A 57671-nucleotide genomic window follows, 5' to 3' on the forward strand; every position below is an offset into this window, starting at 1 on the left:
AATAATACCAATATTCATCAGATAAGTGTTTCATCAAGCTGTCAAAAATTTATCAAAAATAATTCAAATTTAACTAAATAATTATTTTAAAATAATATGTTACAATTACAAAACCCAAGCCTGAAGACAACTTTATTCAGACAAATTTTTTCTCCAATCCTATTTTACTTGTTAAAATAATTTAACAATTAATAGATGTTAAAGTTTTATAAAATACTTGATATTTAAGAATAATAGAACACTTAATAAACAGTACTATAAGAGGTATAAAGTGAAATCTTTTACACCTGATTTTTTAACCGCTTTTAGTATGACTGCAATGTTTGCATTTACAGTAGCCTGGGTAATGTGGGCTTTAGGTAAAAAATACTGGCAGCAAGGCTTATCTTGGGCAATAGCAAGCATACTTCTATATGGCCTTTCCTATACGGCCTATACATTGCAAATTCTTTTAGAACTGGCTCAATTTCACGTTATATCAACTCTTCTCATTAATGCGGCTATAGCAACATTTACAATAGGCTTGTACCGTTTCAACCAAAATACAGAATGGAAAAGAGATCTAACTATTCTAATTTTACCGCTGGGAATTTCTATATTTTTAGTTATTGTTTATCTTCCCGCATCTCTCATGCAATTTAACATCTTACAAAGTGGAATTACTATTCTACAGAATCTCTATATCCTTATTCTTTTATTGCATATGCGTTCTAAAATACAAGGTAGCGGATGGGTATTAATAATTTGTGCGGTGATTATTCAACTAATAACTACGTCTTCATTAATCTTTACTCAAACCACCAATAACCTAGAACTACCCCTACAAGCCTCAACTTGGGATATTCTTGCAATATGGACTGTTTGCTTAATGCTTTTTTTCAAAATGATGGCCTTGTCTTCTGGATTTTTGGTCATGCTTAGGGATCGGGACGTTGCATTGGAACAAGGAAAAGCACGTCTTGATCATTTAACTCAGCTACCCAACCGAGCTACGTTGGTTCGAGAGTTAGAAAAAATTGTGCAAAAATCTGCACAACAAGGTTCTATATTAAGTGTAATGGTAATTGATATTGATCATTTTAAAAAAATTAATGATGCATATGGTCATTTACAAGGTGATCAAGTTATTCAACATATAGCTAAAATATTAAAATTAAATTGTCGCTCCACTGATATAGCTGCGCGCTATGGGGGAGAAGAGTTTGTATTTATTTTACCTAATACCCCGTTGGCAAGTGCTGAAATTGTCGCAAACCGTATACGAAAAGCAGTAAATGAAACATCATTGATTTTATCTAACAATAGTGAATTAAAAGTAACGATTAGCGTAGGGGTACATTCCAGTATTCCTAAAATAGATTCAAAGTGGGAGCCATTAGTTGATGCAGCAGATACTGCCATGTATGTATATAGCTAAAAAAAATGGTCGTAATCGTGTGGCTTTATCTATCAACTCTACTGTTTGAAATACTAAATCCTACTACTTAATATCTCCTAGAGATAAAAAGGATTTATTTTTCGCTGCAAATAATTGGAAATATTATAAAATTTTTAGAATAAGTTAGTATTGGATGTGGTAGTAAAAATGCTGATATATATTTAAAATTAGATTTATAAAAAAGGAAATATATTCTCGTGATTTAAAAAAACCCCTATACTGAAGATAGTATTAGGTTTCATATGCTTAAGTTCTCTCTCCTTCATACCCTCTCCGCCAACATCCCCTAATGATAACCACTATATCAAATACAAAGAAGCTATAATCTTCTCCTGGATTTGTAGCAATAATTGTACGAGTAATAGTTCCAGATTTGACTCCCCATTTGACATCAGTAGTGACTTCGTTAAAAACAACCACACCAAATACCGAATCCAAAATGCATTTCTGCGGTAATTGCTACATCTCTTGGTCCTTTAAATTAAATATCAGATAAATTACGAAGGTCAAAATTAATCATTTTCACTTACTTTAACTGCACCAATGGTCGATTCTGTAATTTTCAGTGTTTTACTACTTAGCACTATTGTAAGATTTTCTTTAGTTACTTGCTCCAATATGCCGTTGATTACTCGACCAATCTTCATATACATTACCGCATCTTTAGTATCCGACTCAGTTTACTTATAGGGATTTGTAATTAAAACGCTGAGATGTTACTAATCAGTGCAAAAACTTGATTATTAAAAATTTTTTCTAAAGTAGCTACCTTGAAGTGAAATTAAATCGTGTTTATTAAACATCCTGCTTGTACCTCTTTTTCTACTTTTAATTTTTACTGTAGTTTTCTGTGATGGCTTTACTTCATCAATCGTGCCGCGCTGCAATAAGTCTTCAATTTGAAAATCTCTTAAATCTCTCTTTATTTAGATCTATCAATTCTCATGCTCCATAAAAAACTACCTTTCGGGGGTAAGAGATAGCTATAAAAAACCCACAACGGTGAGTAAATAGATTAATTAATCTTGATAGGTATCAGTTTAAGCTTCCAATCATCCTCAAATCTTTTATTTAGAAAGCTTGCAATTTGATTTTCTCGGTTCTTAAACTCAGAACATGTCAAAACTATTGCATTCCTGCCACTCGATAATCCATATCTTGTAAAACCCTCCAGGGCTCTTCTCATTGAAGTATTATTTGATAACAGAAGTTTGGCTTTTCCTTCTTTTATTAATCTTTTTCGGCCTCTTACTTTAGGGCACTTATTAGCAGGTATCTCTACCTCAATTGCAAAGCAATCCATTTTAATCATAACTATCTCATTAAATCGAATGAACTTTATAGCTTGCTTCTTTACCTATTCCAATGATTTAATATTCCCTTAGTTGTATAGAATATGTAGCGTAAACAGGATCTTGAACAATACTGATCACTTTAAAAAAATATTTAGATGAAAATCAAAGTACCAACATTTAGTGGATTAAAATTTCTTTTCATATTTGATTGTAAATATACTCAAGTACCTGTTCAAAATCTTGTTCAACTTCTAAGATTTTTTTTTGCTTGAGCTAATGGCTTGATCCTTGATTTGTTTTTGACAAGCTTCTGACCAGCCAAGGCTTTATAATGGTGAATATTCCTAAATTAAACCTATTAAAAAAACCACCCGAAGGTGGTTTTAACAATAATTTTAATCAAATTGAATATATTTTTTTATTCTTGGGGTGAATAAAACAATTATCTAAAGATAGTCTTATAACTTGCCCATCAACAATAATTTGATTAGAGGGTCGATATATATCTCCACTAATAGTTGAATTGAAATTCCTTCCAGATTTGGGCTCATAAATCCTTGTTACAACCACTTCATCACCTTCATTATTTAAGGCGGCAATTTCTTCAAGTCTATGTTTGTAATACATACACACCTCTATTCTTCAATGATAAAAATAGTAAATCATAGCCAGATGTACATCTTGTTAAATAAATCACAATAAGAATTTAAATTCATTTTTTAGCTTGTACTGTGTTTCTCACAGAACTCCTAATAAGGAAAAGAAAGCCCCTGCCAAATTAGTGATCTGAATGGGGAGTTATGGGCTATGGTATATTTGGCGATTATTTAATTAATCTAAAAATGTAAGTTTTTGCTTAATTAAAATTAAATAAACTTGATATATTGTTAACACTATTAATACTTAATTGTGACAAAAACTATGAGATATAAGATTTATTATGTGATTTTTATTTTTTTCTTAGCTATAAGTACTTTAAACATTGCGGTAGCAATATATTTAAAAGACATGTTTTTTTTCACAGTTGCAGTATTATTTATCATGGCAGCGTTCTTATTTTTATTAGAAATGAAAAAAATTAACAAAAATCCTTTTCTTGATTAATCCTAAATATTTTTTGTTTTGTATAAATATAATTTTATAAGACTTATTTAAATTCTTTCAAAAAGCTCGACACACTTTGATTTCTTTACCATCAATCGTGTAATCAATTTCAGTTTCACCATGAAGGCAGATCACTACAAGAAAAGAAAAACCCCGACAAATTAATGACGGGGTTTACGTGTCGTAATACGTTCGACAAGGAGGATAATATAAATATATTTTAATAAAAAAACCTATCTAACTCTCCCAAATTAAATAGGCTTAATTTACGCTGAAACTTTAGATTTTTTGTAGTTACGTCTTTATTTTCATTAAATATAGAATTAAATTGTTTCAACATTATGAAAATAAAAAATATTATGAGTATTCAAATTAATCTTATATTTTCTTAAATGTTTATTACTTAACTTTTTTCGACTAATCTTGGTACACTTTAATCTCTTTATCATCAACCGTGTAATCAATTTCTGTTGCACCATCAAAACCAAATAAACACATTAGTAATTGAAGCATATGTTTCTCCTTAATTTTAAGCAAAAAAAGGCCTGAGTCTTGGGGAAGGCACAGGCTGAAACTAGGAATTGCTATTACTAGAGAATGCATACTATTTTACTAGGCTTATTTTGAAAGTCATTTGCAATAGGTTCCAACAATAGCCTGATTATTTGACCAGGCTTTTGTTACTATCTAAACTTGTTAAACTGAACACTTTACTTCAAGCTGACAGTCATCTTGAGTAACTTTAATTTTAATATTGTTATATGTACGCTTATTTGGATCCATTGCCGAGCCTACTACCTTTTCAAAGAATCTGCGATCCTTCATCAATTCAGCATAAACCTTATATCCTATTAATATTTTTTCAGGTTTTTTATTGTTTGCTGTTATTTCACTAAAAATAGTATTTAACTTATTAATATCATTTATGGGCATAAAAAAGAGTTCATATAAATAAATGATCTATTATCCTTTATTTATATGAACAATCAATGTCAAAAAAGTCCAGCTTTTACCCTCAATATGGTTTTTCAATTAATGGTAGAGGATATCGATTTGAGTTACCACCTAAGTGAAGTTGCACAGCGCTCTCAGCAAATTAGAATGTTTGACCAAAGAAGGTAGAATCAATAAAAATAAGATACTCCCCACCCTATTGGATATTCAAAATGTATTGGTGATTGCGCCCGAAAACAATTAGGTTTAGATGACTTTAAAAAAAATGCAAATACTTTAGATAAAGCCAGTATCTGTTATTTCATGTATCACACAGCCACGTTTTAGGGAAATACAGTGCAGTGAGTATTGCTGAAGATTTAGCAAATGAAGGCAATGGGCTAAAGAATTTAATCTACCACCTGATCTCATTGATTATTCATGGTGGAAGTGCGACGAATGACTATGATCTAGCTACCCTACTATACAAACATTCAGTTCCGATCTTGGTGAGTTTTGGCACCAAAAAAACTAACCCATTTTAATTTGGCAGCTCAAGTAAGTTGATTAGTGGGATTCATAATTTGATCGTTGAAGGCATTTAGTAGGAAGTACAAAATTGCTTATAGAGGTTATAGCTCTTATCTCAACCAGATCGCGCTGTAGCAAAACCAGAATGAATAATACATGCGAGTGATTAAAATTTGCTCATAGCAAAATCCATGAAGAAAACAAATTAATATTAAACCAAATTGAATTAAAGTGCTTTACCTTTTTCTTTTAGTTTGGAGAGATCTGTGCCTAAGCCGGCTAATGTAAAAAACATGAATCTGAAAATAGATTTAATTCATACCTAAAAGTCGCATTAATATTAGAATATATATAAAACAAAGGTTATTAAGACTAAAACTAAACCGCGATTACAGAGGTTTAGGTAGATTATAGTTTTAAAGAAGTTAATTTTACTGATTAAATGACGCCCGATATATAAGAAAATAACTGCAATTACCAATATATTAAAGGAGTTATTTAAATTCATAGATTTCTACCCATCTTCGCTTCATTTTTATCCAGCTTTAAAGGAATATGGATAAAAGTTTAGCTAGAAAAATGTAAGAAACACATGATGAATTTTATGTATGGGTATAACATTAACATCACTTAGTTTACAGGGCTCAAATCATTTTTTAAGATCTGAGCATTCGTTTAAAATTATTTACTCAATGAAAGATTAGTTGGTTTGGATGTCATACACCCAGTTTCTGGCTCGTTGATCTGTCGTGGTTTCACACACATAATAGTCATGACCCCAAGAATCTGGATGGAAAATTTCACGTTTGTGATAAGTCACATTTTTAGACTTTTCGACACAGACAAAGCTGTCGCCTTGGTCTTTGACTTGGGTTCCGTTGAGGAATCCGCCAATACAGAGGAATCGGGATTGTTTAGCCATTTTTTCCACATCAACTTTTTAAATCATTTAACAATGCGTGGATTAAACGATGAATTACTGAAACTGTAAAGCATGGAAAATGATGATCTTTAAACTTATTAAAGCACATAATAAATATTTGTCATAACCGTGTGACCTTTACTTTATGCACTTTAAAGTATATGAATAAAAATTTTTAGAGGGTTAAACCATCATGAATATTAAGCTTGATTTATAGATCTTTTGCCAAATAATGGCTTCAAAACCTAAATTAATAATTCTGCCAGTTGTTTAGCAATACGTTTTTTAATAGTATCGCTTCCATACAGACATAGTTTTTTTTGCTTTTTAGCATTCTAGATGCCCCATTCACGCGGAATATATTAGTATTTAGGGGCAAAGTTCTGATGATTCTTATTTAAGGATTCCCTAATATTCAACAAGTGTATATGAGCTATCAATCAGACAAGTGATTTTTAGCCTGATTAATTAGAATTTTGAGTATTCGGATTATTTGCTTGTGAAGTACAAAAAAATATCAATTTTTATTTATATGCATGGAAGCAATTCAATTAATTTTTTTCTTGCAGAAATAGCAAGATTTTTTCCTCTGATAGTAGAAGGATGTTGAATTTTGTAACATACATATTTCTCATCATAAATAAATCTATATAGTTGATTTTTATTTATATTTTCACTAATCCAATTTTGTCCTTGTGAATAAAGCTTTGGATCAAACATTTCTCTACGATAAATTGTATTTTGACTACCGTTTGCAAAAACAATGATTTCTGGTTCAAAATAATTAAGTTGAGCATTTAATAATTTGAATGAAATAGCTTTAATTTGATCAAAGTATTTTGTTTTTATTGGGCTTTTTTCATTCCAAGCAAAACAAAATAAATTACTGTAGATCAAGCCATTGCAACCACACTTATCAGCAACTGCTCTTGTAAAATCATGGAAAGTAATTTTCCGAGTTCTGGGTTCATGCATCATTTTCTGAAAAAAATATTTATTTTTTTCAATTGAGCTTAGCAGATAATGCTCTAAACTATATTGTTGAGTTAACTTTATATTCCATCCTCTTGTTTCTGCACCAATAATCATAATTTTATTTTTTGCTATCCAATAATTATCAGGTTCACTTGCCAAAAACAAGCCAGACAAACCCTCATCTTTCTTATTATTTTTATGAGCTGTGTTAAAAAAAGATTCATCTAGTTCAGATAAAATATTTAAATACTCCTGCTTTAAAATATCAAAATTTTTCATTCTAATTCTCAAAAAAATAAGGGCTGATTAATCAACCCCTATCTTATAATAATTATTACTTAATTAACAATGAATTAAGTCAATTGAGCAGCAGCAATTTTCTTGGTATCTACATTCGCAGCAGCGTCTGTGTACTCGCCCATCTTGTCGAAGCTTAAGTATTGATAGATGTCAGCTGACATGCTGTCAATTTGAGCTGCATACTGTTGGTATTCTTCTGGAGTTGGTAATTTACCAAGTACAGCAGCAACAGAAGCAAGTTCAGCAGAAGCTAAGTAAACGTTCGCGCCTTGACCTAGACGGTTCGGGAAGTTACGAGTAGAAGTCGATACACAAGTCGTGTTCGGAGCTACACGCGCCTGGTTACCCATACATAATGAACAACCTGGCATTTCAGTACGCGCGCCAGCTTTACCATAAATGTTATAGAAACCTTCTTCCATCAACTGATGTTCGTCCATACGCGTAGGTGGAGCAATCCACAAACGAGTTGAAAGTACGCCACCAGGAACTTTCTCAAGTAACTTACCAGTTGCGCGGAAGTGCCCGATGTTCGTCATACATGAACCAACGAATACTTCGTCAATTTTCACGCCTTGAACGTCAGAAAGAAGTTTCGCATCATCTGGATCGTTCGGACAGCAAAGAACAGGTTCTTTAATGTCAGCAAGATCGATTTCATATACTTTAGTGTATTCAGCATCAGCATCAGCTTTAAGAAGTGATGGATTCGCCAACCATTTTTCCATATTCTCAACACGACGAGCCATAGTACGCGCATCGCCATAACCTTCAGAAATCATCCACTTCAACATAGTGATGTTTGAACGAAGGTATTCAGCAACTTTCTCTTCAGAAAGCGTGATAGAACAACCAGCAGCTGAACGTTCAGCAGAAGCATCAGAAAGTTCGAACGCTTGCTCAACAGTTAAGTCAGTTTCCATTTCTGTTAAGTCGATCTCTAGAATACGACCAGAGAAGATATTTTTCTTACCTTTCTTCTCTACAGTTAAGTCACCCGCTTGGATTGCGTAGTAAGGAATTGCATGTACTAGGTCACGTAGCGTGATACCAGGCTGCATTTTACCTTTGAACTTCACAAGAACAGATTCAGGCATGTCTAATGGCATAACACCAGTCGCAGCAGCAAACGCTACCAGACCAGAACCCGCCGGGAATGAGATACCAATTGGGAAACGAGTATGCGAGTCACCACCAGTACCAACAGTATCTGGAAGAAGCATACGGTTTAGCCAAGAGTGAATAATACCATCACCTGGGCGTAAAGACACACCACCACGGTTCATGATGAAATCAGGAAGCGAGTGTTGCATTTGAACGTCAACTGGTTTTGGATACGCAGCTGTATGACAGAAAGATTGCATAACAAGGTCAGCAGAGAAACCTAGGCAAGCCAAGTCTTTCAATTCGTCACGAGTCATTGGACCAGTTGTATCTTGCGAACCAACAGTGGTCATCTTAGGTTCACAGTAAGTACCTGGAAGTACACCTTGACCTTCAGGAAGACCACAAGCGCGACCAACCATTTTCTGTGCTTGAGTGAAACCTTTGCCAGTTGCAGCAGGTTGAACCGGAACACGGAACAAGGTAGATACTGGGAGACCTAAAGCTTCACGAGCCTTAGTCGTCAAACCACGACCAACGATCAGGTTAATACGACCACCAGCACGAGCTTCGTCTAGAAGTACAGGTGTTTTAAGTTCAGCTTCAGCAATTACCGCACCGTCTTTAGACGCAGTAACTTTCGCAGCAGCATGATCAATTTTAAGAACGATTTCATCGCCCATGTTCATGTTGGCAACGTCGATCTCGATCGGCAACGCACCAGCGTCTTCCATCGTGTTGAAGAAAATTGGAGCGATTTTAGAACCTAGGCAGTAACCACCGTCTTTTTTGTTCGGGATGTGCGGGATATCATCACCAAAGAACCAAAGTACAGAGTTAGTTGCAGATTTACGAGATGACCCCGTACCAACAACGTCACCTACGTAAGCAACTTGGTTGCCTTTCGCGATAAGTTCTTTGATTTGGTTAAGTGGACCCACTTCACCAGGAATTTCTGGGTTGATCCCGTCACGTTCGTTTTTCAACATCGCATTTGCATGTAATGGGATGTCTGGACGGCTCCAAGCATCTTGAGCTGGAGACAAGTCATCTGTATTTGTTTCGCCAGTTACTTTGAAAACTGTCAATTTAATTTCAGATGGAACGTCTGGACGAGTCGTAAACCATTCAGCATCAGCCCAAGACTGCATAACAGCTTGAGCGTTTGCGTTACCCGCTTTTGCTTTATCAGCAACGTCATGGAACGCATCAAATACAAGAAGCGTTTTTTTCAATGCTTCAGCAGCTAATTCAGCAAGCTCAGCATCGTCAAGTAATGCAACTAAAGGTGCAACGTTATAACCACCAAGCATAGTACCTAGTAAGTAAACCGCACGTTCTTTAGAAATAAGTGGAGAAGTCGCTTCACCTTTTGCTAAAGCAGCCAAGAAAGCAGCTTTAACATAAGCAGCTTGGTCAACACCTGCAGGAACACGGTTTTCTAGCAAATCAACTAAAAATGCTTCTTCACCAGCTGGTGGATTTTTTAACAGTTCTACCAAGTCAGCTGTTTGAGCATCATCAAGTGGCTTCGGTGGGACTCCGAGTGCGGCACGTTCTTCAACGTGTTGGCGGTAAGCTTCTAGCACGGTGTTATTCCTCTTTTTTAAAAAATTACCTGTGAATTCCAGCTTCTATAAAGCTTCACAAATAATATGGACTGCCAAATTTTACTAAAATTCCAGTTAAAAGTTAATGCAACTAGAGTGTTTCTTTATGATGTCCATTATTTAGTATCTAAATGATGCCCATATTGATCACTCAATGATCAAGCCCACCCCAATGTACAGCTTTAATCAGGATGATAATTAACTTTTGACTGAAACTCATACATAAAAAAGGCAACCTAATGTTGCCCTCTTCTTAAAAAGAAAAATATTCAACCTTAGTGGACTGTCGTTGCATTCATGTATTTACGTAAATCTTCGCGACAACCTTCAAATTTAACCTGAATTTCATCTTCATGCAGCATAGCATGCTCTGCGCTGGCAAATGAAATATGAACCTGATAAAGCTTCGTTTCTTGATCAATTATGTGTCGAAGATAGACTTTATCGCCCAAACTGAGTACGTAGTGACTGCCACCCATCACGATAACACCCTGTTCATCTTCTAAGAGCAAGTCTGCATTATGTAAATAACCCACGACATCCATATAGCGCTCCTTAGTTTTTTTGTAGTTATTTTTATTATTCACTATTTGTATAAGCTTTTCTATATTTATGATTTACTCAAATGTCACAATTTATACCGGCTATACTTAGGCTATTTTAAAGCCTTAAGATAACGATAAATATAAAAAAACCGTTCTTTAGAACGGTTTGTAGTCTGGCATTTTATCGTGCGGAGTCGCGATACATTTTTCTGTAATTTTTTGCTTGAACTGATTACGACTTGCTTCGGGATCTGCAGTAATCTCAGCTAATGGAAATGCATAGACTTGTTCAACAATATCCAAGATGAACGTTTTTGTCGTTTCATCTTCAATTTTATTGGCATGTTCTAACGCCGCTGCTTTATCAATAGCATTCTGACGGTCATACATAATCGTGTTTGCAGCATTTCCCACACTTTTACAATAACCCATCCACTGCTCTTCGGCGGTTAGCGGTTTTTTTTCAGCACAACCTACTAAAGCAACCAATACTACTAAAGTGAATAACTTATTCATGAACCTTCTCCTATTCCCACCATCATAATCAAAGTTAAGGAAAATATGAAATAACTCATCCTTTATACAAGGAAAAACCAAGCTTTAAACTTAAACGAAAAGCATAAAAAAAGCCTAATCTGTGTAGATTAGGCTATAAACTGTGTATTCTTTCGTTGGTAGCGGGAGCTGGATTTGAACCAACGACCTTCGGGTTATGAGCCCGACGAGCTACCAGACTGCTCCATCCCGCATCAACGAGTTAGCTTTATACGCCCTAAATCATAACAAAGCAAACTTTATTCAATTTCAATTAAAAAATAACGTTTTTGAGCATTCATAATCCTAACTAAATTCTGAATACAAAATCACTGGGTGAATAATAAAAATATAATCAAAGCTGGTTAAAGTCAGTCACTCAGTATTTTTGAATGCATCAAATAACCAATCAAAAATAAGTCACGTCATATTTTTAAATAAAAAGCAGTTTAAAACTATGGAATAGAATCTAAGCATTCTTTCAACTCAAAAAAAACCAAGCAGAATCAAAAGATAAATTATTGATTTACTAAATATAATTATTTGCTTACACATACCAGCCATAAAAACCATCAATAGATAAAGATTTACTTGCATATTCTTAAATACACCTGTATTCTTTATCTTAACTAGAAAAATAGTTTTGTTCTGGTAAATCTTTTTGTATTTCGCAGTTTTAGTCATAATCCTTCGTTTTTCAGATTTAAAGTTCCATTCTTATTTTCAAGTTAACACCGGGTTTTTAAATAAACCAAAAATATTAAAGTTTTATAGGATTGTATTATGTCTAATACTGTTAAAGGTACTGTTAAGTGGTTCAACGAAACTAAAGGTTTCGGTTTTATTCAACAAGAAAACGGTCCTGACGTTTTTGCTCATTTCAGCGAAATCGCTAACTCTGGTTTCAAAACTTTGGCTGAAGGCCAACAAGTTGAATTCAGCATCACTCAAGGTCAAAAAGGCCCGAATGCTGTAAACATCGTAGCACTATAATTCTAAAATTATTCTTACTTTAGTAAGATAGTTTAAGAGTAAAAAGCGAGAGTCCACTCTCGCTTTTTCACATCTGAGCTTTATAAAAATATTTTTTCTATAATAAATAAGAACTTTATTATCAAATGTCTCCTTTTGAATTTTTAACTCCCCTTATTCCAATTTTTATATTTAAATCCTACGCTAGTATTTAATTTACAAAAACAGTATATTTAATCATCAACTAGGGTATATGTTTAATTTACCTTTTATACCCCTCGTCAACTACCTCAATGTTATTAAATATGGATTAGTAGCGAACGTATATGCTGTTTAATTTTACTCATATGTTTTTATTAACTGGGTTGGTCAGTGTCGCAGCAGAGATCTATTTAGGTGACAATTTTTATACGCAGAATTTTAATGATTCTAGCTACTACTCTTATTTTTCTAGAATCTAAAAAATTAGATAATGAAATATTTTTATAATTCTTAATACTTAATACTTAATACTTAATACTTAATACTTAATACTTAGATAAATGAAAAGCTGCTCAGCCGTATAGATAAACAACTTTTCAAATCTATTAACAACAAATAAAAGTAATTAAAAAACTATATTTTTTAAAAACTTAGAATCTCCAATTATAGAATACGTCTATTGCTCGTTCTAAGGATTGGCTCGCTTCTAAATACAATCGCTTGTTCATTTGATAACGTAAGGTCAACTTATTCACGGGTGTAAATACACCTACACCATAACGAATAAACAAATCTGGCGTAATATAACCCGTCACACTGACTTGAGTATCATCACCCGTTCCTTGGGCATCAAGTGCTAAACCACTCAAGCCAAAAGTACGACCAATTTGATTGGTTAAGGCACGTGTACCCCCCAAGCCCATACTAATTCCTGCGGCAGCAATAGTATTGTTTACATCTGACTTAAAGCCTTCTGACTGACTAATACCGCTGGTACCCTCATTAATACGACCAGTAATAATGGCATTTAAAGCTTCTTGTTCAGATAAACCCGCATCGTTATAGACCTGAATATTTGGGCTAGTAGCTGTTCCCGTAACCCGCACCCCTACAATACTTCCTTGTACACTTTTATTGGCATCAACGTCTAAGGTTGGGTTATATAAAGGTCCATTAAAACGGGCAATCGCACGATTCAAATCCAGACTTTGCCCATAGGCTTCAATTTTTACCTTTTGACTAACACCAATTGCACCATTGGCACGCATTGCTGTTTCAAGTCCGCGTTGTGATAAGTATAAACGTCCGAGTAGTGGAATACGGCTATCAAAACCTTGGAAAATCACTTGATTGCCTAGATTCACCATCACATCCGCACGAATATCCCATGGTCGAGCTGCTCTCAATATCGCAAGCTGATCTTGTCCTTCATGAACAATACGTACATCTGATGAAACATTGACTACTGGAGCCGAAGCTTCAGGCATTGAAATTAAGGCACGTGGTACTTCAACCTTGCCATTTAAGCTTAACTTTTTCTTGAATGGCAAAACATCTAAAGTTAAATCTGGAGTGACTACTGCCGTAATTAACGGTGCTTGGCGAATCAGCAGATTTTCACCTTTTAAATGCAATTGAATACGCGGATCATTTTTCCAGTCTATATTACCCGTTAATGCCCCTACACCTTGACCACTATTAAATGCGCCGTTAATGCTGGCATGATCTTGTCGAATAGATGAATACACCTGAATATTGTTTAAATTCACCGGCAATGAAATCATACTGATAGCACCATCTTTCAGGCGCATTTCACCATTAAATAAAGGTTGAGTCAGTGTTCCTGCGATTTTCCCTGCAAAAGACAAGGTTCCAGCGAGTGACCTAATATCTTGAATAAAGGGTTTAAAGACTTTGAGTTGTACCTGATCGAAAGCCACTTCACCGCGCATTGGTTTATCAGCTTTATAAGGATCAATAATCACATTGGCATAACCGGTACCAATTTCCGGAGTTTTAACATCTAAACGAACCTGTAGACCTTCAGATACGCTTTTCGCAATTAAGCCAATTTCGTTGTAACTTAATGTTGAACCAATATCTTGTGGGTCTTCAGCTGCCAATCCAATCACACCATTGCGTGTTACCAGTCTTGCATCTATTTTTGGTTTGGCACCTTGTGCCCATGCTGCTTTTGCATAGCCATTCACTTTACCGGTAATTGCCAAACCTTCTGGCATAAATGCAGCAAAATCATTTAAATCGACATTTTGGGTAACAAAGGACATATTACCCTTGGTTTTACTGACACGAATCGGCTGATCGAAACATAACTGGCTCTGCTGACTTGACCAACAATGCGCACCGACAAACAACTCTGATTTAGCTGAACTGTAAATGACCGAGGCATTTTGACGTTGTACTAATCGAGCACGCAAAGAGTCAAAATCACCTTTCTGAATCTGCCCCAGCCAATCATTCTGTGCATTAAAACCACCCGCCAATTGCACATAAAATTTGGAAATTCGGTTTTCTGCCTGAACTTTCAAGATGTGGGCTTTACGAGTGCCTGCCAGTGAAATTTCACCTTTTTGAATCTCAAGCGAACCATTACGTAAACTTTCCATTTTTGCCGTCATGAGCGTTGGAGTAAGTTCGGAGGTTGGCAATTCACCCTGTACACGTAATTTTTTAACACTGAATAAATTATTAAAACCAAAATCATCTACTGCCAGATTTGCAGTGGCTCGTAAACGTGGTTGAGATTGCACATTTAAATAGCCATAAGCACGGCCACGAAGCCCACTATAAATTTCATATAAAGCAGGTGCATTAATTTTTAATCTTAAGTTTTGTGCATTACCAGTCGCTTGTATCTGGTTTTTTGCATAGGACAGATACAAATTATTGGCTTCAAACTGTTTGGGCAAGAAGCCTTTTTGATTCGAATCAATCACCATTGCCAAATTCCCTGTTCCACGAACAGGTTTATTATTAATGATACCGGCCAAATTTAATTTTTCGATATTAATGCGTTTTAGGGTATCCGACCAAACTCCTTCAGTTTTCACATTACCAGATAGCTCACCACGTACAGAGGAAACAAAATAATGCGGTTTAAATCGAACCAGAGACGCATTTACATTCCAGCCAATGCCATTTTTAAGATTGACTAAACCGCTGGCAAAAATTTTACCTGCAATCCCTGAATGCTGTAATTCAGCAATTTTAATCAATTCAGGTGTACCTGAAACTTTAAACTTGAGTAAGCCTTCACTTGCCTGAATATGACTTGCATTCAGCGCACCATCATAATTCACAGCAAAACTTTTAAATGTGCCACCTGATTTTTGATCGTTGAATAAAATGGCTGCAGTGCTACGTCCAGTTAAACGAACGGTTTCATTGTTATTTTGCTGTGCCAGACGACCGGTCAAGTTAATTGCATTTAAATGAATAATCTGCTGATTGGGTTTAGCAAACCCATCAGCTTTAACTTGGCCATTTAATAAGTTAACCGGTGCAGCATCAACCACGGTTTGCGGATTAAAATCTTTGGCGTTAACAATGGCATTCCATTTTAATTGACGTTTTTCAGTCGGCAACTCAACTTTTGCACTTCCGTTCAAGCTCCCTTTACCTGCCACGTAGCTAAAGCTTGGTACATTCAGATTATTATTTTTAAGATTGAGCTGTGCCTTATATAAACCTTCAGGCAACATGCCCTTGTCATGTTTAGTTACAGCAGTTGCAACATGAATATCCTGTTTGCCTTCTACCAATGCCAGTTGAACATCGCCTGATTTACTGCTCAACCAACCTACATAGGGTACGGCACGGTCAATATTTTTCCAAGCAACATTAAGTAGCATAGGATTTGGCTTTTTACCTTTTTGCTCATCTTGATCGAGCTTTAGGTTCCATGTTTCATAACGATCAAAATCAACCAATGCGCTCAAATGCATACCTTTGTCTAAACTGCCTTTAGAAGCGATTTTGGCATCCAGACTTGGCGGTAAAAAATCTTGAATCACCAGAGGAATCAGTTTGTCTTTTGGATTAATTTTGTCCAGACGACCCGTCATATCCCAAGTGACTTGGTCTTTCCAGCTCACCACACCTGCGACATTTACGGCGCCATTCATGAGCTGGCCATTTAAATTACTAATATCAAGTTGATGGACTAAGTCGGTATGCATGCTACCGTTATATTGACCTTGTGGAATATTTTTGCCACTTAAGTCCGTCGCAACATCGATATTTAAACGCTCGATATCACCATTAAATTTCGCTACACCATCTTTAGTAAACAGCTTCTGTTCAGTCATCAATGGCCAGTGATATTGTTTAAACTGCAACTCCCCAAACATCGGCACATGTTTACGTACCGGATGGACTACGGCCCAACCGGTTAATAAATCCGGTGTATTGGTTGCTACACCCGCTTGAATAGTATCTAAGGTGCCTCTGGCAACGACTTTAATATCATGAATATTCAGGCTTTTATTCAGGGATGGTATATTTACATCAGCGACAGCATGTAAAGGATATTTACCTTCAAATTTCATATCTCCAGTCGCATTTTTTACTGACAGATACCCCATATCCATGCGGGAATCTTCAAACTTGAGTTCTGTACCGGACCAAAGTGCCTTATTTAAATGAATATCATTAAATTTAACGCTGCTCGTTGAGGTTTTAATCATTAAATGATCAATATCAGCGGTATCTAAGCGTAAAACAAAGGGCAAACGGATTACACTAAATTTAAAGGCTTCATCACTTGCCGGATTCTTGCTGATAATTTGCAGATTACGTACATCAGCACGATTTAGATGAATTTCTTTGTTTAAGATGGCACGCCAGCCCAACGTCACATCGGCACGATCAATTTTAACATCTACAGGTTTTAAGGTAACTAGGATATTTTTTAGAATAATGCCGTGTAAAAGATTACCGCTTTCATATTCATAATCAATAATTTTTTGGCTCTGTAAAACCCGGTCCAATAAGAATTTACTGCCTTTATCGGTAGTAAACATCACAGCAAAGGAAGCAATAAGTAGAACCAGCACTATAAGGAGTGTGACTAACACACTCCTCAAAATACGACGTTTTTTTGGCCGTGGTGTTTCTGTCTCTGGTTGCTGTTCTACTTCAGCCATAATGCTCTCTAAAACTTAAAAATTATAATTGTGAACCAATGAAGAAATGAATCCGGATCGGATGATCGTCATCAGAAATACCTGAAGCCACATCTACCCGAATTGGACCAATTGGCGATGCCCAACGAACCCCTAAACCGACACTATATGCAGTTGGCGTATTAAAATCTTTGTCGTATGCATTCCCCACATCACTAAATACAGCTGCACGCCAGCCTTCTTTAAATTGATAGTTATACTCTAAAGAACCTACCGCTAAAGCTTGGCCACCCAGTTTAAATCCATTTTCTTCTGGCGATAAACTTTTATAATCAAAACCGCGAATAGTTTGGTCACCGCCTGTAAAATAACGCAGGTTATAAGGAACTTTGGTAAAATCTTGTGCAAAGATATAACCGACGTCACCACGTCCCACAAACTGATGGTTATCGTTTTCACCTAATGAATAGATAAAGCGCCAACCCGCATTCACAATCGCCATATCAGCATCGGATAATAAACTTTCACTGCCCAGTTCAACTTTATAAGTTTGTCTAAAGCCTTTGCCTGGATTGACGCGCTTATCGCTGGTGGTACGAGCAACCTCATAGCCAAATAATAATGATTGTTGCTGCTCATTCGCATTTGCTAAAAATGCATCCGGAATTTCTCCAGCATCTACCACCCCATCTTGTGTAATACGATCTAAACGATAACGTAAACCAAAAGTATGTTGCCAACTTCCGCGTGGTCTTTTAATAATTCGATCCACACCCGCAACTGCAGATTCGATCATCAATCCATTGCCTTGGGCAACATCTTCGCGTTCTTCACGCTCATAACCGCCTACCATACTAATATAGTCATTTAATGGATGGTGATAAGGAATATTATAACGGCCGTCAATCGACTGACGGATTTTGGATAATTCCAAGTTGGCATCAAACGAATGGCCACGGCGGTTTACAATGGCACGGCGGTACTGACCGCGCACACGCGCACCAGTATCGCTACCATAACCAGCCCCGACTTCTGCACTGTTTAGACGGTCGGCATTTAAAGTGACAATCACCGGGATTTTCTTTTCTTCCCGTGCTTGAACTTTTAAACGTTCTTCTTCGGTTTCTTTTGTTTCTTGTTGAACCTGAAGTTGACGCAAATTTTGATCAGTTTCGGTATCGACCTTACCGGCAAATTGCGTTTCATCGACTACAGATTGTGTAACTTCTTTTGCAGAAACGGCCTGTTTTTTATCCTGAACCAGGGCGGCGTTTTCAGATATTTTTTGCTGATCAACCAAAGCTTGAATATCAGGTGGAAGCTCCAGCTGTTTTTCAATCGGATCTGGTTTCACTGCATCGACCAAGGTGTAGTTAAAATAACGCGAGTTGGTTAAGTTATTAGCTAAGCCGTTGACCCGCCAAAAGGTATAATCAGCGCCATCTTCCCATGACACCATACTTTGCAATACATCCATGTCGATTGGGAAAGGTTTCGATGGATCACTCATCCGAAACTCAACAGGTCCTAATTTATAACGGTCGCCCGTTTCATAACGTAAATTAATATCTGCCGTATTTTGTGGTTGGGCCACTTTTACATCATGCAAACGCCAGTAACTATCAAAATAACCATTATTGTTCGCGGCATCGTTAATACGTGTTTTGGTTTGTTCATATAAACCGTGATTGAAAATATCACCGACATCTTGATCAGGTAATACACGGATAACCTGGAACTGCGCTTGCTGCTCACCTGCTCCGCTAAACTCTACATTTTGTTCTTTAATCAGCACAGGTGAATTGGGAGTAACACTTACCCGAACCCGATTCTCGCTCAGTTTCTCAAATTTAAACTTGGCATTATAAAAACCTACTGCCTGAGCTGCCTGATTTGACATGGTTCTTAATTGTGGCAGTGCTGAGGGAAAATCACTAAAGGATTCTTGGGTAAAACTTGAAAGCTTACCTTTAAGATTATCTTCTAAATTTTCCAAGGCTTGACTATAAGCCTTACTTGAAACCTCGCTCGGATTTTCTACTGAGGCAAATACTACATCCGCACTAATCCGTGCAACTTTTACAGTATTCAATTGACTAGATGGTCGTATCTTATAGAGCCAACGCTTAAATAAATTCGGTTCTTTGACTTCGTCTGCAACCGCTAACTCAGGTAAAGTTCTTCCCGCTTCATTGGCTTCAACCACAATTTTGCTATCGTCTTGAATGCTCGACATCAATTGATCGACATTCACCGGTGCGTGATTAATTTCTACCAGTTCCTGTTGAGTCGCGTCGGAAACCACCACTTCATTAACTTGTCCAGCACGATATTGCTGTGCTTGATTTTTTGCGTTTTCAGCCTCACGAAAAATTTCGTCTGCCATTGCTTGGCTAACAGGCGCGATCGGCAACTCTTCTAAATCATCAAATTCAATCGGCTTGAATTCTTCCAAAGCTTGCCCGGCTTGTTCTTGCTGTTGCAGCATTTGCAAACTATCTGGAACAGTTGGGTTCTGTTGAAAGTTTTCAATTTTTTCTATTTCTTCAGGGCTATCCATCCCTTGCTTAACAGCTTCACTCTTGAGTTGTTGTTGAAATTCTGGTTGAGTGACCGTTGAATTAGGTTCTGTTACCTGTGCAAAACTTTGTTGGGCAAGTAATATTAAAAAGAGACTAAAACAAAATTGTTTATGTTGGTCATCCCACTTTATGAAAGAGCTGACACTTAGTGTAAGAGTCGACTTTTTAAAATTCAGTTTTGAAAGCATAAAGAACTCTAAACTAATATAATATTTGTAATGGAAATCACCAGAATCGGCTTTCTAACAAGCTCAAATCTATTGGAATTTTCACAAAAGTATAGGTTGAAAATATAATACATGATTTTTTATAGTATTTTACCAAATGCTCACATTTCTTAATAAAACTTAATGAAGCCCATAAACCATGGAAAAAAATGAACATCTTTTAGGTACACGTCGATTTTTACCAATGTTTGTCACTCAATTTTTCGGTGCACTGAATGACAATGTCTATAAACAATCCCTGTTACTGGTCATTACCTATGGTTTGATCAATCAGCAAAGCGCCAGTGTCAGCACACTGAATAATCTCGCAGCCTTACTGTTTATTTTACCCTATTTTATTTTCTCTGCCACAGCCGGACAGATTGCGGATAAATATGAACGTTCACAACTGGTACGAGGGATTAAGATACTCGAAATTGTGATTATGCTGATTGGTTCTGCTGGCTTTTTACTGGGGCATTTATGGCTATTATTAACTGCTTTATTTTTAATGGGTGTGCATTCGACCTTCTTTGGTCCAATCAAATATGCCATTTTGCCTGAAATTTTAAGACCCAATGAATTGATGTCGGGAAATGCCTTGTTCCAGTCTGGCACATCTATTGCCATTTTGATTGGTATGATTTTAGGCGGTGCGGTGATTTCTGCATCAGATGGCAATCTGTTCTGGATTAGCCTGACTGTGGTGACTATTGCTGTTCTAGGCTATATCTCAAGTCGTTTTGTGTTAAAGCAAAATGTCACTTCCCCCGATATTAAAATTGACTGGAACTTTTTTAGAACCAGTTTTCAGACCTTAAAGTATGCCAAAAGCTTGCCAATTATCTTTATAATTTTATTAGGTAATTCTTGGTACTGGTTTTATGGCGCAACCTATCTGACCCAGATTCCCCAGTTAACCCAACAAAACCTGCATGCCTCTGAAAATGTAGTCAGTCTGCTTTTAACATTCTTCTCTGTCGGAATTGGGGTTGGTTCTTTATTGTGCCGTAAAATTGGTGGTACAGAAGTCAATTTAAAGATGGTGCCGGTGGGAGCTATTGGTCTGACGGTTTTCGCTTTTTATTTGGCAGCAAGTTTAGCATTTGTGCCTGAACATAGCGGTAAAATACTAGGGTTAAAGGATGTATTTACCCAAGGCTGGAGCTATTACCATGTCATGCTGGCTGTGACATTACTCGGGATTAGTGGCGGTTTTTATATCGTACCTTTATATGCCATGATGCAAGCCTTTTCTCCACGTTCACATCGTGCACGTGTAGTAGCGGCAAACAACATTTTAAATGCGGTATTCATGGTATCCTCTGCTATATTTTCAATTATCATCTTAAGTATATTCAAGATTGATATTAAAATACTTTTCAGTATTACTGCTATTCTAAGCGCAATTTTCACTACATGGCTCCTGTTCAGGCTTAAGCCTATGCTTGCAGCACAGCAAAAAGAAGCTTTAGAGGATTAATTTTATGCGTCAATATACCGGTATCGACAAATTTATTCATTCGTTTGACCAGGCGCTTCGCAGCTTGGTTCCCGGAACGACCTCTGCACAGCGTGAAAACCCAGGTAGTGCTGTGGAAACCCAACTCGCTGTCAGTGAAGCACGTCATGTTGCCGGTTTAATGCGGGTAAATCATAGCGGTGAAGTATGTGCACAAGCCCTTTATCATGGTCAGGCACTCACTGCAAAATTGCCCAATGTACGCCGTGAAATGGAACAGGCCGCGATTGAAGAACAAGATCATTTGGCTTGGTGTGAAGGCCGTTTAAAAGAACTGGATAGCCATACCAGCTTATTGAATCCGGTCTGGTACGGTCTGTCCTTTGGTATGGGTGCTATTGCAGGTATTGCCGGCGATAAATACAGCCTAGGTTTCGTAGCCGAAACTGAACGTCAAGTCAGTCTGCATTTAGAAGACCATATTAAACAGTTGCCGGAGCAAGATGAGCGTTCGCGTAAAATTCTGGTACAAATGAATGAAGATGAGTTGCATCATAGAGATACAGCGTTGAATGCTGGCGGTGTAGATTTACCTGCACCAGTACGTATTGCCATGACCGGCATTTCAAAGTTAATGACAAAAACCAGTTATTATATTTAATTAACTTTTGAATGATGTAACGCCCGCATTATTGCGGGTTTTTTATATTATTTTTTAATAACGTGAGCAGGAATTATTTTAAATTATCTTTTGCGGTAATAAGTGAAAATGCTGTAAACACCACGTACTATCAAAATACACGCAATAACACTGGCGACAATATAAAAATCGTGATGATAGGGTAAGTTTTTCTGCCAGAACACATGTAACCAATGACTCACTTGCAAGCCAACACTTACAATTACAAATGCCCACATAAAACACGCAGCAATATTAACCGGCATGTATTTCAACAAAGGATAGCTTTTGATCCCAATCGAAATGGGTAAAATTGTACGTAACCCCCAAGCAAACCGCATCATAAAAATAGTTAATACAGGATAATCTTCAATAAACCGACTTGATTGCTCAAACTTTTGCGCCAATTTTGGTCTCTTTTTAATAAATTCGATGCCATAGTGTTTGCCGATCTGGTAATAGAGTTGATCTCCCAAAAAACCACCCAACATAGCCACAATAATTAACCACCAGAAATTAAAGATATGCTGATGTACAGCATAGGCTCCCAGCATAAGAACAGTTTCACCTTCAAAAAAGCTACCAATAAAAATAGCAAAATAACCATAGTGTTGGATAAGATCGGTCCAGTTCATCATGTTTTATATCTGATAACAGTTTTACTATGTTCGCTACATCACTGTTGATTACCAAGACAAACTTAGTAGCTTTTTTAAGCATATATATTTCATCTGTAAAACAAAATGATTTCTCTGCCTACCTTAAAATCAAGTCACTGAATATATGAAAACTATTTCAGACAAATGTTTGTTTAAAATTATCAATAATCTAAAGTATTAGCTATTACGTTTATCATCTAGAAGATCATTGAGAGAGTCTACAAGCTACATTTTATAATAAGTGATCAATTATAAAAAAAGCCCAACATCCTGTTGGGCTTTTTCGTATTTGCTGCTTAGGTATAACTCCTGTCGTACCGCACATTCCTTATGTTGTTTTTTATTCTTTTTATTGTCTGGAACATCCTGTTCTCTATGTCCCCATCATAGGAAATTTTATTCCGATCGTATAGACGCAAAGAGCCGAGATTAATGTGAGCAAATGCGTACAAAATCGACTAAGAACTATCCCCTTTTAATCTGCAGAAATTGGGGATATTTTTTGTCCTGGGAAGATCGGGGACATTGAAAAAAGTTTCATTTTGGTTAGAAAATAGTCAATTTTATTGGCAGAGTAGATCAAACCTGTTCATAAAAAATCTGACTTATTTCAAAATCAATTTTCCATCTGTTTTTTGATCATGATTAAAATTTTAAGCCATTGATATTTAAATTAATATACAAGTATTGTTATTCCCAAGTAGAAATGTCCTACCTAATAACCAAATAGAAATGTCCTATATGGACATTTCCAAGTCAAGCACAGGATTCAGATTTCGCTGTTGAATTGCTGTTTTCTGTGCACGTCTGCTTGGCATCTTTTGAGAACGATTGCGTTTGTTTTGTTGTTCCAGTTCTTCATGCTGCTGTTGGATATGATTCAGAACAGCCCCCAACCGTTTATTCTCAACAATCTCTCGCTGGTTGAGCTGACTTAATTTATCGAAGATGCTGTAACTGACTTTTCTCCCTTGATGTTCAATCGCTACGGTACCATCCGGGTATTCCAGGAACTCAAGATACTTGCCGATCAACCTTTGATTTTCTTCTGTCTTTTCCAGGAGATATACGCATTTATCATAAGTAAGGGTCAGGCTGTTCGTAACCCTGCGAGGTTCACGCCAGGTAAAAATATCATCTAATTGCTCAGCTGTTTCAGTGACAGAGCGGTGTAAGTTCTTAGGATTAAAGGCCATCTTTGCAAACTTGAGATTGAACTGCTCAATAAAGCAGGGCAACCACTTATTCGCATCAGCAATCGAACTGATACCTTCCAGACGCATCTCCTTGATCAGGCGATCCTGAAGTGTCCTGTTGGCGCGTTCCACACGTCCTTTGGCCTGTGGTGAGTTAGCGAAGATGATATCGATATTAAGAGTACTGAGCACGCGTCCAAACTGGGTAATCTTGGTGTCTTTCTTGCTGCTTTGATTCACCCTAAAGACTGAATGTTTGTCGCTGTAAAATGCCAATGGTTTACCGTGCTGTTCGACATATAAACGTGTTGAAATCATATAGTCAAAGGCTGATTCTGATTCACAGAAGCGTAAATGCTGCAATTTTCCTGTGGCATCATCGATAAACACCAACAAACAGCATTTAGCAGCGCGTCCTTCAAACCAGTCATGATGTGAGCCATCGATTTGGATCAGTTCACCATAACAATCCCGATTATAACGAGGCTGATACGGGCGTTTCAGGCGTTTGGAGCGAGGAATCCATAAATCGGCTGCAACCATCCAGGAACGTAGGGTTTCCACTGAAAGATCGAATCCATGCACGGTGGTGAGCTTTTCATGCGCTAAAGTTGGTCCGAAACCATGCAGTTGATCAGCAACAATGTTGAGGCACTTGAGCCTGAGTTCTTCAGGGAGCCTGGAATTGCTGGTTTGACCACGACTGGCATGGGCTAAGGCAGCTGGGCCTTGAGCTTTGTATTTTTGCAGTAAGCGTCTGATTTGACGTTCTGAAATATGCAGTAGCTGAGCAGCCTGGGACTGGGTTATGCGTTGATCACAAATTTCTTGCAAGACCGACAATCGTTTAAGTTCTTTATCCGACATAGACACCAACATATCAAACCGTCCGCTTCGATAATTGCAAAAGTGCATATTCTAAAAGCGGACATTTTTACTTTGGAGAAACCGGACATTTCTATTTTGGGCTTACAAGTATACTTCATATAAGCGCCATTATGTTAAATGGATATGGTTTTGTTTGATAATTATGACTTTAAATCAGAAATTTTATGTCAAATATGATAAAAACCAAGGATAAAGAGAAACTAGATTTAGGTATGTAATAAGTGAATTTTTTGGGTGATGTAGAAGTCTTTTTATCTTGTCTTGGAACTAGTATACCAAATGCTAATATTCTGAAAGCAGTTACTATTATTGCTAGTGAATTTGATACATCAGAGACTAATTTTTGTGGAGAAAAGCTATCTTATTGGGAGTTTTTCAAAAGAGGCGTTACGTTCAGATTTAATGAAAATCAGATACTAGATACCGTTTTCTTATATATCAGAGAAAATGCAGAATATTATCCATATCCATTTTTAGAAGATTTAATCATAGGTATTAATCATAAAAGTACGAAGCAATCTGTAATTGATCTATTTGGGAATCCAGAAAAAGAAAACGATTGTTGGCTTAAGTACAAAATATTTGATAACTACTTACATTTTGAATTTGATGAGTCATCAAAGTTAAAACAAATTACGATGGGGAAGTTTCAAAAATAGGATTCAGCTTAAGATTTCCTAAAATTAACATAATACACCTTATACGAAATTCTTTTCTTATTGTTTTAAAATCATTTGTTTAACTAAGATTAAAAAACCTAATCTTCAGAGATTAGGTTTTTTAAATAATATATAGCGTTTCCTGCCTAAGACTTGACTATTGTTACAATTTTAATCAGTCAAACTTTACCCACGCTCACCTATTTCCATATTTTTCTGTTGTTAGAGCTAAGTCGAATAATACTTCTAGATTAAAATCATAGATAGCTTAGGCTATTTTAAAATATAATTCATCTCCGGATGAACTGAATGAGAGTTAATCTATCCAATTCACAATTGGAAACTTATGTGTTTCATTTTCAAAATCAGTACTCTGCCAGACATCCAGCATTGGAATTTTGACATCCGTTGCTAGGGGTAATTTCTTTGGATTAAATTGCATATGAGATAAGTCCTCTCCCCATGCAATCAGATCTACATCTAAAGAAATTTGATGCGATGGACGTACTCGACCTGCTTCATCTTCCATTTTTTTAAGGATGGAGGTCATTTCTTCAACACTCATTTTACTTTCGAGCAAACACGCCGCATTCCAGTAATCTGCACCCACACTATCGCGACATGGAATTAAATAAATCTCAGAGAATTGAACCTGTCCCATTTTAGCAATCTGGGCAAATGCCTGCTTAAAATGGTGTTCAGGATGACAGTTACTCGCCAGAGCTAAGGCGAATATCGTTTCGGTGGCGTTCAAGACGAATTCCTACAGAATTTGCTTGCGCGATAATGGCAGGCTTACGGATTGTAATCATAATCGATTCAACCGCAGGAAAGGTAGTAAAAAGCGCATTGAGAACAAGCTTTGCTGCATGTTCAATCAATTTTGGCTGTGCTTTTTGAATAACTGTGGCAGAAATTTCACAAATTTCTGCATAATTCAGTGTATGTTGCAGTTCATCAGAATGAGAGGCCTGTTCCAAACTGGTCTGGATGGTCATATCAAGCATTAAAGGCTGAATGATTTGACGTTCCCAATTGAAACATCCCACTACTGTCTCGACCTTTAAACCTTCAATGATAATTGCATCCATGTTTTTTTACCCTTTACTGACTTTGATTTTGAATCTCTCCTTGAGAAACAATGTTTCTCATCCGTTTAAAAAAGGGAAGATATTTTAAAGTCCTCCCTTTAAAAAAAGCGAATTTAAGGAAATTTATTCCTATTCAAATTTAATGTTTTAACAACACGTTTGGATCAAGAGTTTGCACCATTTGCAGTCTTTGGTCTGCATAAATATCGGTATATGGCGCGAGAATGCGCATAAAGCGATCAAAATACAGCATTTGTTTAAACAGCAAGGCAAAGTCACGCGGGAAGCGAATACCGTGACGCTCACCGACTCCAACCATATCCATCATAATATCGTTTAAATCTGCGGGATTTGAACTTAATATTTGTTGAGGATCAGCCATTAATGCCCCACTAAATAACCGCTCCAGATCATCCGCTAAAACTTGTGTATCAATTTTCTTGTCGGTCATACCCATTTTTAGCATGTTTTCTGCCATCAGGAGGTAATCAGTTTTTTGCAGCGCATCCATAAATGCAATAGATGCAGTCCATACTTCAGGATTAAGCTGACCGACAATACCAAAATCGATAAAACCGACACGACCATCTTCAAGCAGCATCAGATTGCCTGCATGCAAATCTGCATGGAAACTGTTACACATCATCAAGCTACCAAACCAGGTATTCATGGCTGTAATTAAAACCTGAGACGGATCTTTAGAGACTCTTTTGACCACATCAAAATCAGTCAAAGGCACACCATAAAAACGCTGCATGGTGAGTACACGACGGGTTGAATATTGGTGATAAACTTTCGGTGCTGTAGCTTTTGAATTTTGAGTCACATTCAAATAGTTAACGAAATCATCAAGATTTTGTGCTTCTTCAATAAAGTCGACTTCACGCACCATACGGGTTTTAATTTCATCGACAATATCGGCAAGTGATGCAAATTTTACTTTAGGAACCGCTTTTTCTAAAATTTTAGTTGCCCAATGCAATACATTTAAGTCAGTGTAGAGGATGGTTTCTACACCTGGCTTTTGCACTTTAATCACTACATCTTCGCCTGTCACAAGTCTAGCTGCGTGAACTTGTGCAATGGATGCTGAGGCTAAAGGCTTTTCATCAATCGAGGCAAAAATTTCATCTAAATTTCTACCTGCAAATTCAGAGGCCAAAACCCCTTGCACATAACTAAAAGGTAAGGATGGCGTTTGATCTAGACAGCCTTGAAATTCTTCAACATATTCACGTGGAAACAGTGAAGGTGTACTGGCAATAAACTGTCCAAGTTTAATATAGGTTGAACCCAATGATTCAAAAGTTTCACGCATCAGTTTTGCGTTACTTGGTTTTTCTGTGGCGTATTTAATGCCTGCTTTTGCTGCAATAACAGCCGTTTCACCCACACGGGCAACGGAACGTAGTCCATCTAACCAGATATTGTTTTTCATAATGTCAGCTTAGAATTAAATTGTAGTGAGTGTAGCAAAAAAATATTCGTTTGCAGGGCTATCTTGCCTGACAGACTGGACAATCTGTATCTTTTTCGAAAGCGAGCAAGCGTTGTTTCATGCTTAACCCATCCCAAAGCATCAGTTTTTGCTTAAGCGGCATTTTCCCCAAACCTAAATACAGCAATGCGTGATGCGCCTGCAAACTCGCCATCACATTTGGTGTAGTGGCTAATACCCCAGAGTCTGCACAGCGTAGGTTTTCATTGACATGCTGTTCTTTGGGAAATAGACATTCATAACAGGCAGAGTCGCCTTCCACCATAAACAATTGTCCCTGAAAACCAATAGCGGAAGCACTGATTACAGGTGTATTGAATTGCTTACAGATTTGGTTGACCAGGTAACGTGTGGTGAAATTGTCACAGCCATCTAAGACCAGATCTTGATTTGAAATGAGTTGTGCTGCATTACCTTCATCCAGTTTTACAGTTTTTGATTCAACACGGATATGCGGATTAATCTGCTTTAAGCGTTTAGCCAGTATTTCGGATTTATAAAATCCAATATTTTCTTCTACATAGGCTATTTGACGTTGCAGATTACTCATTTCAATGGTGTCGGCATCAATTAAGGTAATTTGCCCCACACCCGCACGCGCCAGAAGTTCTGCGGTTGTACAACCAATTCCGCCACAACCGACAATTAAGACATTGGCGAGTTTGAGTTTTTCCTGTGCTTCAATATCCCAGCCATCAAGAAGAATTTGACGGCTATAAAGATGCATTTCTTGGTCGCTGAGTTCCAAATCAGTATCATACCGGGTCACTAGACATCATCCTTATCAGCCTTTTCTTGTTTCGCTGAGTATAGACAAATCAGCAGGAGTATTCAGCAAATCTATTTTTTCTTAGCTATTTTTTGTCTTAATTTTAATCATTTATTTGAAGTAGCCTATAAATTGACCAAATAAAAATCAAATAAATATTTGAAATTTGACATATTTTTTATTCCTACTATGCTCACTGGGTATTGATCTAAAACATGACGATGCCATAAGTATTTATTAAATACAGGGTTAGCTGTGAGTGCCTTATAACCGCAGCAGTAAGTAATAGTTTTCCTAAATTCACTATGTACTTATGGGCATTGGGAAAGACTAAGCTACTGACCTTTTTTCCCGTCGAGAGACGAACTTGAGCCTTTACAGTTAATAATGCTATTCAAAAACTTTAAGCAATTACTAGGCAAACATCAAATCACTAAATATTAAACCTGACATTTCTAGGTGGCGGAGTGTCTAAATAGTGATATTCAATTTACGTATTCCCACAATAAAAAACCGCCCTTAATGACGGTTTTTTATTTCTACGAACTCTCGAATCTAGGTCAAAATAAGGAAAGTATGGCTAGACTGCTTTTTGAATGCCCTGCATTTTGGCAACTTCCTGTTGCTTAAGTAAATTGCGTTGAATTTTTCCACTCGAGGTTTTAGGTAAAATATCCACAAATTCAATTTCTTTAGGATATGCATGTTTAGATAAGCGTGAACGTACATATGCCTGAAGTTTATGACTCAACTCATCTGAAGCTGAAAATTGTGGTTTAAGAACCACAAAAGCTTTGACTACTTCTGTACGTTCTAGATCTGGCTTGCCAATCACTGCCGACTCCAAAACCTCTTCACATTCAAGCAAGGTGCTTTCAACATCGAAAGGACCTACGCGATAGCCTGACGTTGTAATGACATCGTCAGCACGTCCAATAAAATCTACCCCACCAAATTCATTTAACTTCACCGTATCACCGGTTAAATAATATTTCCCCACAAAAGATTTAAGGTCATTTCCTCCATAACCTTTAAACCAGGTTAAAGGTGACTGAGAAAAGTCGATAGCCAATGTGCCGATTCCACCTTTTTCAACTTCTTCATTGTTTTGATTTAATACTACAAAACGATGCCCTGGGTTGGCAAAACCCGCTGAACCCACTTTCTTTTCATGTTCCAAAGCATGATGATTGGCAACCACCATCCCCAGTTCAGTCTGTCCATATTGATCATAAATATTTACGTTTAAATCATGGTTAAACCAGTGAATCACTTCAGGTGTTAAAGGCTCACCTGCACTACTCACCACACGTAAATGCTGTTTAATTGATGGATCAAATTTTTCCTTAAATCCAAAGAACATCCGAAATGCAGTTGGCGATCCGGTCAAATTACTGACTTTATATTTTTGAATGATCTGCACGGCGTTATCTACGCTAAATGCACGCTCATCCATAATAATGCTATGCCCAAGACTTAAAGGTCCGGCAATGCCATAATACAAACCATATGCCCAACCCGGATCTGCCAGATTCCAGAAAGAATCTTCTTCACGCAAATCCACTGCATAAGTCATATACCCTTTAAATGCTAGAACAGCTTTTAAAGGAACAGGAACAGATTTGGCCAATCCAGTCGTACCCGAGGTAAACATCATCAGGAAATCATTTTCAAAGCTTTGCATTACTGGTGCAAAAACTGAAGATTGCTTGGTCAGTTCGCTCCAAAAATCTGCATCTTGATGACTTAATGTATTTAATGGATGTGCTGTTAAAATATGCTTTATGGCAACCCCATGCAGTTTTTTACGCTGTTCATCATTGGTCACAATCAATTTTGTTTTAACGGTATTGATTCTGTGTTCAATGGCTTTCGACTCAAACGCAGTAAACAATGGCTGATAAATTGCACCCATGCGCCATGTCGCTAGAATCGTAATCAGTAATTCCGGCGTACGCGGCAATAAACCTGCAATACAATCTCCTGCTTTTAAGCCTACTGATACAAAATAATTTGCCAATTTTCCAGAAGCTTCTGCCAGCTGTTCAAATGTCCATTCGGCAGACTCGCCATTTTTGCCTTCCCAGATTAAGGCTGTTTTATTTAAACCAAGATAACGCCCGCAACATTCAATATAGGCATTGACTGATTCAGCTGTACCTACCAATTGCTCTGCAAGAAAATCATCAAAATTAAACTCTTGATATGCCTGTTCTAATGTCTTCATGACCACAACCTCTCATCCGTTCTTTTATAAACAAAGCTCCTGCTTTGTTCTGATCCATTTTGCTTATTGTTGTCATCCTAAAAATGCCAAAAATCATTCAGCATTTTCAATTTTTTAGCTTCACTCTTAAACTAGATAAACATGATTTCTCACCTCCTGCAATTTCCTCATCCATCAAAAAATGTGCAGGATTTGAACACCGACCAAAGTCTAAAATTCAATCACCATTCGATCGCGATTTAGATTTTAGTCACTTCACGGGCAATGACTAAACGCTGAATATCCGATGCACCTTCATAAATCTGGCTGACCCGTACGTCACGGTAAATACGCTCTACCGGAAAATCAGACACATAACCATAACCACCGTGGATTTGAATGGCATCAGAACAGACGCGTTCCGCCATAGTTGATGCAAACAGTTTTGCCATTGAGGCTTCTTTTAAACACGGCAAACCTGCATCTTTTAAAGTTGCAGCATGGAAAATCAGTTGACGTGCGGCTTCAATCTGAGTGGCCATATCGGCTAAACGAAATGCCACGGCTTGATGCTGAACAATCTCTACACCAAATGCTTTACGTTCATTGGCATATTCCACCGCAGCATCAAGTGCAGCACGCGCCATGCCGACTGATTGTGCAGCAATACCAATTCGCCCTGACTCCAGATTGGATAAAGCAATTTTGTAACCTTCACCTTCCTTGCCCAATAAATTTTCGGCAGGAATCCGGCAATTTTCAAAGATGATGGTTGCAGTATCTGAACAGTGTTGTCCCATTTTTTCTTCTAGACGAGAAACAAGATACCCTTCATTATCCGTCGGTATGATGAAACACGAAATGCCTTTTTTCCCTGCAGATTTATCAGTCACGGCAAAGACAATGGCAACCTGCGCATACTTACCTGTAGTAATAAACTGTTTAGTGCCATTTAATACCCAATCATCGCCGTCACGTTCTGCCTTGCATTCCAGTGCACCTGCATCCGAACCGGCTTGTGGTTCAGTTAGGCAGAAACAGCCGAGCCATTCACCTGTCGCAAGTTTGGTTAAGTATTTTTGTTTCTGATCTTCTGTGCCGTAGCGCTGAGTTATACCGCAAGGCAGTGAGTTTTGGACGCTCACAATAGTAGAAATTGCGCCATCACCTGCAGCAATTTCCTCTAAAGCCACCACAAGCGATACATAATCCAGACCGGCACCACCCCATTGTTCTGACACAGTCATACCTAAAGCGCCAAGTTCACCCAGTTCTTTTAATTCTTGTGCAGGGAATTTGGCAGTTTTATCGCGTTCAGCAGCAGTTGGCTTGAGCTTGTTTTGCGAATAATTGCGCAACATGTCCTGAACCATTTTTTGTTCATCATTTAAAATCATTGAGCTTCCTTTTCTATATCTATTTTATTCATTTCAAACTTTTTAAAAGTTACTTCATTTGGAATACATGACGACGACCTGAAGGTCTCCTGTGAAACTGAGATACAAGGATGTATATTCAATTTCACAAAGGATTTCTGTTTCTTTTGATCCTTCAAAAGAAAATGAGTGGCTACGTAAAGTCTTTAAACTCGACCGACAATTTCTTCAAAACATCTGAAACTCAAAAACGTCATCTCCAACCTGAGCGGAAGATCAATAGCAATGCTTGGAACAGGTTTTAGATAACTGGGGTTTTCTTGCAGACTCAAAATATATTTTGGGGCCATCATTTTGCCGAAATAAAAGTAACAGAATGAGCTACTTCAAAATAATTTATAGAGATAATACTTCGTAGTGAAAATACCAAAAAAACTACTTTGGCTGCATACGAATCGCACCATCCAAACGAATCACTTCACCATTTAAATAAGTGTTTTCAAAAATATGACCGACCAGATGTGCAAACTCTTCCGGTTTGGCTAAACGTGGTGGAAACGGTACCATCTGTCCTAAAGCATCCTGCACATTTTGAGGCATAGCTTTAAGCATTGGGGTTTCCATAATGCCTGGCGCAATGGTCATTACACGAATGGCTTCACGAGCCAGTTCACGTGCCAAAGGCAAGGTCATGGCAACTACGGCACCTTTTGAAGCGGCATAAGCAGACTGACCAATTTGACCGTCGAATGCTGCAACTGATGCTGTATTTACAATGACACCACGTTCTTCTTCACCGGCCTTCAATTCATATTTTGCAATCAGATTCGCAGCAAAACGAATCATGTTGAACGTCCCGCTGACATTAATATTTAAAACTTTTTGGAACATGGCCAAATCATGGATGCCATCGCGTCCAAGCACTTTGGCGGAAGGCGCAATACCCGCACAATTCACCAAACCATTCAACTGCCCATATTGTTGTTCAATATTTTCAAAGAATGTTTTTACCGCATGTTCATCGGTCACATCCAGTTTTATAAATACTGAGTTTTCGCCTAATCGCTGCTGCATTTCCTGACCAAGCTCTTGATTCATATCAACCATGAGCACTTTTGCGCCTTGACCGACCAAATAAGTGGCTGTAGCCGCACCTAAACCAGATGCACCGCCTGTCACTACAAATACTTTTCCTTGAATTTTCATTTTCTATTCCTGTTAATTCTTTGAATAAACACTCGACTTAAGATGCAGAGTAAATGCAGTTAAGCTAGAGTACAATTTCCAAATATTGCATCCTCTCTGATGGATTTGGACAGTCCAAGTTAAGGCAGCAAAAATACGGAATACGGATATCTGTACATGAAGGAACAAGACTTAAATTACAGTAAAGGTACGATCTCGATCAGTCTGGTACATGAAGCACTGCTGTCGGCAAAGCATCAGGGATTGAATACCCAAAACATCTTGGTCAAATCCGGTATTCCGGTTGAGTTAATGCAGTCCAACAAAGCCCGTGTTTCAGTGTCACAATACGCCCAGCTTTGGACTGAACTTGCCGATGTCATGAATGACGAATTTTTTGGTATGGACAGTCACCCCATGCGTCGCGGCAGTTTTAAGCTTTTATCAAAATCCGTTATACATGCCGAAACACTAGAAATAGCATTACGACAGATTTTACAATTTTTAAATCTGGTTCTGGATGATTTTATGAGTCAGCTTTTCGTTCAGGAAAACTATGCTTATATTGTGATTTACGAGCAAAAGCAGACCAAAAGAATGTTCAGTTATGCTACCTATTTAATGCTGATTCATGGTTTGATGTGTTGGTTAAGCGGACAAAGAATTCTACTCAAGCAGATTCAACTTAAATGTAATGCTCCGTTGGATGATCAAGACTATAAAGTCCGTTTTTGTAAAGATATCCAATACAATAGCAACGAAAATTATATACAGTTCGATGCCAATTATTTAAATATCCCGATCAAACAAGATACACAATCATGGTATCGGTTTATTCAGCAAACGCCACAGAATTTATTGGTGCGCTTTAAAAATCCGAATGCCATTAGTTCGCAGATCCGTAAACACTTGATGAATGTTCCGCCATCTGAATGGCTGGAGCTGAATGAAATTGCACAACGTTTAAATATGTCGGATGCCACCATTCAACGGCGCCTAAAAAGTGAAGGTATCAGTTATCAACAACTCAAAAATGATATACGGCGTGATACTGCTATTGAATTTTTAACCAAAACAGATAAATCCCTACAAGATATTAGCGATGAATTAAACTTTCATGATCCGAGTGCATTTCATCGTGCTTTCAAGAAATGGACGGGTGTCAGTCCCGGTACTTATCGTCAACATAAAGAGTAATAAGTGGCTTATATTTACAAAGACTAAAAATGATTAATTCATAGTATTAAAAATTTCATGAGTTTAAAAAGCAATATGCTGCTCATCGAAAGATGGTTGCATTTTGTTCCAAAATAGGTTATTTTTCATTCAATTTAAAAGCATAATTTTATGCTTGACCTGCTGTACTCCTCCCCGTGAAATCACCTTAAATTAAAGGTTCTGACATGCTTAAGATGATTGATGTACTAGAACAAAACTTGGTACAAAATTTTACTCACTCTCTCAACACCCCCACTTTTCAATTTGATGAGCTTTTGAATCAAGGTATTTTAAATGCCTCTGAGTCAGAACTTCAGAAGGCTGTGCTCAGCTTTTTCAATCGTGAAGATGCAATTGAATCAGCACAGGCACTGGATATTAGCGCTGAACGTATTCAAGCTTTACAAACGGGTGTCGCTTTAAAAGATGATCGATATCTTGCAGATACTGCAAAAATTGTGGCGCTTTGCTTGGCACTGGAAACTGATGCACTGAATCAATTAGACATATCTGATTGTTTACAAGACTTCCCAGTATAAATCTAAAGTAAATTAAAAAAGCGACTTAATAAAGTCGCTTTTTTTGGCTCAATTTGGGCTCTTTACTACACCTATATACGATATTTTTATTCATTCGCTTAAAACATGGCGTTAGCCACCAGTTCTATTTTTTACTGAACCGCTAATAGGTCAATTACGGTATTTTGAGCACCCATTAAGGCATCAACCAATCAATCAATCAATCAATAGCGTTCCAATGATTTTCTCAAATATAAAAATAAAAGATATCGAAATATACCAACCTGCGTTCAAATAATCTTTGATTGAAATAGCCTTCTATTTAAATCTTGCAGTTAGAAAGGAGCTATTGTCGGCATTCCCCCTTAATTGAAAGTATATTTTATGTAATTACAAGGTAATTTCATTGTATTTCCAACCTTTAGAACAAACCCTATTTTAATTTTATTCATTGCAATGTATCTTTTTGATATAAAGCAGAAAATTTTAAAAAATAATTTTTTATCTAAGAAAATTCAAGCAGTTAAAATATTTAATTCAACATATGAAAAATTAAGATAATTTTATAAAAATTACTGTTTTCTCTTTTACTATTCATGACTGGCAGTATTCCCCTTATACCGAGTTCTACAATTTTATGGGGTTTATATGCACACTTTCAGTTCTAAAACTAAAATATTATTTACCGCAGTTACACTCAGTTTTGGGAGTCAGTCCAGTCTCGCGGCTTTGCCCGACACCCTTAAACTGGATTATGCTTACTACGCTCCTACTAGCCTGGTGGTTAAGGAACAAAAAATTTTAGAAAAAGCGCTGCCTAAGACTGAAATTAAATGGGTCTTTAGCCAAGGCAGTAACCGTTCACTCGAATACTTAAATAGTGATAGCCTAGATTTTTCATCGACCGCGGGTTTAGCAGCAGCCCTTAGCCGTGCCAATGGGAGCCCGATTAAAACCGTATATATTCAAAGTCAGCCGGAATGGACTGCTTTAGTGGTTGCAAAAAACTCGCCGATTAAAAGTCTTAAAGATTTAAAAGGTAAAAAAATTGCAGCAACCAAAGGTACCGATCCTTTACTGTTCACCTTACAGGCACTTGAAACTGCCGGTTTAAATAAAAAAGAGGTTCAACTAGTACACTTGCAACATCCGGATGGCAAAACGGCGCTTGAGCGTGGACAAGTTGATGCCTGGGCAGGTTTAGATCCCTTAATGGCAGCTGCACAAATACAGTCTGGTGCAAAACTGCTTTATAGAAATGTCGGGTTCAATAGTTACAGCGTATTGAGTACCAAAGAACAGTTTGCCAAACAAAATCCGGAAGCCATTGAAGCTGTCATTAAAGCCTATGAACAGGCACGTAAGTGGGCCAAAGCCAATCCGGATAAACTTGCAGAATTGCTGGCGCGTGAATCTAAGCTGCCTATTGCCGTGACTAAACTTCAACTTAGCCGAACTAATTTTGAGCAGAACATTCCCACTGCAAAACATATCAATGCACTAAAGAAATCGGCAACAATTTTGACTGAAGAAAATTTGGTTCGTCCAGGTACCAATGTCAATCAGGTGATTGATCAACTGTTTGATGCAAGATATGCACAGAAAGTTGTGAAGTAACAATGAGTTTGACTACAACAGCTCTTAAGGCAGCGATTAAACCTGAAGTGAATAGCGCTACAGCTCCTCGTTTGCTTAAAGTCATGAGCAAGCTTAAAGGAATGTTCATCCCTGTTTTTGCACTGATTTTGTGTGAAATTTTAGTCAAAAATGGTTTTATCTAGCCTTACTTGCTCTCAGCACCTAGTAGTTTGTGGGATTCTTTCCTAGAACTGTCTACAGGGGATTTATGGCTTCATATCTGGACCAGTACTTGGCGGGTATTTTTAGGATTCTTTATCGGTAGTAGTCTTGCACTCATCTTTGCCATTCTGGTCGGCTTAAACAAACAAGTCGAAGATTTTTTGGAACCTTCTTTTTCAGCGCTTAAAGCGATTCCCAGTCTGGCTTGGATTCCACTTTTACTTTTATGGTTAGGCATTGATGAGACGTCTAAAATCACCTTGATTGCAATAGGTGCTTTTTTCCCGACCTATACCAATACCGTTGCCGCAATTCAGGGGGTAGACCGTAAACTGATTGAAGTCGCGCAAGTCTATCGCCTGAAATATTTGCAGCAAATCAAAGAAATTATTTTACCTGCCGCTTCCCCTGGCATTTTAACCGGGTTGCGCAACAGTTTAAGTTTGGCCTGGATGTTTATGATTGCCGCCGAACTGATTGCTGCAACCCAAGGCATCGGCTATTTACTCAGTGATGGACGAGAAACATCTCGACCTGAGATTGTCATTATTGCGATTATATTATTGGCGGTTTTAGGAAAAATAACTGATAGTTTAATGAAGCTGGCTGAAAACTGGCTGTTACGTTGGCGCGATGTGGTCAAAAAATAAAGCGCTTTTCAGCGCTTTATTTTTAAATCTTAGAATCTATTACTACTTTTTCAGTTATTTGGAACAACCAACCGTTACCCGATTATTACCGCCGTAATCTTTAATGGTTTGAATATCTTTATACCCATATTTTTTAAACAGTTGATACACCACACCAGCTTGGTCATAACCATGCTCAAGTGCAATCCAACCGTTGGCAGTTAACCACTTTTTACCGTTTTGAATGATAAATTCAATATCAGCCAGACCATTATTGCCTGCAACCAAAGCACGTCGAGGCTCTGCCGCCAAACCTTTAATGTGTTTATCCTGAGGATCAATATAGGGAGGATTCGATACAATCACATCAAAGAACTGATTTTTTTCTAACGCTTTAAACCAACTGCCTAATGCGAATTTCACATGATTCAAATCATGCTTATCCGCATTAAATTTCGCTACTTCTAAAGTGGGCGCATAAATATCAGTCGCTGTGATAGCCCATTCAGGACGTTCACTGGCAAGAGATAAAGCAATTGCACCTGTGCCTGTACCCATATCTACTATACGTGCATCTTCAGGTAGGTCTAAATGTAAAACCGTTTCAACCAGCACTTCTGTATCAGGACGCGGCACCAAAGTATCTTTGGTCACTTTTAAATCTAGCGTCCAAAATGGCTGTGAACCTGTCACATAGGCCAACGGTTCGCCATCTTCGATGCGGTTCAAACCATCGATATACGCTTGCTCTTGCTCAGCAGTCAGTTGCTGATCTTTCTTCATCACCAAATCAAAAGAATCAATTTTGGTGATGTGTTCGAGTAACCAAGCATTTTCTTGGCGCTCATAACTTTCTGCTTCACCACGTAAGGCCAGAGCCTGTGCAATATTCAATTAACCACCATTCTGTTGTGCAAGCATTGCCAGCTGATCTGCCTGATATTCACGATGTAAACTATCGAGCAATTCTGTTAAATCACCTTCCATCACCGCATCTAACTTATATAAAGTTAAGTTAATGCGGTGATCGGTCATCCGGCCCTGCGGATAGTTATAGGTCCGGATACGCTCTGAGCGGTCACCTGAACCGACCAAATCACGGCGCATTTCAGAAGTAGCCGCATCGGCAGCAGCACGTTTGGCATTTTCTAAGCGCGAAACCAGTAAAGCCATGGCTTTGGCTTTGTTTTTATGCTGTGAACGTTCGTCCTGACACTCAACCACTGTACCGGTTGGAATATGGGTAATACGCACCGCAGAGTCAGTTTTGTTAATGTGCTGACCACCCGCGCCCGATGCACGATAAGTATCAATACGCAGTTCAGATGAATTGATTTCAACCGAAGTATCAACGTCCACTTCAGGCAGAATCGCTACCGTACATGCAGAGGTATGTACGCGGCCCTGAGACTCAGTTGCAGGTACACGCTGCACACGGTGCGCGCCACTTTCAAATTTCAGGCGACCATACACGCCTTCACCATTAATCAGGCAAATGACTTCTTTATAACCGCCATGCTCGCCTTCATTTTCAGATAGGATTTCTAATTTCCAGCCTTGAGCTTCGGCATACTTGCTATACATGCGATATAAGTCACCCGAGAAAATCGCAGCTTCATCCCCCCCGGTTCCGGCACGAATCTCTAAATAGGCCGAGTTGGCATCATTCGGATCTTTCGGAATCATCAGGATATTTAAGTCTGCTTCGAGGGAGGAAATCAGCGCCTTGTTTTCCTGAATTTCTTCCTGCGCCATTTCCTTAAAGTCAGGATCGGACAACATGGCTTCAGCAGTCTCAATGTCTTTTTCAGCTTGAGTGTACTTTTTCCAAACTTCGGTAATTTCCGTTAAGTCATTATGTTCACGCGAAAGTTGACGAAAGCGTTTGTTGTCAGAAATGACTTCTATATCCGCAAGCAATGCGTTTAATTCTTCATGACGGTCAGAAAGTTGATCTAATCGTAAACGTAACGATTCTTTCATTTTGCAAAATATCTCAATACAAAGGCTATCTCCATGCCTTATGTGACATAGATCAGCTCAAAAAAATTGTGCCTAGTGTAACGATTCTAAGGTTTAAATGACATAGATATTGTTGAGGTAAGCTAGCTTATCCACAAGGATTTTCTGAAAATAGGATTGAAATTACTTTTAATTTTATTCACATTTCAGTCATAAATACATATTTCAGGAAGATTCCTCCACATTATTAATATAACTTTACAAAGTAAACACTAAACGCCACAACTCTGATTGCTCGTCTCCATATTTATCTAAAAGATTTTTGTTACATTTGCCCCATCGAAATAACTTAATTAGAACGTCCGCTTTTTGGACATGGAGTTCACTATGAAACTGAATGCATTATTATTAAGCGCAACATTAGCTGCATCATCAATGATGGCAGTCAATGCCCATGCCGACAATTCAACTCGTATTGCTGCAACTTCTGCTTTAGGTAGTGTCGCGGGTACTGCTCTTGGTAAGCAAATGGGTGGTAATACTGGCGCAATGATCGGTTCTGCTCTGGGCGGTGCGGGTGGTGCTGCTGTTTCTGCTGATCGACGTAATCGTACCGGTGCTGCCATCGGTGGTGGTCTAGGCGGCGTAGGCGGTTATGCGGTAGGTAAAAATATGGGTGGTACGACTGGCGGTTATGTGGGCTCTGCATTGGGCGCAGCCGGTGGCTCAGTTCTGGGTAAAAAAGTATCAGAAGATCGTCGTGCCGACCAACGTTCTTACAAAAAACATTCTAAAAAATACCGTCGCAGCCATCGTTAATTTATCATCGTTCGGCTGAACAGTAAAAAGCACCTTCGGGTGCTTTTTTTTGCTGCATCTTTATAACTTGTTAATTATGGATAAATTTGGCAGAAAAAAACTACACACCCTTAACAGCTCATCCATCTTCTTTTCCACATTTTTTATTACATTTAACTCAAGAGATAACAAAAGATTCCAACTGGAGTTCACCATGAAATTTAATTCAATTTTATTTGCTACAGTCATTGCAACTTCTGCTATTGCAACTACAGCAACTTATGCAGGCAATACTACCAATGTTGCTTTAACCTCTGCGCTGGGTAGTGTTGTAGGTACTGCTGTGGGTAAACAAATGGGTGGCAATACTGGTGCAATGATTGGTTCTGCAATTGGTGGTGCGGGTGGCGCTGCTGTTTCAGCAAATAAACGTGACCGTACCGGTGCTGCCATTGGTGGTGGTTTAGGTGGTGTGGGTGGTTACACTGTCGGTAAAAGCATGGGGGGTTCAACTGGTGGGTATATCGGTTCGGCCTTAGGCGCTGCTGGTGGTTCAGTACTGGGTAAAAAGGTAAGTGAAGACCGTCGCTATGATGATCGTACAGACCGCCGTTACAACAGCTATAACAACCGTCGCTACAATCGCCGTTAAGCGTCAGATTTAAAGTTTAAAGCACCTTAGGGTGCTTTTTTACTTTTTAATGATGAGAATCAATGATTAATTATGGATAAATCTAGCAGAAAAAAAATACAAATGATGAACAACTCATCCATTTTCATTTCTAGATCTTTTATTACATTTAACTCAAGAGATAACAAAAGCTTCAAAAAGGAGTTTGCCATGAAATTTAATTCAATCATTCTTGCTGCTGTAGTGGCTTCATCTGCTTTAACGATGACTACAGCCAATGCAGGTAATGCAACGAATACAGCATTAACCTCTGCCTTAGGTGGTGTCGTAGGTGCCGCAGTCGGTAAACAGATGGGTGGTAGCACTGGTGCAATGATTGGTTCCGCTATCGGTGGCGGTGCTGGTGCTGGTGTTGCTGCAAACAAACGTGACCGTACTGGTGCCGTGATTGGCGGTGCTTTGGGTGGTGCGGGTGGTTATACCGTAGGTAAAAACATGGGTGGAACCAACGGTGGTTATATTGGTGCTGGTTTAGGTTCGGCTGGTGGTGCATTACTGGGTAAAAAAGTAAGTGAAGATCGCCGTTATGATGATCGCTATGATCGTGATGAGCGTCGCTATAATGACCGTTATGACCGTCGTAACAATAGTTACCGTTATAACGACCGCCACGACAATGGCCGTCATGTAGGCTGGAACAAACGTCGTTAATTCTAAAGATTCAATTTAAAGCACCTTCGGGTGCTTTTTTTTATTTAAGTGCTGCAATTACTTAATTCATACTGAGAATAGCAATATATCGAAAAAAAACGATATACAAACTCTATCAGTCATCGTATGCTTTTCTTAGCTTCCATATTTGAGAAAACCAATGCGCTCATTAAAAGATATCCAATTTTCGATACTTGAACTTGCACCCGTCCGTGATGATAAAAGCATTCAATTTTCACTGCATCATGCTTTGGAAGTGGCACAAAAGGCTGAACAATTAGGTTATAAACGTCTATGGTTGGCAGAACATCATAATATGGACGGCATTGCCAGTTCAGCGACTGCTGTTTTACTCGGTTATATCTTAGCCAATACACATAGCTTAAAAGTCGGTTCTGGTGGCATCATGCTGCCCAATCATGCCCCACTGATCGTTGCTGAACAATTTGGTACTTTAGCCACCCTTTATCCAAATCGTGTTGAATTGGGTCTTGGTCGAGCACCCGGTACAGATCAGGTCACGATGCGTGCTTTACGTCGCGGTCGCCAGGAAACAGAAGATCAGTTTCCACAAGATGTACTGGAAATTCTGCAATACTTTAGAGAACCCGTACCGCATCAACGTATTGTTGCAACACCCGGTCAAAACACCCATGTTCCGGTTTGGCTTTTAGGTTCAAGTTTATTTAGTGCGCAACTGGCCGCTAAATTAGGACTTCCCTATTCCTTTGCTTCACATTTCGCGCCACGCATGCTCGATCAAGCGATCAAATTGTATAGAGAAAATTTTGAGCCTTCTGAATATTTAGCTCAGCCTTATGTTTCCATGGGTGTTCCCACTGTAGTCGCTCAAACCGATGCAGAGGCTGAATATCTGGCAACTAGCGCGTATCAACGTGTACTGGGCTTAATGCGTGGGCAAAGTTTAAAACTGAAAGCGCCTGTTGAAACGATGGAAGGAATTTGGTCACCGGCGGAAAAAATGTCAGTCGATAATTTTTACGCAATGGGACAAATAGGTTCACCAGAAACCGTCAAAGCAGGTTTAGAAGAACTTTTAGAAAAATATAATGTTGATGAGTTCATTTTTACCTGTGATATTTACGATACAGATAAACGCATTCAGAACTTTGAATTACTCATGGATATCAAAAATTCCTGATACTTTTCAACCCTCTTAAATAGCACCTGTATAGGTGCTATTTTTATGTCAAACCCCTACTCAACTCATCATTTTATTTATCTATTACCCACCCAACAATATTTGCGATATTGTTTAGCTTAGGCATAATAGCTGTATAAAAACAATTGAATACAAAAATGGAGAATAGAATGAATCAATATATTAACAAACCTACTTCTGCATTTATTGCTGCAAGTTGGGTCGCTCTGATCGCGGGTGCAGCAGCATATATCATCGGCTTATTTAACGCGCCCATGTTACTAAATGAAAAAGGCTATTATTTAATCCTGATCTTATATGGCTTATTTGCTGCAGTCTCCTTGCAAAAAATTGTCCGTGACAAACTCGAAGGCATTCAAGTAACTACTATTTATTTTGGACTTTGCTGGGCATCTATCATTATCTGTATTGCATTACTGGCTATTGGTCTATGGAATGCCTCACTTGCATTAAGTGAAAAAGGGTTTTATATCATGGCATTTTTACTAAGTTTATTTGGAGCCGTTGCGGTTCAAAAGAATATTCGTGATTTAGACTATCTCAGATCACATCTCCAATCACCAAGTGTTCCTAATTATACCAATACAGAATTTCAGCATATAGAACATGATGAAGAAAAAAAATAAGCTGTCATATGTATTAGAAATAAACTTAAGACCTGCCCTTTACTTGCAGGTTTTTATTTTTTTATGAAATCACAATTAAAAAATTATGCAGATCAAGCAGAAGAGAATTGTTAGCCAAGATGAATACTCTAGGAGTATGAGACAAATTAAATGCGAACATCGCAGCAATTGATATTAAATTATCTAATTTTAGGCACATAACCACTTAAATCGTTGGCAAAAATTAATTCATATTCTTATCAGCAATACAGTTGCGATGACTGACCAGATTCCAGAAAAAACTTTACCAAAAGTTCCAACTTGGATATACCAATGAATTGCAGAACCGACCGCAACAAAGTAAAAATAAGAAAGGATATATAAATGGTTAACAAGAAAAAGAATCCATTGGATGGCTTCTTTCAAAATTCACCCGATTTTTTTCAAAAATTTAAGGGAAAAATCATTTCATCAGAAGATCTTAAACACTTTGATTTTTCCAATTTAAATGTTGCTATTGTCGGTGCAAATCAAATGACAGTGACGCATTTAGATCAAATCTGTAATCATGCAAAATTGGTTAAAATCTTTCAAATTGCACCGCATTTTATTTTGCCCCATACAGAAAAAGGCATTCATAAACTGCTTTCGCATCCTTTAATTATTAAAAATCGCCGCCTGTTTAATAACCGGGTTAAATCATTACTGGCTATTCGCTATCTTGAATCACAAGTGAAAGACAACTGGTTAAAACGTCAATTAATGCCCAACTCGGCAAGTGAAAACAAAGTGTTCTTTAAGTCAGATACTTACTATGCAGCATTACAGCGTAAAAACTGCAACTTAATTACCTGGCCGGTGGTTAAAATTACAGAGCAAGCCATACAAAGCATGGAAGGCATTGAACATCTGGTGGATATAATTATCACAACCTATTAAGTTTCAAACACAAAAAAGAGGCTAATATGCCTCTTTTTTAATCGACCAATTTATTTTACCGTACCGATATATTGATAACCGTTTTTAGTTTTTTGATAACGCAAATAATTTCGCGTTAATTCACCCGATGGCTTAATCATAAGAATATCAATATTTTTAGTATCCTGAGACACACGAATATAGTACCGATCCATATCAAAAGGCTCTATATTTTTTGGATAATAGTTACAGTCATAGCTGACATTAATCTGATCCAGCGCTTTGGTTTTAGTCTTAAAAATACTCACGCTTTTATAATGTGCATTTTTAATTTGATTCGCTTGAATACTATATTGCCCAACACAACCACTGCCTATATAAACTCTAGAAATAAGATAAGTTGGCACAGTATTCAATTGAGTTTGACGAATCGCTTTAATAAATCCCCCATCATGGAGTGCGTGTGTAATGACTTTTTCGCCCTGCTTGAACTGCACATAAGACTCAAATTCCCGCATTGAGCCACCTGCAGAAACATTAAGCGTATAAAACTTGAGCTTTCGATCAGGACTGTAATTTAATGAAAGTAGGTTTTTATCGAGTAATTGTTTAAATGGGTATCGAAAACTTTGCGGATTTTTCTCAATAAAGCTAGCTATTTTTAAAGCAACTTCTTGATTAGTGCCATCATTTTCATAGCGGTCAGTCAGACTGGTTTTATAATATTTATTGATGACATTACTTTCAAATTGAGCAACCGATTCTGCAAAAGTCGAGCTATTTACCAGATTCAACATAGCGAAAAAAAGAGCGATTATTTTTAAATTTAATATTTTATACATATAACAATCCTCTTATTTTTCGATTATATAAAGTAGAGTTAAATATTAATTTAACTCTACTGTTACTTTAACCAATACGACGTTTAAGACCTGTCATTTGTAAAACACGGGTTGAAATTTCTTCAATCGACATTTCCGAAACATTCAAGTATTTAATGCCTTCAGAAATATAAATCCCTTCAACCGCACGAAGCTCCATCTGGCATTGACTGAAACTTGCATAACGGCTGTTTGCTTTACGTTCAGTACGAATCGCTACAAGACGCTCCGCATCAATCATTAAACCAAACAGTTTACTTTTATGCGGACGCAATACCGCAGGCAAACGGTTGTCATCCAGATCTTCTTCAGTTAACGGATAGTTTGCTACACGAATGCCAAACTGTAATGACAAATAAATTGAGGTTGGGGTTTTACCTGAACGTGACACGCCAATCAAGATTAAATCAGCTTTATCATAATGGCGTGTACGTGCACCATCATCGTTGTCCAAGGCAAAATGAACCGCATCAATACGAGATTTATATGACTCTGAATCGGTCACCGCATGGGTTTGCCCGACTAAAGTTGTAGGAGGAGTACCCAAAACCTCAGACAACTTCCCAATAAGCCCTTCAAATACATCAAGATTTACAGCATTTGCCGTATTAATAATGTCACGTACATAGGGGTCTACAAGGGTATCAAACACCAAAGGTTGCTGCCCATCACGATCAGCACGTTGGTTAATCTCTGCAACCACATTCATTGCGGCTTCTTCGGAGCTAATATAAGGAATAATATGAATGTCAAAATTAACATGAGGAAACTGTGCTAACAGTGAGTGTCCAAGGGTTTCAGCCGTAATTGCAGTACCATCGGAAATAAAAAATACACTGCGCTTAATTTGTTTACCTTCTGACATTAAAATTCTCCTTAAATATTTGTCTAAGTACTGTAAAATCTTTATAGTAAACCGATCTTACATGACTGTCGCCGAGTTAAATCAAAAAGCTTCGCGATTTGTTATAATCTCATGCCAAGATAGTGATTAATACTGCAAAAGTGGAGTAACAACTTTGGAAGCGCGCGTAATTGGTCTAGAAAAATTAGGGAAACACGACGTTGAACTTGTAGGTGGGAAAAACTCATCTTTAGGTGAAATGATCAGCCACTTATCTAATGCTGGTGTGTCAGTACCAGGTGGTTTCGCAACTACAGCGGCTGCGTATCGTGAATTTCTCGAGCAAAGTGGCCTAAACGCTAAAATTCAGGCAGAGCTATCAACTTTAAATGTTGATGACGTAAATGCTCTTGCAGTAACTGGCGCCAAAATTCGCAAATGGATTGTCGATACTCCGCTTACAGCAGAACTTGAAAAAGAAGTTCGCAACGCTTTCGCTGAATTGTCTAACGGCAACCCTGATATCGCGGTTGCCGTTCGTTCATCTGCAACTGCAGAAGACTTACCAGATGCTTCTTTTGCCGGCCAGCAAGAAACTTTCTTGAACATTCGCGGTATTGATAATGTATTGATCGCGATCAAAGAAGTTTTTGCATCTTTATATAATGACCGTGCAATTGCATACCGCGTACATCAAAACTTTAAACACGAAGTTGTTGCCTTGTCTGCAGGTATTCAACGCATGGTACGTTCTGAAACAGGTGCTGCCGGTGTAATGTTTACACTGGATACAGAATCTGGTTTCCGTGATGTTGTCTTCATTACTGCATCTTATGGTTTGGGTGAAATGGTTGTTCAGGGCGCTGTAAACCCTGACGAGTTTTACCTGTCTAAACCATTATTAAATGCAGGTAAACATTCTATCTTGCGTCGTAATCTTGGTTCTAAACACCAAAAAATGATTTATGGCGAAGAAGCTTCTGCTGGTAAATCGGTGGTTATTGTAGATGTTGAAAAACAAGATCGTCAACAATTCGCGCTAAACGATCACGAACTGCAAGAACTTGCCAAACAAGCATTGATCATTGAAAACCATTACGGTTCACCAATGGACATTGAATGGGCGAAAGATGGCGACGACGGTCAAATCTACATCGTTCAAGCACGTCCTGAAACAGTAAAAAGCCGTGAAAATGTCGGCACAATGGAACGCTACCTGCTTAAACAAAAAGGTACTGTGATTTGTGAAGGCCGTTCAATTGGCCAACGTATCGGTTCGGGTCGCGTACGTATCGTTTCTTCAATTAAAGAAATGGACAAAGTACAACCAGGTGACGTTCTTGTATCTGACATGACTGATCCGGACTGGGAACCAGTAATGAAACGGGCTGCAGCGATTGTTACCAATCGTGGGGGTCGTACTTGTCACGCAGCAATTATCGCTCGTGAACTTGGTGTTCCTGCTATCGTAGGTTGTGGCAATGCAACTGAAGTGCTTACTGATGGTCAGGAAGTAACTGTATCTTGCGCAGAAGGTGATACAGGCTTCATCTATGAAGGTTCTTTAGATTTCGAAATTCAACGCAACTCGATTGAATCAATGCCTAAACTTCCGTTCAAAATCATGATGAACGTGGGTAATCCTGACCGCGCATTCGATTTTGCAACCATTCCAAACGAGGGTATTGGTCTTGCACGTTTAGAATTCATCATCAACCGCATGATTGGTGTGCATCCTAAAGCGTTATTAAACATTGACAGTCTTCCACGCGAAACTCGTGCAGCTGTTATGGCACGTACAGCAGGCTACTCTTCTCCAATCGAATTCTATGTAGAAAAATTGGTTGAAGGTATTTCAACACTTGCTGCTGCTTTCGCTGACAAACCAGTGATTGTTCGTATGTCTGACTTCAAGTCAAACGAATATGCGAACTTGATCGGTGGTAAGTTATACGAGCCGGAAGAAGAAAACCCAATGCTTGGTTTCCGTGGCGCTAGCCGTTACGTTTCTGACAACTTCCGTGACTGCTTTGAGCTTGAATGCCGTGCATTGAAGAAAGCACGTGATGAAATGGGCTTAACCAACATTCAAATCATGATTCCTTTCGTACGTACAGTTGCTGAAGCGAAACGTGTGATCGAGTTATTGGCTCTGAATGGTCTTAAACGTGGTGAAAATGGTCTTAAAGTGATCATGATGTGCGAATTACCGACCAATGCATTGTTGGCTGAACAATTCCTTGAACACTTCGATGGCTTCTCTATTGGTTCTAACGACTTGACTCAGTTAACACTTGGGCTTGACCGTGACTCTGGTATTGTTTCACACCTGTTTGATGAACGTGATCCAGCAGTTAAAGCGCTACTTTCTATGGCGATTCATGCATGCCGTAAAGCAGGTAAATACGTGGGTATTTGTGGTCAAGGTCCTTCTGACCACCCTGATCTTGCACAATGGTTAATGGAACAAGGTATTGAATCAGTATCGCTAAACCCAGACTCGGTTTTAGACACCTGGTTCTTCCTTGCTGAAGAAAAGGCTCAAAAAGCTTAATAAACTCTGTTAAAAAAGACCCAAATCTGGGTCTTTTTTATTTTATTAATTATAAAGACTTAAAATAAAATATTGCAGTTCATCTAAAAATAAGCATAAAAATCAATCTCTAGTTGTACATTGAAGATACGATAAAAAAATAGTGAGCCATTTTGTAGATGGGATTTATGTGTGGCAACATGTTCGAAGCAGAAGGAAAATATACATACCTTTCAACAAAAAACCTGTTTAATTCTCCCAAATTAAACAGGCTTAATTTACGCTGAATTTTAGATTTTTTTGCAGTTATTGTTTGTTTTTACTAAATATATAATCAAATTATTTCAATATGGTGAAAACAAAAAAATACGATTATTTAATGAATTGTATTTTTTTTGATTGACTATTACTTTATCTCTTTCAAAAAATCACGACAAACCTTAATTTCCTCATTATCAACTATGGAACCGATTTACATCGCATGAAAGCTAAATACATACCTGAAGAAATAGAAAATTAGATTCTCTTTTATTTCATCCGCAAAAATACCTGCCAAGTATGAGAAGTTACAACTAGAAATCAGAAACTAAAATGATAGAATCATAAACCATATTTTATACAAAAAATTTTTTAACTAAAATAGTAAATTACAATAACCCTCTTTCATAAATTTAAAAAAAAGTATCTTTTTGACTATTATCTATAGCAAAAGATTTACCCTATTCATGCATTCTGTCTATAGCATATATCGAATCAAACTAACTTTCTGAAACACAGTTCAAGCGACACACCGGCATCTCATGCTTAACTTATTTAGTGGTTGAGTAACTAAAAATGCATGTCCCTGCCAAAAGCACACCGCCTAGTTAGGCTTGGAAGATCAAGTTCTGCTTTATCTGAACTATTAGGGGAAATACCAAAGTTTATTCCATATTGCGACAAGTTATGGTATTTCAGAACCAATAGCCTCAAGAATTTTACATCTTGTAGAAGACTGTTTGATTCAGTCCAATCTGTTTAATTTGCCCAAGAGTTTGTTTGACGGTAAAGGGATAGACGGGAATGTTGTGATCAACAATGCTACAAAAACTCCCATGCAACGGCCTAAAAATAGAAAAAAACTACAGCGTTAAGAAGAAGCCCCATACCTTTAAAGTACAGGCCATGATTTACTACAAGACTCAGCAGTTACTGAGCTTATGTGCTAACCGTGGTACAGTAAATAATTTCAAGCGATTTAAACGTAATTTACAGCAGATTCCTTGCAGGGTTTTTATCTTTGCAGATAAAGTCTATCAAGGGATTTATAAGGTGTATTCAAAGCACCTGTTGCCAGTAAAAACCAAGAGACGTTGTAAATTAAATGCTGTACTAAAACACTATCAGCAAGGAAATCAGTAAAATAGGAATAGATATTCAGCATGCATTTAGCAGTCTAAAACATTCAAAATCCTTGCGAAACATTATCGAAGTCGAAGTAAAAAACTTGGTTTAAGATTTAATTTAATCGCTGAAACCTAGGACTTGGAACTGAGCAAAAAAATAATCTATAAAAGAGGTCTAGTCTTTTTAGATTAATATATTTCATTTAGTATTTTATATAATTACGATCCATCTTGACTAGCTCCTGTTCTACTTCAGCAATAATTCTCTGCATCTCTTCCCTCTTTTGGCTTTTCGATTGAATATATACTGATAGTACTAGGCCCAAACAGCATATAAAAAATATGCTTATAAGTACTACCAATTTTCTATCTTGCATGCCATTAACTCAAACTTTTATTTATCCAAAAAATTTTATATTTTGCTAATTAGTTTTCAATGGTTAAGCTAAGTAAACCATAGATTTTTATCAAAAATTACATTTATTTTTTACTTTTCTTTTCTTGTAGCCATAAAAAAACTCGCCATGGGGCAAGCTTTTTTTGGATTTAACCCTATTACGCAGGGTTTATCACGTAAAAGTAAGTCAATATTACGAATAATAAAAACACAGCAGCTACTAAATAGCTACCTGTAGTATTAAAACTTTTAATAAAATCGTACATATAAACATATCAAGATTGTAACTTTTGGTAAAATATACAATATAAAATTTTCATATTCAATATTGATTTGAATAATCAAAAGTGCTTTTTAATACATTTTTATACAGTTTCACATTGGGTAAGCTTCTTAATTATCCCGAATCATGTATAAGAAATTAACTTGAAAAATAGGAGGATTAAGGCCATCAGTTGAGTAACCACACCAAGACCACAACTTTGTCCTTATCTTGATTGCTCATATATGACTCATACTGAATTATTCTGTATAATTTTGGCGTATCTAAAGTAATGACGTTTCATTAAGTAGGGGTACTTCAGGGATGAGGATTTTACATAGTACGGGCTGTAGTCGTCGTTAAATCGAAATGAAAGCAAAGTTATGGGCGAGAAATATGACGTGTAGTAAAAGCTAGGCTTAAATTATGTTCACTTTGAATAATTGATCATTTGCGAATTTTGCCAAGAAGATTTTAAAAACAAGCCAGATCTATCAGAAAACATAAATTTGAACACTATCGATAGTTTTATTGAAGAAGGTGGATTTGGTAAGACCTTTATCGCTGTGTTTAGTCTGCCTAAATCAGTAAAGCAAAGATTAGAAGATGTCTCATGAACGTTAATTTTATTGTTTTTGATCGCCCCCTTGGATTAAAGCGGGTAAGCAAAGCGGGCTTACTGAACTAATGAAAACTAAATGAAGACTGGAGTGAAGATATTCGAAAAGTGTTTGTGGAGTTTTAACGCTTAGGAGGATATTGATTTTTAAATAGGATAAAGCGCGACTTAAAGTTTCAGAAATTTTGAAACCAACCAATCAAAAACTAGTGTTTCACCACATTAGTGGTAGACGTGAAAATATGCATTGGATTAACTTTATTAAATTGGGTTGGGATGAATTCTGATGAGAGTAGTCGAAACTGTAACCGTGCAGGAAAATGACTGGCGTGACTTAATTCATCAAGAAATCTCACAGGCAATTGCATATGTATTTAATCAGCAGATTGATGAGCTACTAAATCTTACTCAAATTTTCAGCCGCATACGCAGATCAATGCGACATCTCTTTAGAAGCTTGAGTAGAAGCATAAGTTAAAAAATATTCAATACAAATACTTACTAAAAACTGTTAAAGAAATGCAGCAATCCCACTGGGTGTGGAATGGTAAATATTATTGTTTATTTAAATGGATTCTTTTCCAATCTAAATAGGCAATTTTTGATTGGCGTATTTCAGTTTTAATTGGCAATCAAAAATAGTTTTTAAGTCATTAGACAAATATAGCAATCAGGTATCCATTTGTTGTTGAAGAATTCTTTCACGATGTAGACATTTTTTAAGAATCTGCACATCCCTCCCTGAATCCCCCCCCCGGGCCACGATTTTGATTCTAGCCACAGTTAAAAAAAACCTGCCAGCAAAAATAAAATGATGTCTTGCTGTTGAGGATGAAATATTCTCTAAACATCACTCACACCATGAAACTGATAAAAATCTATTATTCGCTTTAGCTAAAGCTATATCGCACTTCATGTGTTTTAGAATAGAGTTAATACGACCAATCTCACGATCAGCGCCTCGTTTTTTGCTTGAAACTGTGTCACGATACTCCTCTAAAGCATCTTTTAAGATGCAATGGTCAAAGATTTTATGATTTTCATCTATTAGAGCAACTTCAGTTTCTTTAGCCCATGCTTTCGCATCACGTACAGTATCAAAAAAATTTGACTGCGGTTTTTGTGGTTTTATGCAGATAGTGGCAGTAATGCATGCATTACGTTTCCAGAAGGTTGCCATAAGTATTGTTGTACTTAGTTTGAAAATCCGTTTAAATTTATTATTTATAAATTTAAAATCTTGCCTAAAAATGTGTATTTTAAAGGTGTTTAAAATATGACATAAATGAGACGCAAAAATAATTGCTCCTATTTAAGTCCTTTTTTCATCTATAATTTAAGGGTTTGCTATACAAACCTAATTTACGTTTTGAGATTTAATATTTATGCAAATTTACTTGGCTCGTAATAATCAACAAGCTGGTCCATACACCTTAGAGCAGTTAAATCAAATGCTCGCTAGTCAGCAAGTTCTGCTTACAGATTTGGCTTGGCACCAAGGCATGACCGAATGGAAAGCTTTAGGTGAATTAACCCAAGGTAAACTTGTATATCAACCTGAAGGTTATATTGGGTCTGCACCTTTTCCTGAGCAAACCCCTGTTCAGAATTCCGGCTTCAATAAAATACAGGTCGAAAAAAAAACTGCTCCAAATACTGAGCTTGCTTCTATTAGCACCCGGATCTTAGCAAAAATTATCGACTTATTGCTCTGGTTACCCGCAGCTGCCATTCCCTCTTTTTTTCTGAAACCAGAACAGATTAATCAGCTGTCTGAAATTCAGCAGAAGATGCAATCGGCCGACACCTCAACTCAAGCAGTTCAATTACAACAACAACTATTTACTCTTATTCCTGCAGAAGCTTGGCAAGCAATGGGGATATACATCATTATTATGCTTGGAATCCAGGCGTTTATGCTGGCGAAATCCGGACAAAGCATTGGTAAAAAACTGACCAAAATCAAAATTGTAGATGTAGAAAGTGGTGAGAAAGTAAGCTTAATGCGTGCATTCACTTTACGAAGTTTCATTTTTATTATTTTAAATCTGTTGTTTATGCCTTTTATCACGATCATTGATCATGTCTTTGCCATGAGTGAAAAACGTCAAACCTTGCATGATAAATTAGCCAAAACCAAAGTGGTTAAACAATAATTATGCACTCAAACAGGGATTATTTTATATCCCTGTTCCCCCCCAGAATATTGATATTAAAATAAAATTATTATAGTAAAAGTTTAATTCCGAGTAAAAAAATCAGTTTTTATAACAGTCATTTAAAGCTTCCTTAGATATAGCTTAGTTCAACAATATGAGGCATAATGCCTCACAACGTAGCGGTGTCTCATAATTGGGAAGGATTTTTTATACTTAGAATTTCTAAGTGATAATAAAAATATTTCCAATCATGCGACACTTTAATCGCTATCCCATATTAAATTAGGGAATGGGACTCTTCACCGAGGTTGTAAAATGAGACAAACAATTTTAGCTGTATTGTCTTTATCTGCGATGGCTGCACTCTTGACTGGGTGTGGCGGTGATATGGTACTTCTAAACTCAAAAGGTCCAGTTGCTCAAGGTCAATCTGACTTGATGATGACTGCGATCTATTTAATGCTTTTGGTGGTTATTCCATCAGCAGTTATGGCATTGTGGTTTGGATGGAAATATCGCGCATCGAATAAAGATGCAGACTATAAACCTACATGGGCACACTCAACTGCAATTGAAATTGTAGTATGGGGTATACCTGTCATTATTATTGGTATTTTAGCGTGGTTAACTTGGTGGGGTTCCCACAAGTATGACCCATACCGTCCGGTCGAATCTGATAAAGCACCTTTAACTGTCCAAGTTATTGCTGAACAGTTCAAATGGATCTTCATTTACCCAGAACAAAACATTGCGACTGTTAACGAAATTCGCTTCCCAGAGAAAACTCCGGTTAGTCTTCGTTTAACTTCGAACTTCACAATGAACTCGTTCTTTATCCCTGCATTGTCTGGTCAGATTTATGCAATGGCGGGTATGCAGACTCACTTGAACTTCTTAGCAGATGAAACCAGCCCAGCTGAAGGCTACCGCGGTTTCTCTTCTAACTATTCAGGTTATGGCTTCTCACAAATGCACTTCCGTGCTCATTCTGTAACAGATGCTCAGTTTGCTGAATGGGTTGCTGCTGTTAAAGCAGGCAACGGTACTTCAGTAAATCCTAATGCAGTTCAAAAAACTGTTTTAGACCATACTGAATTTGCAGCTCTACGTGACGGTAACCGTTCTAAGCACCAAATTGAAGCAATGGTTGTGAATGCCCAAACTCCTGAAGAGAAGGCTGCTGCTGAAGCATTGAAGCCTTATCCAACTAAGCCACATCCAGTGACTTATTATTCTTCAGTAGAGCCTAAATTGTTCGAATCAGTGATTAACAAATACATGAGTAACTACCACGGTGCTGACCATTCGGCAACTGCTGGTCATGAAGCTGCTGCTTCTGATGCTCATGCCAATGTTGAACATGCGACAGCTGCTTCTGTAGAGGAATAAGACATGAGCTTATTAGGTAAGTTAGGTCCGGATTCAATTCCACACGATCCAATTGTATTGGTGACTGTTGCGATGATGATCCTAGGTGGCCTTGCAGTCGTTGCAGGTATCACCTACTTTAAAAAATGGAACTACTTGTGGACTGAATGGTTCACCTCTGTAGACCATAAAAAAATTGGTATCATGTATATCTTCGTATCTGTAATCATGTTAGTTCGTGGTTTTGCAGATGCGATCATGATGCGTCTTCAACAGTTCCTCGCTCGAGGTGGTGGTGAAGGTTATTTACACCCTGAACATTATGACCAGATCTTTACTGCCCATGGCGTAATCATGATCTTCTTCGTAGCGATGGGTCTAGTAGTCGGCTTAATGAACATCTCTGTACCTTTACAGATCGGTGCTCGTGACGTTGCCTTCCCATTATTGAACTCTCTAAGCTTCTGGCTATTTGCCGGTGCTGCAGGTCTAATGATGGCTTCTCTTGCGCTGGGTGAATTCGCTGCAACAGGTTGGATGGCTTATCCTCCACTATCAGGCATTGAATATTCTCCGGGCGTAGGTGTTGACTACTATATCTGGGCACTTCAAATTTCAGGCTTGGGTACGCTTTTAACAGGTGTTAACTTCTTTGTTACCATCATTAAAATGCGTGCACCTGGCATGACACTGATGGATATGCCGATCTTTACCTGGACATCTTTATGTACAGCAGTATTGATCATTGCAGCTTTCCCTGTGTTAACTGCAACTATTGCAATGCTTTCACTTGACCGTTACTTCGGTTTCCACTTCTTTACAAATGACTTGGGTGGTAGCCCAATGCTGTATGTAAACTTGATTTGGACTTGGGGTCACCCGGAAGTGTATATCTTGGTACTACCAGCATTTGGTATTTACTCAGAAGTTGTTGCGACTTTCTCGCGCAAAGCATTGTTCGGTTACAAATCAATGGTGTATGCAACTGTAGCAATCACAGTATTGTCTTTCGTTGTATGGGTTCACCACTTCTTTACCATGGGTGCTGGTGCCAACGTTAACGCGTTCTTCGGTATCATGACCATGATTATTGCCATCCCTACTGGTGTGAAAATCTTCTCGTGGTTATTCACTATGTATAAGGGTCGCATTACCTTTACAACCCCAATGCTTTGGACACTTGGCTTCCTTGTGACTTTTGGTATCGGTGGTTTAACAGGTGTATTAATGGCAGTTCCACCAGCGGACTTCCTGGTACATAACTCGTTATTCTTGATTGCTCACTTCCATAACGTAATTATTGGTGGTGTAGTATTTGCAATGTTCGCAGGTATCATTTTCTACTGGCCAAAAATGTTTGGCTGGAAACTCAATGAAACTTGGGGCAAAGCAGCGTTCTGGTTCTGGTTCTTCGGTTTCTACTTTGCATTCATGCCACTTTATATCCTTGGTTTCATGGGTATGACTCGTCGCTTGAATACATATGACAACCCAGAATGGGATCCGTATGTGTCGATTGCATTGTTTGGTGCCGTTCTAGTTGCTATTGGTATTGCATGTTTCTTAATGCAAATCATTGTTGGCTTCTTACAACGCAACAACAATATCGATCACACTGGCGACATCTGGGATGGCCGTACTTTAGAATGGGCAACATCTTCACCAGCTCCGTTCTATAACTTTGCTCATCTTCCTAAGATCAATGGTATTGATACTTTCTGGACTGACAAAGAAAATGGCATCGCATATGCTAAACCAACCCAGTATGAAGACATTCATATGCCAACCAACCGTGCGGCTGGTTTCATTATTGCAATGCTGATTACTGTAATGGGCTTTGCTTTAATCTGGCATATCTGGTGGTTAGTAGCCGTTGGATTCATTGGTGCTATCGTTTCGTTTATTGTAAGTTCATTCACTAAGAAAGTGGATTACTATGTGCCTGCTGCTGAAGTAGAACGCATTGAAAACGAACGTTATGCGATTCTTGAAAAACACTTGAAGAAGGACTAAGACAATGGCTGAAGTACTTCATCACGACAACCATGGACACGATGAGCATCATCATCATCACGATGATACTGACATCACAGTCTTTGGTTTCTGGACTTACTTGATGAGTGACTTGATCCTATTCGGGACACTCTTCATCGCGTTCGCTGTATTAAGCAGTCACATTCCTCTTGGTACTCCAAGTGCTAAAGAGCTTTTTGGTGATTCTTTAGGTTTCGTTTTAACTGAAACTTTCGCCCTCTTGATCTCTTCTGTGACCTTCGGTTTTGCCGTACTTGCTTCATACAAGAAAAATGTTGGCCAAGTTCTAACTTGGTTAGCAATTACTTGGGTATTTGGTGCTGCCTTCATTGGTATGGAACTTTATGAGTTCAATCACCTTGTACACGCAG

43 protein-coding genes, 1 tRNA gene and 1 pseudogene (1 of these 45 running past the window's edge) are annotated in these 57671 nt (G+C 37.8%); 20 read left to right on the top strand and 25 right to left on the bottom strand.

Annotated features, from left to right (window positions below; genetic code table 11):
• Positions 1-271: 271 nt before the first annotated feature.
• On the top strand, positions 272-1417 hold the full coding sequence (locus tag E0H89_RS07985; protein WP_131216116.1) for a GGDEF domain-containing protein: 1146 nt from the start codon (positions 272-274) through the stop codon (positions 1415-1417).
• Positions 1418-2453: 1036 nt separating this feature from the next.
• Here E0H89_RS07985 and E0H89_RS07990 read toward each other — a convergent pair.
• The 9 genes from E0H89_RS07990 to E0H89_RS08030 form a co-directional block, all read right to left on the bottom strand.
• On the bottom strand, positions 2454-2750 hold the full coding sequence (locus tag E0H89_RS07990) for a hypothetical protein (protein WP_250697850.1): 297 nt from the start codon (positions 2748-2750) through the stop codon (positions 2454-2456).
• 382 nt (positions 2751-3132) lie between these two features.
• Positions 3133-3360, bottom strand: coding sequence for a hypothetical protein (locus E0H89_RS07995; RefSeq protein WP_131216117.1), 228 nt, complete (start codon positions 3358-3360; stop codon positions 3133-3135).
• A gap of 1173 nt (positions 3361-4533) precedes the next feature.
• Positions 4534-4770 (bottom strand): hypothetical protein, encoded by a 237-nt coding sequence (locus E0H89_RS08000; RefSeq protein ID WP_131216118.1) that lies wholly within the window; start codon positions 4768-4770, stop codon positions 4534-4536.
• A 1231-nt stretch (positions 4771-6001) separates the two neighbouring features.
• Complete coding sequence (locus tag E0H89_RS08005) at positions 6002-6223, bottom strand: hypothetical protein (protein ID WP_131216119.1); 222 nt, start codon at positions 6221-6223, stop codon at positions 6002-6004.
• Between the two features lie 528 nt (positions 6224-6751).
• The gene (locus E0H89_RS08010; protein WP_131216120.1) at positions 6752-7477 is read right to left on the bottom strand and encodes a hypothetical protein; all 726 of its coding nucleotides are present in this window, start codon (positions 7475-7477) and stop codon (positions 6752-6754) included.
• 74 nt (positions 7478-7551) lie between these two features.
• On the bottom strand, positions 7552-10191 hold the full coding sequence (locus tag E0H89_RS08015) for a bifunctional aconitate hydratase 2/2-methylisocitrate dehydratase (protein ID WP_131216121.1): 2640 nt from the start codon (positions 10189-10191) through the stop codon (positions 7552-7554).
• Positions 10192-10487: 296 nt separating this feature from the next.
• On the bottom strand, positions 10488-10757 hold the full coding sequence (locus tag E0H89_RS08020) for a hypothetical protein (RefSeq protein ID WP_131216122.1): 270 nt from the start codon (positions 10755-10757) through the stop codon (positions 10488-10490).
• A 156-nt stretch (positions 10758-10913) separates the two neighbouring features.
• A complete protein-coding gene (locus tag E0H89_RS08025; RefSeq protein ID WP_131216123.1) occupies positions 10914-11273 on the bottom strand; it encodes a hypothetical protein in 360 nt (119 codons plus the stop codon).
• Between the two features lie 156 nt (positions 11274-11429).
• Positions 11430-11506 (bottom strand) — tRNA-Met (locus E0H89_RS08030).
• A 568-nt stretch (positions 11507-12074) separates the two neighbouring features.
• Between E0H89_RS08030 and E0H89_RS08035 the strand changes: the two genes are divergently transcribed.
• Entirely contained in the window at positions 12075-12284 is a 210-nt protein-coding gene (locus tag E0H89_RS08035; RefSeq protein ID WP_053577989.1) for a cold-shock protein, read from the top strand.
• Positions 12285-12895: 611 nt separating this feature from the next.
• On the opposite strand, the gene E0H89_RS08040 is transcribed toward E0H89_RS08035, so the two are convergent.
• Together E0H89_RS08040 and E0H89_RS08045 are read right to left on the bottom strand one after the other, a co-directional pair.
• Positions 12896-17410: a translocation/assembly module TamB domain-containing protein gene (locus tag E0H89_RS08040; protein WP_131216124.1), complete on the bottom strand. Its 4515-nt coding sequence runs from the start codon at positions 17408-17410 to the stop codon at positions 12896-12898.
• Positions 17411-17432: 22 nt separating this feature from the next.
• A complete protein-coding gene (locus tag E0H89_RS08045; protein WP_131216125.1) occupies positions 17433-20159 on the bottom strand; it encodes an autotransporter assembly complex protein TamA in 2727 nt (908 codons plus the stop codon).
• Between the two features lie 178 nt (positions 20160-20337).
• Here E0H89_RS08045 and E0H89_RS08050 point away from each other — a divergent pair, with 178 nt between their 5' ends.
• Complete coding sequence (locus tag E0H89_RS08050; RefSeq protein WP_131216126.1) at positions 20338-21660, top strand: MFS transporter; 1323 nt, start codon at positions 20338-20340, stop codon at positions 21658-21660.
• Positions 21661-21664: 4 nt separating this feature from the next.
• Positions 21665-22300 carry a 2-polyprenyl-3-methyl-6-methoxy-1,4-benzoquinone monooxygenase gene (gene coq7, locus E0H89_RS08055; RefSeq protein ID WP_131216127.1) on the top strand — a complete coding sequence of 212 codons (636 nt, stop codon included), beginning with the start codon at positions 21665-21667 and terminating at the stop codon, positions 22298-22300.
• Positions 22301-22383: 83 nt separating this feature from the next.
• Here coq7 and E0H89_RS08060 read toward each other — a convergent pair whose 3' ends face one another.
• Positions 22384-22956, bottom strand: a complete 573-nt coding sequence (locus E0H89_RS08060; RefSeq protein ID WP_131216128.1) for a DedA family protein — start codon at positions 22954-22956, stop codon at positions 22384-22386.
• A gap of 758 nt (positions 22957-23714) precedes the next feature.
• Positions 23715-25040, bottom strand: a complete 1326-nt coding sequence (locus E0H89_RS08070) for an ISNCY family transposase (RefSeq protein ID WP_131216129.1) — start codon at positions 25038-25040, stop codon at positions 23715-23717.
• A gap of 242 nt (positions 25041-25282) precedes the next feature.
• Between E0H89_RS08070 and E0H89_RS08080 the strand changes: the two genes are divergently transcribed.
• Positions 25283-25720, top strand: a complete 438-nt coding sequence (locus E0H89_RS08080; RefSeq protein ID WP_131216130.1) for a DUF6392 family protein — start codon at positions 25283-25285, stop codon at positions 25718-25720.
• Positions 25721-26036: 316 nt separating this feature from the next.
• On the opposite strand, the gene E0H89_RS08085 is transcribed toward E0H89_RS08080, so the two are convergent.
• From E0H89_RS08085 to E0H89_RS08115, 7 genes are all read right to left on the bottom strand, one after another.
• The gene (locus tag E0H89_RS08085) at positions 26037-26474 is read right to left on the bottom strand and encodes a 2-amino-4-hydroxy-6-hydroxymethyldihydropteridine diphosphokinase (protein WP_131216131.1); all 438 of its coding nucleotides are present in this window, start codon (positions 26472-26474) and stop codon (positions 26037-26039) included.
• On the bottom strand, positions 26431-26811 hold the full coding sequence (folB, locus tag E0H89_RS08090) for a dihydroneopterin aldolase (RefSeq protein WP_131216132.1): 381 nt from the start codon (positions 26809-26811) through the stop codon (positions 26431-26433). Before folB ends, E0H89_RS08085 begins: the two co-directional genes overlap by 44 nt.
• Before the next feature lie 139 nt (positions 26812-26950).
• Positions 26951-28249 (bottom strand): ABC1 kinase family protein, encoded by a 1299-nt coding sequence (locus tag E0H89_RS08095; RefSeq protein ID WP_131216133.1) that lies wholly within the window; start codon positions 28247-28249, stop codon positions 26951-26953.
• Between the two features lie 58 nt (positions 28250-28307).
• Positions 28308-29036, bottom strand: coding sequence for a HesA/MoeB/ThiF family protein (locus tag E0H89_RS08100; RefSeq protein WP_131216239.1), 729 nt, complete (start codon positions 29034-29036; stop codon positions 28308-28310).
• A 622-nt stretch (positions 29037-29658) separates the two neighbouring features.
• Positions 29659-31305, bottom strand: a complete 1647-nt coding sequence (locus tag E0H89_RS08105; RefSeq protein WP_131216134.1) for an AMP-binding protein — start codon at positions 31303-31305, stop codon at positions 29659-29661.
• A 239-nt stretch (positions 31306-31544) separates the two neighbouring features.
• Positions 31545-32681: an acyl-CoA dehydrogenase family protein gene (locus E0H89_RS08110; protein WP_131216135.1), complete on the bottom strand. Its 1137-nt coding sequence runs from the start codon at positions 32679-32681 to the stop codon at positions 31545-31547.
• A 414-nt stretch (positions 32682-33095) separates the two neighbouring features.
• Positions 33096-33866, bottom strand: a complete 771-nt coding sequence (locus E0H89_RS08115; RefSeq protein WP_131216136.1) for a 3-hydroxyacyl-CoA dehydrogenase — start codon at positions 33864-33866, stop codon at positions 33096-33098.
• A 156-nt stretch (positions 33867-34022) separates the two neighbouring features.
• Here E0H89_RS08115 and E0H89_RS08120 point away from each other — a divergent pair, with 156 nt between their 5' ends.
• The 4 genes and pseudogenes from E0H89_RS08120 (at position 34023) to E0H89_RS08135 (ending at position 38031) form a co-directional block, all read left to right on the top strand.
• Positions 34023-35042: an AraC family transcriptional regulator gene (locus E0H89_RS08120; protein ID WP_131216137.1), complete on the top strand. Its 1020-nt coding sequence runs from the start codon at positions 34023-34025 to the stop codon at positions 35040-35042.
• 206 nt (positions 35043-35248) lie between these two features.
• Positions 35249-35602, top strand: a complete 354-nt coding sequence (locus tag E0H89_RS08125; protein WP_131216138.1) for a hypothetical protein — start codon at positions 35249-35251, stop codon at positions 35600-35602.
• A gap of 627 nt (positions 35603-36229) precedes the next feature.
• Entirely contained in the window at positions 36230-37198 is a 969-nt protein-coding gene (locus tag E0H89_RS08130; RefSeq protein ID WP_131216139.1) for an aliphatic sulfonate ABC transporter substrate-binding protein, read from the top strand.
• Positions 37199-37200: 2 nt separating this feature from the next.
• Positions 37201-38031, top strand: a pseudogene (locus tag E0H89_RS08135) (ABC transporter permease).
• Positions 38032-38085: 54 nt separating this feature from the next.
• Here E0H89_RS08135 and prmC read toward each other — a convergent pair.
• Positions 38086-38904, bottom strand: a complete 819-nt coding sequence (prmC, locus tag E0H89_RS08140; RefSeq protein WP_131216140.1) for a peptide chain release factor N(5)-glutamine methyltransferase — start codon at positions 38902-38904, stop codon at positions 38086-38088.
• Positions 38905-39993: a peptide chain release factor 1 gene (gene prfA, locus E0H89_RS08145; protein ID WP_131216141.1), complete on the bottom strand. Its 1089-nt coding sequence runs from the start codon at positions 39991-39993 to the stop codon at positions 38905-38907. It lies immediately after the preceding gene.
• Between the two features lie 366 nt (positions 39994-40359).
• Between prfA and E0H89_RS08150 the strand changes: the two genes are divergently transcribed.
• The 6 genes from E0H89_RS08150 to E0H89_RS08175 all read left to right on the top strand — a co-directional run bounded on the left by E0H89_RS08150 (position 40360) and on the right by E0H89_RS08175 (position 44839).
• Positions 40360-40791 (top strand): hypothetical protein, encoded by a 432-nt coding sequence (locus E0H89_RS08150; RefSeq protein ID WP_131216142.1) that lies wholly within the window; start codon positions 40360-40362, stop codon positions 40789-40791.
• Positions 40792-40984: 193 nt separating this feature from the next.
• Positions 40985-41422, top strand: coding sequence for a hypothetical protein (locus E0H89_RS08155; RefSeq protein WP_131216143.1), 438 nt, complete (start codon positions 40985-40987; stop codon positions 41420-41422).
• Between the two features lie 189 nt (positions 41423-41611).
• Entirely contained in the window at positions 41612-42112 is a 501-nt protein-coding gene (locus E0H89_RS08160; protein ID WP_131216144.1) for a hypothetical protein, read from the top strand.
• 160 nt (positions 42113-42272) lie between these two features.
• The gene (locus E0H89_RS08165; protein WP_131216145.1) at positions 42273-43274 is read left to right on the top strand and encodes an LLM class flavin-dependent oxidoreductase; all 1002 of its coding nucleotides are present in this window, start codon (positions 42273-42275) and stop codon (positions 43272-43274) included.
• 170 nt (positions 43275-43444) lie between these two features.
• On the top strand, positions 43445-43921 hold the full coding sequence (gene yiaA, locus E0H89_RS08170; RefSeq protein ID WP_131216146.1) for an inner membrane protein YiaA: 477 nt from the start codon (positions 43445-43447) through the stop codon (positions 43919-43921).
• Positions 43922-44284: 363 nt separating this feature from the next.
• Positions 44285-44839 carry an NAD(P)/FAD-dependent oxidoreductase gene (locus E0H89_RS08175; RefSeq protein ID WP_131216147.1) on the top strand — a complete coding sequence of 185 codons (555 nt, stop codon included), beginning with the start codon at positions 44285-44287 and terminating at the stop codon, positions 44837-44839.
• Between the two features lie 50 nt (positions 44840-44889).
• On the opposite strand, the gene E0H89_RS08180 is transcribed toward E0H89_RS08175, so the two are convergent.
• Positions 44890-45660: a hypothetical protein gene (locus tag E0H89_RS08180; RefSeq protein ID WP_131216148.1), complete on the bottom strand. Its 771-nt coding sequence runs from the start codon at positions 45658-45660 to the stop codon at positions 44890-44892.
• 67 nt (positions 45661-45727) lie between these two features.
• Positions 45728-46564, bottom strand: coding sequence for a posphoenolpyruvate synthetase regulatory kinase/phosphorylase PpsR (gene ppsR / locus E0H89_RS08185; RefSeq protein ID WP_131216149.1), 837 nt, complete (start codon positions 46562-46564; stop codon positions 45728-45730).
• A 154-nt stretch (positions 46565-46718) separates the two neighbouring features.
• Between ppsR and ppsA the strand changes: the two genes are divergently transcribed.
• A complete protein-coding gene (gene ppsA, locus E0H89_RS08190) occupies positions 46719-49097 on the top strand; it encodes a phosphoenolpyruvate synthase (protein ID WP_131216150.1) in 2379 nt (792 codons plus the stop codon).
• A gap of 3492 nt (positions 49098-52589) precedes the next feature.
• Here ppsA and E0H89_RS08200 read toward each other — a convergent pair.
• The gene (locus E0H89_RS08200) at positions 52590-52919 is read right to left on the bottom strand and encodes a hypothetical protein (protein ID WP_131216152.1); all 330 of its coding nucleotides are present in this window, start codon (positions 52917-52919) and stop codon (positions 52590-52592) included.
• 205 nt (positions 52920-53124) lie between these two features.
• On the opposite strand from E0H89_RS08200, the gene E0H89_RS08205 reads away from it, so the two are divergent.
• The 4 genes from E0H89_RS08205 to cyoC all read left to right on the top strand — a co-directional run.
• Complete coding sequence (locus E0H89_RS08205) at positions 53125-53895, top strand: RDD family protein (protein WP_131216153.1); 771 nt, start codon at positions 53125-53127, stop codon at positions 53893-53895.
• A gap of 318 nt (positions 53896-54213) precedes the next feature.
• Positions 54214-55287, top strand: a complete 1074-nt coding sequence (cyoA, locus tag E0H89_RS08210) for a ubiquinol oxidase subunit II (RefSeq protein ID WP_131216154.1) — start codon at positions 54214-54216, stop codon at positions 55285-55287.
• A gap of 3 nt (positions 55288-55290) precedes the next feature.
• Positions 55291-57279 carry a cytochrome o ubiquinol oxidase subunit I gene (gene cyoB / locus E0H89_RS08215; protein ID WP_131216155.1) on the top strand — a complete coding sequence of 663 codons (1989 nt, stop codon included), beginning with the start codon at positions 55291-55293 and terminating at the stop codon, positions 57277-57279.
• 4 nt (positions 57280-57283) lie between these two features.
• On the top strand, positions 57284-57671 hold the 5' portion of the coding sequence (gene cyoC, locus E0H89_RS08220) for a cytochrome o ubiquinol oxidase subunit III (RefSeq protein WP_131216156.1). Its footprint extends 236 nt past the window's final position; the window shows 388 of its 624 coding nt (coding positions 1-388); it begins with the start codon at positions 57284-57286; its stop codon lies off the right edge, out of view.

It is taken from the genome of Acinetobacter sp. ANC 3781, assembly GCF_004331285.1.
Lineage (GTDB): Bacteria > Pseudomonadota > Gammaproteobacteria > Pseudomonadales > Moraxellaceae > Acinetobacter.

Excerpts from the sequence above, each read along its gene's own strand:
- E0H89_RS07990 (WP_250697850.1), bottom strand. The coding sequence starts at position 2,750 with ATGATTAAAATGGATTGCTTTGCAATTGAGGTAGAGATACCTGCTAAT.
- E0H89_RS07995 (WP_131216117.1), bottom strand. The coding sequence starts at position 3,360 with ATGTATTACAAACATAGACTTGAAGAAATTGCCGCCTTAAATAATGAA.
- E0H89_RS08000 (WP_131216118.1), bottom strand. The coding sequence starts at position 4,770 with ATGCCCATAAATGATATTAATAAGTTAAATACTATTTTTAGTGAAATA.
- E0H89_RS08005 (WP_131216119.1), bottom strand. The coding sequence starts at position 6,223 with ATGGCTAAACAATCCCGATTCCTCTGTATTGGCGGATTCCTCAACGGA.
- E0H89_RS08010 (WP_131216120.1), bottom strand. The coding sequence starts at position 7,477 with ATGAAAAATTTTGATATTTTAAAGCAGGAGTATTTAAATATTTTATCT.
- E0H89_RS08020 (WP_131216122.1), bottom strand. The coding sequence starts at position 10,757 with ATGGATGTCGTGGGTTATTTACATAATGCAGACTTGCTCTTAGAAGAT.
- E0H89_RS08025 (WP_131216123.1), bottom strand. The coding sequence starts at position 11,273 with ATGAATAAGTTATTCACTTTAGTAGTATTGGTTGCTTTAGTAGGTTGT.
- E0H89_RS08035 (WP_053577989.1), top strand. The coding sequence starts at position 12,075 with ATGTCTAATACTGTTAAAGGTACTGTTAAGTGGTTCAACGAAACTAAA.
- E0H89_RS08040 (WP_131216124.1), bottom strand. The coding sequence starts at position 17,410 with ATGGCTGAAGTAGAACAGCAACCAGAGACAGAAACACCACGGCCAAAA.
- E0H89_RS08045 (WP_131216125.1), bottom strand. The coding sequence starts at position 20,159 with ATGCTTTCAAAACTGAATTTTAAAAAGTCGACTCTTACACTAAGTGTC.
- E0H89_RS08050 (WP_131216126.1), top strand. The coding sequence starts at position 20,338 with ATGGAAAAAAATGAACATCTTTTAGGTACACGTCGATTTTTACCAATG.
- coq7 (WP_131216127.1), top strand. The coding sequence starts at position 21,665 with ATGCGTCAATATACCGGTATCGACAAATTTATTCATTCGTTTGACCAG.
- E0H89_RS08060 (WP_131216128.1), bottom strand. The coding sequence starts at position 22,956 with ATGATGAACTGGACCGATCTTATCCAACACTATGGTTATTTTGCTATT.
- E0H89_RS08070 (WP_131216129.1), bottom strand. The coding sequence starts at position 25,040 with ATGTCGGATAAAGAACTTAAACGATTGTCGGTCTTGCAAGAAATTTGT.
- folB (WP_131216132.1), bottom strand. The coding sequence starts at position 26,811 with ATGGATGCAATTATCATTGAAGGTTTAAAGGTCGAGACAGTAGTGGGA.
- E0H89_RS08095 (WP_131216133.1), bottom strand. The coding sequence starts at position 28,249 with ATGAAAAACAATATCTGGTTAGATGGACTACGTTCCGTTGCCCGTGTG.
- E0H89_RS08100 (WP_131216239.1), bottom strand. The coding sequence starts at position 29,036 with ATGCATCTTTATAGCCGTCAAATTCTTCTTGATGGCTGGGATATTGAA.
- E0H89_RS08105 (WP_131216134.1), bottom strand. The coding sequence starts at position 31,305 with ATGAAGACATTAGAACAGGCATATCAAGAGTTTAATTTTGATGATTTT.
- E0H89_RS08110 (WP_131216135.1), bottom strand. The coding sequence starts at position 32,681 with ATGATTTTAAATGATGAACAAAAAATGGTTCAGGACATGTTGCGCAAT.
- E0H89_RS08115 (WP_131216136.1), bottom strand. The coding sequence starts at position 33,866 with ATGAAAATTCAAGGAAAAGTATTTGTAGTGACAGGCGGTGCATCTGGT.
- E0H89_RS08120 (WP_131216137.1), top strand. The coding sequence starts at position 34,023 with ATGAAGGAACAAGACTTAAATTACAGTAAAGGTACGATCTCGATCAGT.
- E0H89_RS08125 (WP_131216138.1), top strand. The coding sequence starts at position 35,249 with ATGCTTAAGATGATTGATGTACTAGAACAAAACTTGGTACAAAATTTT.
- E0H89_RS08130 (WP_131216139.1), top strand. The coding sequence starts at position 36,230 with ATGCACACTTTCAGTTCTAAAACTAAAATATTATTTACCGCAGTTACA.
- prfA (WP_131216141.1), bottom strand. The coding sequence starts at position 39,993 with ATGAAAGAATCGTTACGTTTACGATTAGATCAACTTTCTGACCGTCAT.
- E0H89_RS08150 (WP_131216142.1), top strand. The coding sequence starts at position 40,360 with ATGAAACTGAATGCATTATTATTAAGCGCAACATTAGCTGCATCATCA.
- E0H89_RS08155 (WP_131216143.1), top strand. The coding sequence starts at position 40,985 with ATGAAATTTAATTCAATTTTATTTGCTACAGTCATTGCAACTTCTGCT.
- E0H89_RS08160 (WP_131216144.1), top strand. The coding sequence starts at position 41,612 with ATGAAATTTAATTCAATCATTCTTGCTGCTGTAGTGGCTTCATCTGCT.
- E0H89_RS08165 (WP_131216145.1), top strand. The coding sequence starts at position 42,273 with ATGCGCTCATTAAAAGATATCCAATTTTCGATACTTGAACTTGCACCC.
- yiaA (WP_131216146.1), top strand. The coding sequence starts at position 43,445 with ATGAATCAATATATTAACAAACCTACTTCTGCATTTATTGCTGCAAGT.
- E0H89_RS08175 (WP_131216147.1), top strand. The coding sequence starts at position 44,285 with ATGGTTAACAAGAAAAAGAATCCATTGGATGGCTTCTTTCAAAATTCA.
- E0H89_RS08180 (WP_131216148.1), bottom strand. The coding sequence starts at position 45,660 with ATGTATAAAATATTAAATTTAAAAATAATCGCTCTTTTTTTCGCTATG.
- ppsR (WP_131216149.1), bottom strand. The coding sequence starts at position 46,564 with ATGTCAGAAGGTAAACAAATTAAGCGCAGTGTATTTTTTATTTCCGAT.
- E0H89_RS08200 (WP_131216152.1), bottom strand. The coding sequence starts at position 52,919 with ATGGCAACCTTCTGGAAACGTAATGCATGCATTACTGCCACTATCTGC.
- E0H89_RS08205 (WP_131216153.1), top strand. The coding sequence starts at position 53,125 with ATGCAAATTTACTTGGCTCGTAATAATCAACAAGCTGGTCCATACACC.
- cyoA (WP_131216154.1), top strand. The coding sequence starts at position 54,214 with ATGAGACAAACAATTTTAGCTGTATTGTCTTTATCTGCGATGGCTGCA.
- cyoB (WP_131216155.1), top strand. The coding sequence starts at position 55,291 with ATGAGCTTATTAGGTAAGTTAGGTCCGGATTCAATTCCACACGATCCA.